A 57,671-nucleotide genomic window follows, 5' to 3' on the forward strand; every position below is an offset into this window, starting at 1 on the left:
CTCCACCTATGTTTTCATGTGAAAAATGTGGAGGAGAAATGTACCCTGAGTTTTATAAAGGAATTCATGGAATAGAGTACAAGCTATCGGATATTCGCTAGACAAAAAAGGACCGGGCGGTTTTTGCCCGGTTTTTCTTATTGAAAGATAAAGTATACATTTTTACTTAGTTTTGGTGTCTAGCTCCAGCGCCTAGCCCCTCTAGGGTCTTGCGCTTTTCTTAATCGCTTAGTCTCTTCCCAGCGATTGCGTAATTTTCCTTTTTCATTTCTTCAATAAAAACCGCGATTTTTTCTGCAGGGGCACCGGTTGTTTCCGAAACAGCAGCTGTTACTTTTTCAACTAAAGCTCTTTTTTGGTCATCTGTTCTACCTTCAAGCATTTTTACTGTTACATATGGCATTGTTTCTCTCTCCTTTACTAATTATGTATGAAAGGGCTTTGTCCCATTTTGACGGATTGTCAACCCCCGACTGCTTTATTATGCTTAATGACAAGCAAATGAATGCGAATAAGCCCTTAATTATAGTATACTTTAAGCAAGTTGGTTTGTATAACATGTTAGGCTGGCAGGACTCATTTTTGAATGTTGAACTTTTAAGTCTAAAGGAGAGAGAGATGGACAATTTAAGTAGTATAAATAGTTTCCTGGCATTTCCGCTTGAAATGATTCCATATGTTGTCATTACCCTCATGATCGCTTTCACGTTCCATGAATATGCTCATGCCTATGTAGCTTATAAATTTGGTGACCCAACGGCAGAGAAACAGGGCAGATTAACGCTTAATCCAATAGCCCATTTAGATCCGTTTGGAACGCTGCTCATCTTTATTGCAGGCTTTGGCTGGGCGAGACCTGTTCCTGTGAATCGCTATTTCTTTAAGAAGCCGCGCCTGGCAGGTGTTCTTGTCTCGGTTGCAGGTCCGCTAAGCAATTTGGTGATTGCTTTCCTTGGAACATGTATTTGGTACATACTCTTGGCAACAAATGCAATAACAGCACTACCTAATCAATATGTAGAAGGGCTGCAGGATTTTTTCAATATATTCGTTTCACTAAATGTGATGCTGTTTATTTTTAATCTGCTTCCATTTCCGCCATTGGATGGTTATCGAATCATTGAAGACCTTGCACCGGCAAATATTCGCGCAAAAATGACTCAGTATGAGAGCTATGGCATCATTATTTTTTTAATACTTGTCATTACACCACTTGATGCATATATCATTCAGCCGATTTTTGATGTTGGCCGAACAGCTGTGATGAATATGTTTCACTTTCTGTTAAGTCCAATATTATAGGAAGAGATGATGAAGGAGGTATCTTAATGGAAGAGAACAAAAAGAAAAAAAGTATTGGTTTTAATATCATTAAAAATGATCCAACAGACGGCCATGGCGGGTTTGGTGTCGGGGCATTAAGTCTTGATAATGTCTCCCCTGTGTTTATTGATATTGAAGAAGGTGAGGCCTTTGTTGATATCGGGGCCATGCATGCTAGAAGTGTTGTTGAAAAGGGGATAAAATTCCTGCCGAATAAAGAGGATGTCCCTAATGGAAAGCCTTATTGGCTAGTCTGGGTGACGATCGACCGCAAGTTAGATGGACCGTATTATGCAGGGGTCACTGCTTGCGAATTGACGGTTAACCGTGAAATAAGAAGAGGATACAAATCACTTCCTGAACATGTGAACCGGATGGATAAATCGTTAAAACGTCATATTATTGTTGATCATATGGATGACCGTTCAAAGGAAATCCTTGCTAGCTTCTTAAAGAAACATGATCATAAAATGTGGGATCTTTCTGAGCAAAAATTAAAAGATGATTTAAACGCATAGGAATTTTGTCAAAAGTGTGACAGTTTCGTGAACAAATTGGTAAATTCTTGTGGTTCTTCATTAAAATTAGTAGACTAAAAATACAGTTATAAAACTAGGACATAAAAAATCCCGAACCTTAAGCAGTTCGGGGTTTTTTATGTCTTTTCAAAGTTTAAGAAAGTATAACTTTTTGTTACTTAGTATTTGTGTCTAGCTCCAGCGCCTAGCCCCGAAGCACAGGACGTGCAAGTGCAGTCAAGAGATAAGGACGCCCTAGTTTTTGACTGCCTCTAGGGTCTAGCCACTCATGAATTGAAGGCAAAGAACGCCTTCTATTCATGAGCGTCTTATTTGCCCTAGGCTGAGCAAGGCGCTTGCGCTTTTGTTCTAATATCAGAATTTATATATTTTCTTAACATAGCTTGCGTTTCTGAATCTAGCTCCAGGCGCCATCGGCTCGAGGTCATAAGTCAAACAGGAATTGAAGGTAAAGTACACCTTCTATTCCTGTTCGCCTTATGCTTGTCGCCGAATGCTTAGCGCCTTGCGCTTTTTTTATTACCACCATTTAAACATCCGATCAAACCAACTGTTCTTTTCTTTTTTATGATCTTGCTTCTTTTCTTCCTTGTTTTTTGTTTGATGCTCTTGGCAATATTCTGTAGGCTCTGTGCCTTCAATATAATAGGTTAATCTTCGAACAGGACAATCTTTTGTAGCAAGCTTGCCGCTGGCAGGGTTTATATAGACGCCAACAACGCCATCAGGCGGACGGAATGCTCTGACCGATTCATCTTCCAACGCTTGTTCCATGAATTTTGCCCATATGGTTTTTGCGTAGCTGCGCTCTTGAACAAGATCGATTGTCTCGTCCTTGTCATAACCCGTCCACACTCCTGCTGCAAGCTGCGGAGAGTAACCAATCATCCAGCTATCTGTTGACGTCGTCCCGGACTTACCCGCATAGTCTCTAGTTAAAATATCTGCAATGCTTTGTCCTGTGACAGATGTATAATCATTTAAAGCTGTGTCAAACATCCCTTTCATCATATGGGTGGTTACAAAAGCAGCCTGCTCATTTAGAACCTGTTCTTTTGTTTTATCGGCTTTATAAATGACTTCACCATTTGCATCTTCCACCTTTGTGATAAAGGTAGGTTTAATTTTTTTTCCGCCATTTCCAAGCATGCCATACGCATTTACCATCTCAACTAAACGTACAGAGGATGTTCCTAATGCTGCTGACGGAACCTTTTTCATTTTAGAAGTAAGGCCAAACAAATCCCCTGACTGGATTAGCTTCTCCATCCCAAGGAAAAGATGAGTTTTTACGGCGAAAATATTGTCAGATAATGCAATTGCCTGAAGCATTGTAATAAAGTCATTCGCATAATACCCATTATAGTTGCTTGGCTTATAGGTAGCATTGCCGTCATCATAAGAAAATGTCGTTGGCTCACTCATCATTTCTGTAGATGGTGTAAACCCATTTTCGACCGCCGTATAATATAATAACGGCTTAATTGTTGAGCCTGGCTGCCTTTTTGCCTGTGTTGCACGGTTGAACGGACTTTGTTCGTAATCGCGTCCACCTATCAATGCTTTTACATAACCCGTTTTTGGTTCAATCGCGATAAAAGCAGCTTGAATCTCTGATTTCTTTTCGATCGAATTTTTCACAAGATCCTCAGCAATTTTTTGCATTTCAGGATCTAAGGTTGTATAAATTTTCAATCCTTTTGTTTCAATGATTTGTGCATCGATATTTAATTGATCTGCCAATGAGCTCATGACAGCATCTTGAAAATACGGGGCGATTCCTTTTTGAACATTTTCTTCTTTTGTCTTATAAGTTAGATTTTCCTGTAAGGCTTGATTCAGCTGCTTTTCTGTGATATACCCTTCTTTTTCCATCGTTTCCAAAATCATCGTTTGGCGTTCCTTCGCTCTTTCTTGGTTTGCATAAGGAGAATAAACGCTCGGACCCTTTGGAATGCCTGCCAGCATCGCGGCCTCTGCTAAAGATAATTCACTGGAGTTTTTTCCAAAATAATATTTTGCTGCTGCTTCAATTCCGTATACACCATGACCGTAATAAATCGTATTTAAATAACCTTCTAAAATCTCGTCCTTACTGTAATTTTGTTCAAGACGTATTGTATAAAAGGCTTCCCGTGCTTTTCTTATCCATGTTTTTTCATGCTCTAAAAACAGATTTCGGGCATATTGCTGGGTAATCGTACTAGCTCCCTGAACCTTTGCCATTGCTCTTAAATCTGCCAGGGCAGCCCCAGCAATCCGTTTATAATCAAACCCGTTATGATCATAAAAGCTGCGGTCCTCAATCGCAATAGTTGCTTGCAGGACATGTTCGGAAATATCATCTAGATTCACCCAATACCGCTTCTGTCCATTATGCATTTCCCCGATTTTTGACCCGTCACTTGCATAAATAATTGTTGATTGTGGCACTGTTAAGGAAGGAGGACCTTGCCATTTTGCATATAAGACAATACTTAAAATGATCGTCGAAAAAAAGACTAATAATAGCAAACTAATAAAAATAAGTGCACGGATGGTTTTTAATGTAATTCTAATTCGTTTAGGTGTGATCACATCCATCTTAGCTCACCTCCAATCGGTTTTTCTTTTCTTAGGAAATTATAAAATTCTTGAACTGTGGATAAGCGCTCACGTACCAGCTCCGAAGCACAGGATGTGCAAGTGCAGTCAGTGCGACAGGACGTCGCGTTTTTGACTGCCAGCGCCTATCGCCTATCAAACTTCAGATCATCTCCCTACGATAAGTCAACATCGGTTCGCTTCGCTTACCGTGTTTCCTTTATCTCAGTCGATGCTCCTCCAGTTTGTACGGCGATGACCAAGGCGCTTGCGCTTTTGTTCTTTCCAGACATAGATACTATTAGCCATTATTAGTTTTTTATTAGTTTTTTAAACATTTTGCGAAAAGTCATGATTTTTTTCTTGATTTTTTGCTAGATTCATCTATAGTTTTAAAAGGAATAATGAAAAGTTTTCCGGATGTTCTGAACAACTCCCGGTTAAAATATAGTAGAGCTTAAGGCTGAAAGGATGGTAAAAACATGAGTGAATTATGGTATACAGAAAAGCAAACAAAGAATTTTGGAATCACATTAAAAATTAAACAGACGTTACATACAGAACAAACTGATTTTCAATACTTAGAAATGGTTGAGACAGAAGAATTCGGCAATATGCTTTTCCTTGATGGTATGGTTATGACATCTCAAAAGGACGAATTTGTTTATCACGAAATGGTGGCACATGTTCCTTTGTTTACACACCCTAATCCAGAAAATGTGCTTGTTGTCGGCGGCGGGGACGGCGGCGTCATCCGTGAAGTTCTTAAGCACCCTCAGGTTAAAAAAGCAACGCTTGTTGATATTGATGGCAAGGTAATCGAGTATTCAAAAAAATTCCTGCCTGAAATTGCTGGAAAGCTTGATGATCCGCGTGTTGATGTAAAAGTAGGGGACGGCTTCATGCATATTGCAGAAAGCGAAAACGAGTATGATGTCATCATGGTTGATTCGACAGAACCAGTTGGACCAGCTGTAAACCTATTTACGAAAGGCTTCTATGCAGGAATTTCAAAAGCACTTAAAGAAGACGGTATTTTCGTTGCGCAAACGGATAATCCTTGGTTTACACCAGAATTGATTACAAATGTTCAACGTGATGTAAAGGAAATCTTCCCGATTACACGCCTTTACACAGCGAACATTCCAACATATCCAAGCGGTTTATGGACATTCACGATCGGTTCAAAAAAATATGATCCGCTTGAAGTAAGCGAAGACCGCTTCCACGAAATTGAAACAAAATATTACACAAAAGAATTGCACAAAGCTTGCTTCGTCTTACCGAAGTTTGTAAGTGACTTAATTAAATAAAAACAAAAGCGGAAGCGCCTCGTTCATCCTAGGGCAAATAAGACGATTTAGAATAGAAGGCGCTCATTGCCTTCAGTTCTAAATTGGCTAGATCCTAGAGGCAGTCAAAAACTAGGGCGTCCTTATCTCTTGACTGCACTTGCACGTCCTGTGCTTCGGGGCTAGGCGCTGTAGCTTGACAATAAAACTTAGTAAAGTGAGGGAATCGTTCTCTCACTTTTTTAAGGAGGAAAAAGAACATGAGATTTGATGAAGCTTATTCAGGTAATGTATTTATCAAAAGCCACCCGAATTATGAGGAAAGCGAAGCGGTTATTTACGGTATGCCGATGGACTGGACAGTCAGCTACAGACCGGGCTCACGCTTTGGCCCAGCGCGCATTCGCGAGGTTTCAATCGGCCTTGAGGAATATAGTCCATATTTAGACCGCGAATTGGAAGAAGTGAAATATTACGATGCGGGTGATATTCCGCTCCCATTTGGCAATCCGCAGCGAAGCATCGAGATGATTGAAGAGTATATTGACCAATTGCTGGCGGATGGCAAATACCCATTAGGTATGGGCGGTGAGCATTTAGTATCATGGCCGGTAATGAAGGCGATGTACAAAAAATACCCGGATTTAGCTATTATCCATATGGATGCCCATACAGATTTGCGTGATGAATATGAAGGAGAGCCGCTTTCCCATTCAACACCGATTAAAAAAATTGCTGATCATATTGGACCGACAAATGTATATTCATTTGGCATTCGTTCCGGGATGAAGGAAGAGTTTAGATGGGCAAAAGAAGTGGGCATGCACATCTCTAAATTTGAGGTCCTTGAGCCATTAAAAGAAGTGCTGCCAAAGCTTGCCGGCCGTCCGGTTTACGTTACAATTGATATTGATGTTCTTGACCCTGCCCATGCGCCAGGCACAGGCACAGTGGATGCAGGCGGCATTACGTCAAAAGAGCTGTTAGCAGCGATTCATGAAATTGCAAAATCAGATGTGCGTGTGGTAGGATCTGATTTAGTTGAAGTTGCCCCAATCTATGATCATTCTGAACAAACAGCGAATACAGCAAGCAAGATTATTCGCGAGATGATTTTAGGCTGGGTTCAAAAAAAGGGATAAGCGATCTTATATACCAAAAGAGAAGTGTGTTTGCAGCACTTCTCTTTTTCATTACTAGTAAAGGAAAATGGAAGAAATAATCTTAAAATTTGTAATCCTGCCGTAATATCTGTAATAACTAAAAGGGTTTTCAAAAGACGTCAATAGGAAAATACTAATAAAAAACTGGTTTGTAATCCAGTAAATGGGATCCCTTAGATCAATGAATAACGCATCCTCACTCTATGAAACCTCCGATCAATTCTATTAAATAAATAAATTCTGCTAATAATGTTCAAAGGCCGATAAACCATCTTGTAAAATCCTTCCTCAAATATTACAAAAAACATATGTTAAGATAGTTCCGTAGAAAGCAAGTAATAGGGAGGATGAAAAAATTGAAGAAAAAAATGATTTTATCAGTCGTAGCAGGGGCAGCATTATTAATGGCTAACCCAATCGCAAATAAAGCTGATGCAGCTTCGAACTCTATGAATGCGGAATCTAAAGTTTATTATTACCAATCAGGTAATATCAATTTTGATCAAATTGATGAATATATTAACAATTTACTAAAAAACTATCAAATTGAACAACCAACAGAGCAGCCAACTGAAACAGAGCAGCAGCCTAAAGAAGAAACGAATACAGTGGAGCAGCCTGCACCAGAACAACCAGAAGCAGCACAGCCTGCTGAACAGCAGCCAGCTCTAACTCAAACAGAGCAAAAACCAGCAGAGCAAGCTTCATATCAATTAAGTGAATATGAACAACAAGTAGTAGACTTAACAAACCAAGAACGTGCGAAACAAGGCCTGCCTGCACTTAAAGTCGATCTAGAGCTAAGTAAGGTAGCACGTGAAAAATCAGCGGATATGCAAAGAAATAACTATTTCTCACATACAAGCCCAACATACGGCTCACCGTTTGACATGATGAAGAAATTTGGCATCACATACAAAACGGCTGGTGAGAACATCGCAAAAGGTCAGCGCACTCCGCAAGAGGTTGTCAATGCTTGGATGAACAGTGAAGGACACCGCAAAAACATTCTAAGCTCAAACTATACTCATATCGGTGTCGGCTATGTGGCTGAAGGAAATTACTGGACTCAGCAGTTTATTGGAAAATAAGAATAGATTTAAAGTGGCGGCTAATGGTTAGCCGCCTTTTTATGTTTTAGTCTTACGTTTGTGTAAATAACTTATAGTTGTAAAAGCGTTAAAACTTGTTTGGAAATTGCTTGATGATCCCTTCTGCAATGGCACTAACGGTATAAGCTCTTGTCCATATCGTATGGTCTATCCAAAGTTTTCTTAAGTCTTCCTTTAATTGAATTGCATTTTGACTGACAGTAAGATTTTGTCTGTTTGAATTTTCATTAGCCTCTACTTCAAAAGTAGGAAGAAAAACAGAGAAAGACAGTATTAATAGTGCTATTAAAATTGAATATTTTTTCATTAGGACCTTCTCCTTTTAAAAAATATATGTTTGCGGATTACTATTTGTTTTTTTGTCGTTATTTCATTCAGAAATCTAGAAAGGAATATATTAAAAACTTCTCTCTTGCGTTGTTGCAAATGGTTCTTTACAATAGTAAAGTTATAGAAGAATGATGGAAAGGGAGTGTCTGGATGTCAGAAAGCACGCCTGTTCAAATCCATGTTTTGTCGGAAATCCACAATGAGAACGACAAAGAAAAAGATACAATTGAAATCCGTACCAAAGGGGAATTTGTCCTCAAAGGGAAAACTGCTTATTTAAGGTATGATGAAGAGCATGAGCTTGGTTTTGTAAAGACAACGGTAAAAATCGCGCAAGGTGAGGTCACGGTCATGAGGTCCGGCGCGGTGACTATGAAGCAGCGCTTTATACAAGGGAAGCCAACCTTAACTGATTACACGACTCCATTTGGAAAGCTGCAGCTTGAAACAAAGACAAAATCTTTGGAGGTCAAATCCAAAGGACTTGAAGGCAAGCTCGTGATCTTATATGATTTGCAAATAGATGAGAAGGAAAAACACGTACATACACTAATGCTGACATACAAGGAGGAACAATGATGAATATTGTAGAACAAGTCAAAGAACGTTTAAAGGAAGAGATCAAGGCTTCTGTCATCAAAGCGGGACTTGCTGAAGCGGCGCAAATTCCCGACGTCCTTTTAGAAATCCCAAAAGAAAAAGCACATGGCGATTATTCAACAAATATGGCAATGCAGCTTGCGCGTGTGGCAAAAAAGGCGCCTCGTATGATCGCAGAAGACATTGTTGCGAATTTTGATAAAGAAAAGGGATCAATTGATAAAATTGAAATCGCCGGCCCTGGCTTTATTAATTTTTATATGAACAATAGCTATTTAACTGAATTAATCCCAACTATTTTAAAAGCAGGCGAAAGCTATGGTGAAACAAATATCGGGAACAATGAAAGGGTTCAAGTGGAGTTTGTTTCGGCAAACCCAACTGGAGATCTTCACTTAGGCCATGCGCGCGGCGCGGCAGTAGGGGATTCCTTATGCAATGTGCTAGCGAAAGCAGGCTATGATGTATCACGCGAATACTACATCAATGATGCAGGGAACCAAATTAACAATTTGGCGCGTTCTGTTGAAGCCCGTTATTTGCAAGCTTTAGGCAAGGAAGCTGAAATGCCCGAGGATGGCTACCATGGCGAGGACATTGTCGGAATCGGTAAAAAGCTTGCCGAAGAATTTGACGACCGCTTTGTGAACGAAGACAGTGATGAGCGTTTAGGCTTCTTTAGAGAATATGGTCTTAAATATGAGATGGACAAACTAAGAGCTGATTTAGAAGAATTCCGTGTAGCATTTGATGTATGGTATTCAGAGACATCGCTCTATCATAATGGGAAAATTGATGAGGCACTTGCAGTATTAAGAGAAAAAGGCCATATCTATGAAGAAGACGGAGCAACTTGGTTCCGGTCCACAACATTTGGTGATGACAAAGATCGTGTATTAATTAAAAAAGACGGTTCTTATACGTATTTAACACCAGATATTGCATATCACAAGGACAAGCTCGACCGCGGCTTTACAAAGCTGATCAATGTATGGGGAGCAGACCATCACGGCTATATTCCGCGGATGAAAGCAGCGATTGAAGCACTTGGCTATAGTAAAGAAACACTTGAAGTTGAGATCATTCAGCTTGTTCACCTATACAAAAATGGCGAAAAAATGAAAATGAGTAAACGTACTGGTAAAGCTGTCACAATGAGGGAGCTAATTGAAGAGGTTGGTCTTGATGCCGTACGTTACTTCTTTGCAATGAGAAGCGCTGATACGCATATGGATTTTGACCTTGATCTTGCTGTATCAAAATCAAATGAGAACCCAGTTTACTATGCACAATATGCACATGCACGGATTTGCAGCATGCTCCGCCAAGGTGATGAGCAGGGCTTAACGTATGTGGAAAACTTAAAGCTTGATGAGATTTCTTCTGAAAAGGAATTTGATTTATTGAAAAAGCTTGGAGAATTCCCTCAAGCCGTTGCAGAAGCAGCGCAAAAGAGGATCCCGCACCGCATCACAAACTATATTTATGATGTCGCATCAGCCCTTCACAGCTTTTACAATGCTGAGAAGGTATTGGATCCTGAAAACACAGAAAAAAGTCGTGCAAGACTTGGCTTAATGAAAGCAACACAAATTACATTACAAAGCGCTCTTACATTGATTGGGGTTTCGGCTCCTGAAAAAATGTAGGTCGAAGATAGGCTGACTCATACGGGTTTCTTCCTCTCCAAAACATTAAAAGTTTGGTAGAGGGCCCTTAATTGAGTCAGCCTTTTTATTTTGTATCCTTTCAACAAAAAAAGCTTGATTATTAAATTTAAAACGTTTACACTAAAAAATAAGTTAAGCGCTTATCTTAAAAATCGTTTGTTGAATGAAAGAGAGTTTAGCAGCCGACAGATTCTTTTTTTGGAGAGTATTATGACTGCTTTCTACAAATATATGATTTCTTTTATTTTTGGTTATTTTGTTAAGCGCTTACCTTGAAAAGGAGGAAGATAAGTAGTCGTATTAATTGTCTACAACATTGTTTTGAAATCAATTCAAATGGAGGGGTACAAATGATTTGGGTCATATTTGCGACATTTCTGATTTACACGGTTTTTGTCATGTGGTTTTCTTGGTACAAAACAAAGGGGACGGATCTGGATAGTTCAGATGGCTACTTTCTTGGCGGGAGAAGTCTGACAGGGATTGTCATTGCAAGCTCGATCATTTTGACTAACCTGTCTACAGAACAAATTGTCGGATTAAATGGCCAGGCATTTAGTGAATCAATGGTTGTTATGGCTTGGGAAGTATCAGCGCCGCTGGCATTGATATTTATGGCGTTTGTTTTTTTACCAAGATATTTAAAGACAGGTATTACAACGATTCCGGATTTCCTTGAACAACGCTATGATAAGCGAACAAGACAAATCATTTCCGTCTTGTTTATCCTGGGCTATGCGGTTGCTTATTTGCCAACGGTTTTATATTCCGGTGCATTAGTTCTAGATAGCATTTTCTCCTTAACGACAATTACAAATATGAGTCCGTTTATGATTGTTTTACTCATCTCAGTGGCTATTGGTGTGATTGGCTGTGGATATGTCATTTTAGGTGGTCTGAAAGCTACCGCAATGAGTGATACGATTAATGGTGTTGGATTAGTAATTGGAGGTTTGCTTATTCCGATCCTGGCACTAGTTGCTCTTGGTGGCGGAAATTTAGCTGATGGGGTCAATAAGCTTTTAACAGCAAATCCGGCAAAATTAAATGCAATCGGCAACCACTCATCATCCGTACCTTGGTCGGTGTTACTAACCGGCATGTTATTTAACAATCTGTTTTACTGGACAACGAATCAAACAATTATTCAACGAAGCTTAGGAGCAAAAAATTTAGCTGAGGGGCAAAAGGGTGTCCTTTACGCAGGCTTATTTAAAGTGTTTGGGGTAACCTTCTTAGCCTTACCGGGAATTATCGCTTATCTGCTATATGGCAATGAGATCACAAATCCGGATATGGCTTATCCTTTACTAGTAGTTGATGTATTGCCGGTTGCTTTATCAGGGTTTTTGGCAGCGGTGTTATTTGGGGCAATTATGAGCTCGTTTAATAATGCTTTGAATGCCTCGATTACATTGTTTACATTGGACATTTATAAACCAATTTTCAAACCTCAGGCAAAGGAAAAGGAGCTTGTCAATGCAGGGAAAATTTTCTCGGCCATCTTAGCGGCGATATCAGTTATCGTGGCACCTTTTATTATTTTTGCTCCATCTGGACTTTATGCTTATTTACAGGAAATGTTCGGATTTTATAATTTACCAATCCTGGCGATGGTTATTGTAGGATTTTTCAGTAAAAGAGTGCCAGCCAGTGCACCAAAAATAGCGATTATTGTGCATGTCGTGTTGTATGGCATATCAAAACTGGTATTAGGGCATATCAACTTCCTTTATGTGTTATCCGTGTTATTACCAATCAATATTTTAGTGATGGTGATTGTTGGAAGATTAAAGCCTAGAGAAACGCCTTTCGAGCTCCATGATGCAAATGTGGTGGATATGAAGCCTTGGAAGTATGCAAAAACATTTTCAGCTTTCATTCTGGCAGTGATGATCGGTGTTTATGCTTTCTTCTCACCAATTGGCGTTGCAGAAGTAAATGGCAGCTATTCAATATGGTCTGTTGTCTTTTTCCTTGCCGTAATCTTATTAATTGGCGGAGTCATCTGGTTCTGGCGAAAGACAGAGAAGCGATTTGAACCAACTGAAACAAAGCAAAAAAATGCTTCTTGATTAGTGATGAAAATCATAGAATTAATAATATGTTTAAATCGAAACGAATAAAGTTAAGCGCTTCATTTCGGAGTTGGTGGATATGACAAAACGAACAACTTTAACGCAGTAGATAAGCGCTTAAATGATAATGTGATATGAACAAAACGAAAATGGCAGGTGTTTATAATGATGAAAAAGGTAAAAGTAGGAATCGTTGGTCTTGGCCGATTAGGACGTCAGCATGCAGAAAATCTCTGCTTTCGAATTCCGAACTGTGAGCTTACAGCAGTATGTAGTGTAATCGAAGAGGAAATAAAAGAAATTCAAGAAAAATGGGGAATTCCATATAGCTATACGAATTATGAGGAAATGCTCACAAACAAAGAATTAGATGCAATTTTTATTGCATCACCATCAGGCTTTCATTGTGAGCAAATCATCAAAGCGCTTGATGCGGGCTTCCATGTCTTTAGTGAAAAGCCGCTTGGCCTTTATCTTGAGGAAGCAGTACAAGTTGAAAAGGCGGTTGAAGCACATCAAGATAAGGTGTTTATGCTTGGATTTATGCGCAGATATGATCGGTCTTATGCCGCTGCGAAACAAAAAATTGATAAGGGGGATATCGGTGACCCGATTTTAATTCGCTGCTATGGACTAGATCCAGCAAGTCAGATGGACAATTTCTTGAAATTTGCACGTGCAAATTACAGTGGTGGCCTTTTCTTAGATATGTCGATTCATGACTTGGATTTGGCTAGGTGGTATATGGGAGCTGAGGCACAGGAGGTTTGGGCAATTGGCGGAGGCTATGCTCGACCGGAATTTGAAGAAATTCAAGATGCGGAAACAGGTGCCGCAATGGTCCGTTTTGAAAATAATGCGATCGGCATTTTTGTTGCTGGTCGAAATTGTGCACACGGCTACCATATCGAAACAGAAATCATTGGTACAAAAGGCAGTATCCGAATTGGTACACTTCCAGAGCGCAATCAAATTGTTCTGCTTCAGGAAAATGGCGCAGTTAAGGAATGCTATGATGGATTTTTAGAGCGTTTTGAACAAGCCTATTTAAGTGAGGTTGAAGAGTTTGTAAATTGTATATTAGAAGGAAGAAAGCCGGCGGTTACAGTCCAAGATGGGGTAGAATCAACCAGACTAGGCTATGCCTGCAAAAAATCGTTTGAAACTCGTAAACTAGTAAATTTACAGAATGAAAAGGTAACAATATAAAAAGAGAATTTTGACTATACCTACTTTTGTTTTTCAGGTGCATACCTTTTTCAACTGTGGTACTCTTTTAGCAAAGAAGATTAAACCATAGGGAAAGTAGAGATGAGACAAAAGGGATGAAGGTAACAATCTATGACGTTGCTAAAAAGGCGGGCGTATCGATCGCTACTGTTTCAAAAGTCATAAATAATACAGGAAATATGCGGGAGTCCACAAGAAAAAAGGTAAAAGTGGCAATGAAAGAACTTAATTATCACCCCAATGTCATGGCATCTGCTTTAATGGGAAAACGAACGGAAACATTGGGACTATTGGTGCCTGATATATCGAATCCTTTCTTTTCTGAAATGGCCCGAACCATCGAGGATCGCGCCCATGAACGGGGAATGAGCGTCATCATGTGCAGCACAGATGAAAGCGCTGAGAAAGAAAAGAAATATATTGAGTTATTGCAACGAAAGCAAGTCGATGGTTTTATTGTCGGTTCGACGTTTCAAGACAAAGCTGTGCTGCAGGATCTTATAAAGAATAATATTCCGCTTGTTATGCTTACACAGGACGATGCCTCACTGGATGTTTCAAAGGTTTCAGTCGATGACTTTATCGGAGGCTATGAAGCGACATCCTATCATTTTGCCAATGGACATCGCAGGGTAGCCATTATTGCGGAAAACGCCCATAGCAGCAATCTTCGCATCTATGGCTACCGGGAGGCACATGAAGCATATGGCATAGCAATTAAGGAAGAGTATATTGTGCGGACGAGTGCATCAATTCCGAATGGAAAGAAATTTTTCGAACAGCTTTTTAGCCAAACAGATATTGCTCTTCCGACAGCCATTTTTGCATGTAATGATCTGCTTGCTATTGGCGTCATTCAAGGGGCAAAAGAAAGAGGTCTTGAGATTCCAAGGGACTTATCGATTATTGGCTTTGATAATACGATTTTAGCTACTACCACAGTGCCAGGACTAACGACGATCGCGCAGCCGATCTCACTGATGGGCAAGAAAATTGTAGATGTGCTGATCGAAGAAATAAATGCCGGACAATCATTGAAGGAGCGAATCCTTTATAACCCTGAATTAATTGTCAGAGGTACTACTGCAATGGTTAAAACCATAGGCTGATGCTATTTATATAGTGATCAGCCGCTTTTGTTTTAAAAGAATTTTGACATTACCATTGAATCGCAGCTCCGCCAATCCGTTTTACCCCTCTTACTCTCGATAGATCCTCACAGAGCTTCAGCGCGGCTTTATCCTTCTGTTTCGCCTCAATCATGAAGTCAACATCGACATTCAATTCCTTTAGTATCTTTACAAAAGGCAGCAAAAATTCAGGATCGACATAATCAGCATGGCTTCTAAATTCATTATCCGATTTAGGTGAGGACACATGAATTTTCGGCTTAAGACCAACCCAGTTCCATGTTTGAAAGATTTCTGGCAGCAGTTCCTCAACAGCCTCATCTTCTGCTTTATTCGCCATAAAATGATGATAATCAAATAGCATTGGAATCCGTTCTTTTTTGCATATCATTAAAGTTTCTGATGCAGTGTAGGTTTTATCATCATTTTCAAGGGTCATTCTTTTTTTGATCGCAGCAGGGAGCTTTTTTATATTTTCATGAAATCGCTTGGTTGCCGCATGCTTGTTTCCGTAAGCTCCGCCAACATGGATGTTAATAATCGCTTCCTCAGCTAGGCCCATGGCATCAAGCATATCATAATGGTAAGTCATATCGATCACGGCATTGTTCGTAATATGCGGCTGACCGCTCGTAAATAGCGTAAATTGATTTGGATGAAAGCTAGTACGAAGCCTATGCTTTTTGACAAGCTTACCAATTTCTTTAAATAAATCCTTAAAAGGTGTTTTGTAATCCCAAAGCACCTCTGGATGGGTAGCTAACGGAACAATTGAGGAGGAAAACCGATATAAAGATATTTCTTGGGCAATATTGTAATGAATCATCCTTATTGTGTGTTCAAGATTTTGCTTTGTCACATAAAAAAGCTGTTCCTTTCTATCGGATTCAGTGAGCTTTTTCCATCTCGTAAATGTTAATGCTTTTGCCGGCGAGCAATCCCAAAGAGAAAGAGCATGTGACACATATCCAAACCGAATAATCATCCAATTCCTCCTCTCAAAAAGAAAAGCGTCTTGCTGATCTGATAAAAACGGCGGCAAGACACCATCAATTCTATAAAAAATGCGAAACAAGTGTCGCAACAGCTTCCTTGCCTCTTTGCATAAACGGACGTTTTTGATAGGCTGCATAAGTTAATTGTTCAGAACGGTGAAAATCTTCATAGATTTGTTTTTTTACACCTTGGATAAACTCTTTGTCATAAATTAAGCAATTCATCTCATCATTTAAATACAAGCTTCGTTTATCAAAATTGGCAGTTCCGATGTCACATAGATGATCATCAATGACAATTACCTTCGAATGATAAAATCCATGGTAATAACGATAAATCTCACATCCTGCTAAAAGAAGCTTGTCAAAGTAAGGAAAGGAGGCTTCCATGACTAATGGATGATCCTGCTTCATCGGTACCATAACCTTTACTTTTACTCCTCTTGCTAACGCAGCAAGCAATTCATTAAAGATCGTTTTTCCAGGAATAAAGTAAGGGGAGCAAATAATAATTTCCTTTTTTGCGTCTTTAATAAACGTAATAAAATGATGAGTTAAGTTTTCTCCATATGTCGAAATAAACGTGTGGGTGTTCTTTCCAGCTGGCTGATCAAGAAAATAGTAAGAATCGTTCAGAAGATGTTCTCCGGTAGCATCATACCAATCTTTTAAAAATTGCTCCTGTAAATCTGTTACCCCTTCACCTGTAATCTTTAAGTGATAATCCCGCCAGAACCCAAACTTAGGGTCTTTGCCGATATATTCCCTTGCGATATTAAAACCACCTAAATAAGAGGTCTTTCCGTCAATAACGGTAATTTTTCGGTGATTTCTCGCTTGGAATGTATAAAAAAGGTACGGTAGCTTTGGTTTATGAGTGTAAGCAAACATAACCCCATTTGCCCTAAGTTCATAGATTTTTTGTTTTTTTAGCTGAAGACTTCCTACATAATCAAGCAAAAGGCGCACTTTAATCCCTTTGCTGGCTTTTTCGCTTAATAAGGATAGAAACTCCTGACTGATTCCATCATTTTTAACGATATAAAATAATACATGAATGCTATGTTGGCTATCTCTTATTTCATTAAAAAAGTCTTCATACAGGCTTTGACCATCAGTAAAAAGCTGAATATCACTTTTCTTAGGGGAATACTGGGTATATTTCGATTTTGAAAGATGATCCTTTCTTCCTAAATGATAATCAATCGTTAACCAGCAAATAATGACCGCTAAAATGAAGCATATGAAAATTAACAGGCTCACGTTGCATTCCTCCTAACTGCAAGAGACTTTATAATAGTCTTTTCGTAATGGCTTTTTTTTATGTATTTTGAACGTGTGCTGCATATTTTGGCCTATACCTTAATATCATTTCATTGTGAAGCGTGAAAAAGTATTGACTGAATGCTCATTCATTATTTATGATAGGAATATAGGATAAATGAACAAAGGGGAGAAAGACCAGTTAGCAATTGGGGTGCTGAAACTGGCAGATTGGGGGAAAACGAATGGATGCATTATTATGGGTGAATTTTATTGCATTCGCAATTGTAACCGCTTACGCAATCTATTTATTTAGCTACCTGATTAAAACAAGACTAGCTTACATCAAGCTTGGGAAAAAGGTTGAGTTCGATGGAAAGGTGAAAGAAAGGCTTCAAAAAATATGGGTAAATGTATTTGGCCAGAAAAAACTTTTAAAAGATAAAAAGAGCGGAATCATTCATGTCATGTTCTTTTATGGGTTTATTCTCGTTCAGTTTGGGGCCATTGACTTTATTATGAAAGGGCTTATACCTGGAGCCCATTTACCTCTTGGACCGCTCTATCCAGCGTTCACCTTTTTCCAAGAAATTGTGACATTTATGATTTTAGTTGCTGTCGTATGGGCATTTCATCGCCGCTATGTTGAAAAGCTTGTGAGATTAAAGCGTGGCTTTAAGTCCGGATTAGTATTGATCTTTATCGGCGGACTTATGCTATCTGTTCTGCTTGGAAATGGAATGAGCCTTATTTGGCATCAACATGAGCTTACCTGGACTGAGCCGATTGTCTCTGCCATTGCATTCCTGCTTAGCTTTGCAGGAGAAACAGGTTCTATCGTCATCTTCTATATCGCCTGGTGGATCCATTTATTATTCCTGTTAACGTTTTTAGTATATGTTCCGCAATCAAAGCATGCTCACTTAATTGCAGGACCGGCAAATGTGTATTTTAATCGCCTATCTGCTCCCGGAAAACTTGAAAAGATTGATTTTGAGGATGAATCACAAGAAACCTTTGGCGTAGGAAAAATTCAGGATTTTACCCAGACTCAGCTAATTGATTTGTACGCATGTGTTGAATGCGGCCGTTGTACAAATATGTGTCCTGCTACAGGCTCCGGTAAAATGCTTTCGCCGATGGATTTGATTTTAAAGCTGCGTGACCATTTAACGCTTACTGGGGCTGCAGTGACCCAAAAGCAGCCATGGGTGCCTGCTGCAGCTTTTAGTCATACAAAAGGCAATCAAATTGCGATGATGGCCGCAAGCTCCGGTGCTCAGGAATCGGCCGCTGCTGCTGTTGATTACAATCCATCATTGATCGGTGATGTCATTACAGAAGAGGAGATCTGGGCATGTACAACCTGCCGGAACTGTGAGGATCAATGTCCGGTTATGAATGAGCATGTGGATAAGATCATTGATATGCGCCGTTACCTTGTGTTAACAGAAGGGAAAATGGATGCAGATGCCCAGCGTGCGATGACAAATATCGAACGCCAAGGCAACCCATGGGGCTTAAACCGCAAAGAGCGTGAGACATGGCGCGAGGCCCGCGAAGATGTGTCTGTCCCGACAGTAAAGGAAATGAGCAAGGCTGGTGAAGAGTTTGAGTACTTATTCTGGGTTGGCTCAATGGGCTCCTATGATAACCGCAGCCAAAAAATCGCGTTATCCTTTGCAAAGCTTCTCAATGAAGCGGGTGTGAAGTTTGCGATTCTCGGTAATAAGGAAAAGAACTCTGGAGATACTCCGCGTCGCCTTGGAAACGAGTTTTTATTCCAAGAGCTTGCAACTAAGAATATCGATGAATTTGTTAAAAACGATGTGAAAAAAATCGTCACCATTGATCCGCATGCTTATAACATCTTTAAAAATGAGTACCCTGACTTTGGCTTAGAGGCTGAGGTGTACCATCATACAGAGCTGTTGGCGCAATTGGTGGCTGAAGGCAAATTAAAGCCGGTGCATCAAGTCAATGAAACGATTACCTTCCATGATTCCTGTTATCTGGGAAGATATAACGAGGTATATGATGCTCCAAGGAATATCCTTAAAGCCATTCCTGGAGTGAAGATTATTGAAATGGAACGAAATCGTGAGAAAGGCATGTGCTGCGGCGCTGGCGGGGGACTTATGTGGATGGAAGAAGACACAGGGAGCCGGATAAATGTCGCGAGAACAGAACAGGCACTCACTGTGAATCCATCTGTTATCAGCTCAGGCTGCCCATACTGCTTAACCATGCTAAGCGATGGCACAAAAGCGAAGGAAATCGAGGATCAAGTCAGCACATATGACGTCGCAGAACTGCTGGAGAAATCTATCTTTGGGGATCGAAAAGAAGTTTCTTAAAACAAGGGGGGACTAATCCCCTCTTTGGTCATGCTTTCTGACTGAGCGAGCGTTCGGTCAAGCTTTGCGAAAGCGATTACTTATATACTTATACAATTATTTTTTTAATATAAAAATGTTTAAAGGGGAGAAAATCAATGGGAAAAACAGTGATCTTAAGCGGAGTAAGAACACCGGTTGGCAAATTTGGAGGTGCGCTGTCAACATTAACAGCCTCTGAACTTGGCGGGATTGCCATTAAAGAAGCATTAAAGCGTGCAGAGGTTGAAGGCACTCAGGTTGATGAAGTGATTCTAGGTAATGTTCTTCAAGGAGGGCAGGGGCAAATTCCTTCACGTCAAGCAGCACGTCATGCCGAGCTTCCTTGGGATGTAAAAACAGAGACAATTAATAAAGTATGTGCATCAGGACTAAGAAGCGTGACCTTAGCGGATCAAATCATTCGTACGGGTGATGAAGATGTGATCGTCGCAGGTGGAATGGAATCAATGAGCAATGCGCCGTATATTTTGCCAAAGGCACGCTGGGGACTAAGAATGGGAGATGGCGCGGTGAAGGATTTAATGATTCACGATGGCCTAACATGCAGTTTTACAGGCGTTCATATGGGCACATATGGCAACAGCACATCTGCCGAATTAGGGCTAACAAGACAGCAGCAGGATGAATGGGCATTAAGAAGCCATCAGCGCGCAATTCATGCGCAAGAAACTGGGCTTCTTCGTGAAGAAATCGTGCCGGTTGCTGTACCGCAACGTAAAGGAGAGCCAATAGTGGTCGAAAAGGATGAGGCACCACGCAAAGATACATCGATTGAACGGCTTTCAAAGCTGGCACCTGTGTTTGAACATGATGGCACGATTACGGCTGGAAATGCGCCAGGAATAAATGATGGTGCGGCTGCACTTGTTTTAATGAGCAGCGAACGGGCTGAAAGAGAAGGACGCAAGCCATTAGCAACAATTATCGGCCACACAGCGATCGCCGTTGAAGCGAAGGATTTTCCAAAAACACCTGGTCTTGTTATAAATGAGCTATTAAAGAAAACAGGCAAAACCGTTGATGATATAGATTTATTCGAAATTAATGAAGCCTTTGCCGCAGTGGCATTAGCTTCAAATCAAATTGCTAATCTTGACCCGGAAAAAGTGAATGTGAACGGAGGGGCGGTAGCAATCGGACATCCAATTGGCGCAAGCGGAGCAAGAATTATCATTACCTTGATTCATGAGCTAAAGCGCAGCGGCGGCGGAATTGGCATTGCTGCCATTTGCAGCGGCGGCGGTCAAGGTGATGCGATTATGATAGAGGTTTAATTGATAAAGCTGAGGGGACTGCCCCCAATATTAGACCCTTGGGGCATTCCTCCGTGTTTTATATTAATAGATTAATAGGGGGATGTTTAGCATGAGTATTAAAACAATCATGGTGATTGGCGCCGGGCAGATGGGCTCAGGGATTGCCCAGGTATGCGCGATGGCAGGCTTTGACGTTGTGCTTCATGATTTATCAGAGGAATTGGTCAATAGAGGGGTAGCATCGATTGAGAAGCAGCTGCAAAGGCAGGTCGAAAAGGAAAAAATCCAGCCGCAGGAAAAAGACTTTGCACTACAACGAATTACCCCTTCAATCAGCCTCTCAAATGCAGCTTCAGCAGATCTTGTCATTGAAGCAGCGGTTGAAAAGATGGACGTAAAGACAGCGCTTTTTCACGAGCTTGATCAACTGGCACCGGAACATACGATTCTAGCGACAAATACCTCATCATTGCCGATTACAGAAATTGCCGCAGCAACAAAGCGGCCGGAAAAGGTCATAGGCATGCATTTTATGAATCCAGTACCAATTATGAAGCTCGTGGAGATTATCCGCGGCCTTGCAACAGCTAATGAGGTATATCAGCAAATCGAGGAACTGACGAAAACCTTAAAGAAAGTCCCCGTTGAAGTAAATGACTTCCCAGGCTTTGTCTCAAACAGAATTTTAATGCCAATGATTAATGAAGCCATCTACACTGTTTATGAGGGTGTTGCTGCACCTGAGGCGGTCGATGAAGTGATGAAGCTGGGAATGAACCACCCGATGGGACCGCTTACCCTGGCAGACTTCATTGGCTTAGATACTTGCTTATATATAATGGAAACCCTTCATGAAGGGTTTGGCGATGATAAATACCGCCCATGCCCGCTGTTACGTAAATATGTAAAAGCAGGGTGGCTCGGCAGAAAAACAGGCAAAGGCTTCTACACGTATTAAAAAAGACTGACTTATTCCAAAGGGGTGGCATCACGTGAGGTTAGAATTTACGGAAGAACAAGTCATGATGCGGAAAATGGTTCGGGATTTTGCCAAACATGAGGTGGAACCAGTTGTCGAGGAAATGGAAAAGGGTGTTTTTCCGCGAGAAACCCTGAAAAAAATGGGGGAGCTTGGGCTTATGGGAATCCCGGTTCCCCAACAGTATGAAGGGGCTGGAATGGATTATACCTCCTCTATTATCGCAATCCATGAAATTTCAAAGGTAAGCGCAGCACTTGGCGTGATTTTATCTGTTCATACATCGGTTGGCACCTATCCGATTTTAGCCTTTGGAACAGAGGATCAAAAGCAAAAATATGTAACAAAGCTGGCCAAAGGTGAACAATTAGCTGCATTTTGCTTAACCGAACCAAGTTCCGGCTCAGATGCAGCCAGCATGAAGGCAAAAGCAGTGAAGCAAAATGATCATTTTCTGCTTAATGGCTCAAAGATGTTTATTACAAACGGCGGTGAAGCAGATATTTATATTGTTTTTGCCAGAACGTCCAGCGGTTTGAGAAGCGAAGGGATTTCAGCTTTTATCGTTGAAAGGGATACACCAGGCTTTATCATCGGAAAAGATGAACATAAGATGGGACTCAACGGTTCGAGAACCGTTCAATTAATCTTTGAAAATGCGAAGGTGCCTGTCGAGAATCTCCTTGGTAAAGAAGGTGAAGGATTTAAAATTGCTATGGCAAACCTTGATGGCGGGAGAATTGGAATCGCGGCTCAATCGCTTGGTATTGCCGAGGCTGCACTCGAAAAAGCTACCTTATATGCAAAGGAACGAGAGCAATTTGGTAAACCAATTGCAAGTCAGCAAGGAGTAGCCTTTAAACTGGCAGACATGGCAACAAATGTGGAAGCGGCAAAGCTATTAGTCTATCAAGCTGCATACTTGAAACAACATCAGCTTCCCTGTGGCAAGCAGGCGGCGATGGCAAAGCTGTTTGCTTCAAAGATCGCGATGGAGGCTGCGATTGAGGCAGTTCAAATTTTTGGCGGTTATGGCTATACAAAAGATTATCCGGTTGAAAGATATTTTCGTGATGCAAAGGTCTGTGAAATCTATGAAGGCACAAGTGAAATCCAACGCATTGTCATAAGCAAGCATTTACTAAAGGCGTGAAGTAGATAAGGGGATGAGCATATGAATTTTAAGCTGTCTGAAGAACATGAAATGATCAGAAAAATGGTGAGGGATTTTGCAAGGAAAGAGGTTGAACCATCTGCCGCAGAACGTGATGAACAGGAACGCTTTGATATGGACATCCTCAGGAAAATGGCAGATTTAGGCTTGTTAGGTATTCCATGGCCGGAAAAGTATGGCGGGATTGGAAGCGATTATTTATCCTATGTGATTGCAGTTGAAGAGCTATCAAGAGTTTGTGCCTCAACAGGTGTAACACTATCTGCCCACACCTCTTTAGCAGGATGGCCGCTCTTTAAATTTGGCACAGAGGAGCAAAAGCAAAAATATTTAAAACCGATGGCGTTAGGAGAAAAAATCGGTGCCTACGGTTTAACTGAGCCAGGTTCGGGGTCTGATGCCGGCGGAATGAGAACAAATGCCAGATTGGAAGGCGATACGTATATTCTGAACGGCTCAAAAATTTTCATCACAAATGGAGGAATCGCCGATATCTATATCGTTTTTGCGGTAACCGATCCCTCTAGCAAGCATAAAGGGACAACAGCGTTTATCATCGAAAAGGATTTCGAAGGCTTTTCAATCGGGAAAAAAGAAAGCAAGCTGGGAATCCGCTCCTCGCCAACAACAGAGATCATCTTTGAAAATTGTAAAGTCCCTAAAGATAACGTACTAGGGAACATCGGAGAAGGTTTTAAGATTGCGATGATGACATTGGATGGCGGTCGAAATGGAATTGCTGCACAAGCGGTCGGCATTGCTCAAGGAGCGTTGGACGCGGCCGTTGCCTATGCAAAAGAACGAGAGCAGTTTGGAAAACCAATTGCCGCTCAGCAAGGAATCAGCTTTAAGCTGGCCGATATGGCAACAAATATTGAAGCAGCTCGTCTCTTAACCTATCAGGCAGCATGGCTGGAATCTGAAGGACTGCCATATGGAAAGGAATCAGCGATGTCTAAGCTATTTGCAGGCGATACGGCAATGAAAGTCACAACAGAAGCAGTCCAAGTGTTTGGTGGTTATGGCTATACAAAGGATTATCCTGTAGAACGATATATGCGCGATGCAAAGATTACGCAAATCTATGAGGGAACACAAGAGATTCAAAGGCTCGTAATTTCAAGAATGCTGACAAAATGATGAGATGCACCTTACTTAAATGAGAAAGGTGGGAGATCGTTGAAAAAACGCGAGGTGCATGCATCTGTCAAGGATGAGAGATTAATTGAAAAAAGGCGGGAGCAGATGATAAAGGGAGCGGTAACTCTTTTTAAGGAAAAAGGCTTCCACAGGACGACAACGAGGGAAATCGCACGTGCAGCAGGTTTTAGTATTGGGACGTTATATGAATATATTCGCCAAAAGGAAGATGTTTTGTACTTGGTCTGCGATACGATTTATGACCAAGTGCATATCAGGCTTGAACAGGATATTGATACGAAGCAAGGTACAATCGAGAGTTTAAAGCTTGCAATCCATCACTATTTTAAGGTTGTCGATGATATGCAGGATGAAGTGTTGGTCATGTATCAGGAAGCGAAATCTTTATCCAAGGATGCTCTTCCTTATGTTTTGAATAAGGAAAATGAAATGGCGGCAATGTTTAAAAAGATTATTGACAGCTGTGTGACAAAAGGGGAGCTGAAGTTATCGGAGCAGGAGGCAGAGCTTATATCCCATAACATTATTGTCCAAGGACAAATGTGGGCGTTTCGAAGATGGGCATTGCAAAAGCTCTATACAATCGATCAATATATTGAACTGCAAACGAAAGTGATTTTACAGGGAGTTGTGGAGAAATAGCATTCACTTAAGGGGGGATAGCAGATGGCGGCAATTGACATTTATAAACCGAAGCATCCGATACGATTTGTGACAGCATCAAGTCTTTTCGACGGCCATGATGCTTCAATTAACATTATGCGTCGCATTTTGCAGTCAAGTGGAGCTGAAGTCATTCATCTTGGTCATAACCGATCAGTAGACGAAATTGTTTCAGCAGCCATTCAAGAGGATGTTCAAGGAATTGCAATATCGTCCTATCAAGGAGGACATGTCGAGTTTTTTAAATATATGTATGATCTATTAGTGGAAAAAGGGTCAGGACATATTAAAATTTTTGGCGGTGGCGGTGGAGTCATTATTCCCCGCGAAATAAAAGAGCTGCACGAGTATGGAATTGCGAAAATCTTTTCACCTGAAGATGGCAGGGAATTAGGTCTTCAAGGCATGATTAATTACATGCTTAAGGAATGTGATTTTTCGACGATTACCGAGCATGATATGGAGCTTGATCGGCTTAAAGCAGGCGAACTGAAGACTGTTGCGAAATTTATTTCCTATGCGGAAGCAAAGGTTCTTCATAATGAGGTATCAGCAAGTGTTGAGAGTGTGTTTAATCAGGCTAAACAGCTTGAATCAGCTGCACCTGTTATTGGGATAACCGGGACTGGCGGTGCTGGAAAAAGCTCATTAACAGATGAATTGATCCGGAGGTTTTTAAATGAAATCCCAGAATTAACGATTGCGGTTCTTTCCGTCGATCCGACAAAGCAAAAAACTGGTGGAGCCCTTTTAGGGGATCGAATCCGCATGAATGCAATTTTTTCACCGAGAGTATATATGAGGAGTTTGGCGACAAGACAATCGAAAACAGAGCTATCACTTGCAATTCAAGATGCCATTTCCGTTGTGAAGAGTGCTGGATATGGATTAGTGATCGTTGAGACGAGCGGAATTGGCCAGGGTGATGCGGAGATTACTCAGATTTGCGACCTTTCCTTATATGTGATGACAAGTGAATTTGGCGCACCATCACAGTTGGAGAAAATCGATATGATTGATTATGCCGATTTAATAGTCATTAATAAATTTGAACGAAAGGGCTCGGAGGATGCAAAACGTCAAGTGCAAAAGCAGTACCAGCGCAGCAGACAATTATTTGACATGCCGCCGGATGAGATGCCTGTGTATGGAACCATTGCCAGCCAGTTCAATGATTTAGGGACAAACACGCTATTTGCAAAGCTTTTGGAGCTAATAAATGAAAAGGCTAACAAAGACTGGCAGACATCCTTGCCGATCGTAAAGGATGTTGCAAAGCAAAACGTCATTATCCCATCAGAAAGAAGATATTATTTACGGGAAATCAGTGAGACGGTACGAAATTATCACAAGCACGCTGAGGAACAAGCAAAGCTTGCAACAAAGCTCTTCCAAGTAAACGGAACATTGGAGACCTTGTCTGAACAAGAAGGGAATGAAGCGGTTATTCATTCTCTTGAAGCCCTACAAAAACGACTTGAAGACAAGTTAACGCCACAATCGAAAGCGCTTCTTTCCGAATGGAAGGAAATGAAGGAAAAATATGCACAGGATGAGTTTAAGATAGTCATTCGCAATAAAGAAATCGTGACAACATTAAAAACGACTTCATTATCAGGCTTACCAATTCCTAAAGTGTCATTACCGAAGTATCGAAATGACGGCGACATTTTAGCTTGGCTTTATAAAGAAAATGTTCCGGGCTCTTTCCCTTACACAGCTGGAGTTTTCCCGTTTAAACGAGAAGGAGAAGATCCGAAACGGCAATTTGCCGGGGAAGGCACACCTGAGCGAACAAACCGCCGCTTCCATTATTTATCAAAGGATGACCATGCAAAACGCTTAAGCACAGCATTTGATTCCGTTACTTTATATGGCGAGGATCCAGCACACCGTCCTGATATTTATGGAAAAATCGGAGAAAGCGGGGTGAGCATTTGTACGCTCGATGACATGAAAAAGCTCTATCACGGCTTTGATCTTTGTGCACCATCCACATCGGTATCAATGACAATCAACGGACCGGCACCAATCATCCTTGCGATGTTTATGAATACAGCCATCGACCAGCAGGTGAAGAAAAAAGAAGCAGAGCTTAATCGTTCGTTAACCGAAGAAGAGTATGAAGAGGTAAAGGCCGATACGTTGCAAACCGTTAGAGGGACGGTTCAGGCTGATATTTTAAAGGAAGACCAGGGGCAAAATACATGTATTTTCTCAACGGAATTTGCCTTAAGGCTGATGGGTGATATTCAACAATATTTTATTGATCACAAGGTGAGAAATTATTATTCTGTGTCTATTTCCGGTTATCATATCGCAGAAGCCGGGGCAAACCCAATCTCTCAGCTGGCATTTACTCTTTCAAATGGCTTTACGTATGTAGAATATTATTTAAGCAGAGGTATGAATATTAACGATTTTGCGCCAAATCTTTCCTTTTTCTTTAGTAATGGGCTTGATCCTGAATATACGGTAATTGGCCGTGTTGCGAGAAGGATTTGGGCAACGGTCATGAGAGATAAATATGGGGCTAATGAGCGCAGCCAAAAACTTAAATACCATGTCCAAACCTCAGGTCGTTCTTTACATGCTCAGGAAATTGATTTTAATGATATTCGCACAACCTTACAGGCGCTTATGGCATTGCATGATAATTGTAATTCACTTCATACAAATGCATACGATGAAGCGATCACCACACCTACTGAGGAATCGGTCCGCAGAGCGATGGCGATCCAAATGATTATTACAAAAGAGCATGGGTTAACGAAAAATGAAAATCCGCTCCAAGGCTCATTTATTATCGAAGAATTAACCGATTTAGTCGAGGAGGCCGTTCTGCAAGAATTCGATCGCATTAATGAACGCGGCGGGGTGCTTGGCGCAATGGAAACGCAGTATCAACGCGGAAAAATCCAAGAGGAATCAATGCATTATGAAATGAAAAAGCACACAGGTGAGCTGCCGATAATCGGTGTTAATACGTATCTGAATCCAAATCCGCCATCACAGGAATCTGTCGATAATATGGAGCTTGCACGTGCAACGAAAGAAGAGAAGGAAACACAAATTGTCAACCTCCGTGCTTTCCATCAAAAGCATGAACAAGTGGTTGAGGAGGCTCTGCAGAAATTAAAACTTACAGCAATCAATAACGGAAATATTTTTGCTGAGCTAATGGAAACGGTGAAAGTTGCTAGTCTTGGGCAAATAACGCAGGCACTTTATGAGGTTGGCGGTCAGTATAGACGGAATATGTAAATCGTTTGCTCATGAATGGAAGCCTCTGTTCATGAGCAGCTTTTTAATTAAAAGATAAATTAGCTTCAAATTTATAAAATGCTAGAATAAACGAAAAAGTTGCAAGATTATTCCTCAAAGTTGCAAAATTCTCTTCTAAAGTTGCAAAAAAACCACTAATAGTTGCAAGATTTTGAATCAAAGTTGCAAAATCCTCCTAAATAAAAGGTTGGAGGCCAAATTTAAAGTATTTTTTACGTGATAAATGTGGCATAAACTGCTAGAATTTGTTTATAATGAATGGTATGTGACTTAAAGCTTGACTTTATACATATTTTTACGTATGAAATAGATTTAGTATTTTAGAAAGGATGTGCCGTACTTGAGTCTAAAGGATTTAACTGAGGAACAAATCAAAGAAATGGCAATGGTTGAAGTTGCATATGAGCTTTTTACAGAAAACAAAAAACCATATCTTTTTAGTGACCTAGTAGAGGAAGTAGCAACTCTTCTTGGTTTAACAAAAGAGCAGGTTGAAGATAGAATCGCTCAATTTTATACAGATATTAATATTGATGGCCGCTTCATATGTGTAGGAGAAAACATGTGGGGATTACGTACTTGGTACCCTTACGAACAAATCGAAGAAGAAATTTTACCTGCTGCGAAACCTAAGAAGAAAAAGGCGAAGAAAGGCCTTGAGGATGATCTTGAGGATGACTTCGATGAAATTGAAGAAGATCTGGATTATGATGAGCTAGATGAGCTAGATGACTTCGATGATACGGATGAAGATGATGATGAGGATGAAGATGAAGATTTCGATGATCTTGATGACACAGATTTAGATGATGACGATGATCTCATCGATGATGACGATGAATTTGATTTAGAAGATGAAGATGAAGATTTAGACGAACTTGATGAGCTAGATGACGAGGAAGAAAAATAAGATTATAATTCGTCTTGACTTTCCCTTTTCAACTAGGTAGAATCTATTTTGGGCTCTTAAAAAAGCATTCGTTTGTATTTAGTATACAATTACAGCTCCCTTTCAACTTGTTTGAAAGGGGGCTTTCTATTTTTATGTAGAAAAAGAAGGTTTTTAATGATTGTTAGTGGATGCGGAATTGCTCGATTTTATACATCGTGAGCATGGTGCTTTTAGCTTGTTCAAAAATAAATAAGTTTATGATTTGAATTGGGTTTCAATGTCTAGCTCCAGCGCCTAGCCCCGAAGCACAGGACGTGCAAATGCTGTCAGTGTGACAGGATGTCTCGTTTTTGACTGCCTCGAGGTCACAAGCCAATCAGGAATTGAAGGTAAAGAACATCTTCTATTCCTGAACGTCTTGTTGCCCGAGGCCGAGCAAGGCGCTTCCGCTTTTCTAATGATTTTATTGTCTTTTGTACAAAATAAATATATATAGCTTCTGAGGGGGAAGACCATGACAAAGTATATTTTTGTAACAGGTGGAGTTGTTTCTTCACTAGGAAAAGGTATTACTGCTGCATCTTTAGGAAGATTATTAAAAAACCGCGGTATGAGTGTAACGATTCAAAAATTCGATCCGTACATAAATGTGGATCCAGGAACAATGAGTCCGTACCAGCATGGTGAGGTATTTGTTACAGGCGATGGCGCTGAAACAGATCTTGATTTAGGTCACTATGAGCGTTTTATCGATGTCAACCTAACAAAGTTTAATAACGTAACAACAGGAAGAATTTATTCAACTGTATTAAAGAAGGAGCGCCGTGGTGATTATCTTGGGGGAACAGTTCAAGTTATTCCGCATATCACCAATGAAATTAAAGATCGCGTATTCCGTGCTGGAAAAGAAACGGGAGCAGATGTGGTTATTACAGAGATCGGCGGTACGGTTGGGGATATCGAATCATTGCCATTCTTAGAAGCCATTCGCCAAATCAAAAGTGATATCGGCCGTGACAATGTAATGTATATTCACTGTACACTTGTCCCATATATTAAAGCGGCTGGCGAAATGAAAACAAAACCAACACAGCATAGTGTAAAAGAACTGCGCAGCTTAGGGATTCAGCCAAATGTTATCGTTGTTCGTACAGAACTGCCAATGTCTCAAGATATGAAAGACAAAATTGCGTTATTCTGTGATATTGATCCAAATGCAGTCATTGAGTGCCGTGATGCGGAAACACTTTATTCAATCCCATTAGATCTGCAAGCACAAAATTTAGATTCTATTGTTTGCAAACATTTAAAACTAGATTGTAAAGAAGCAGATATGACAGAATGGAAAGAGCTTGTAAAACGCGTAACAAATCTCTCAAAAATAACAAAGATTGGTCTTGTTGGGAAATATGTAGAATTACAGGATGCCTATATTTCAGTTGTCGAAGCACTTCGCCATGCAGGCTATCAATATGACTCTGACATTGAAATTAAATGGGTTAATGCAGAAACATTAACAGAAGAAAACGTGAAGGAACAGCTTTCAGATGTTGATGGCATCCTTGTACCTGGCGGCTTTGGTGACCGTGGAGTTGAAGGGAAAATCCTTGCAACAACTTATGCACGTGTAAATAAAGTGCCATTCTTAGGTATTTGCCTTGGCATGCAGGTTGCATCAATTGAATTTGCCCGTAATGTTGTTGGGCTAAAAGGCGCAAATTCTTCTGAAATTGATCCGGAAACACAATATCCGGTTATTGATTTACTTCCAGAGCAAAAGGACATTGAAGATCTAGGCGGTACACTTCGCTTAGGACTATCCCCAAGTAAGCTTCAGGAAGGAACGCGTGCATTTGAAGCTTATAAAGAGGAAGTTGTTTATGAGCGCCACCGTCACCGTTATGAATTTAATAATGAATACCGTCAAGTGATGGAAGAAGCCGGCTTCGTGTTTTCTGGGACTACACCTGATGGCCGTTTAGTGGAAATCATTGAACTCAAAGATCACCCATGGTTTGTTGCATCACAATTCCATCCGGAATTCACATCTAGACCAACTAGACCGCAACCATTATTCCGTGATTTTGTTCACGCATCATTAACAGCAGCTGAAAAGTTATAAGAAATAAGAAAAGCTAACGTCTTGTGCGTTAGCTTTTTTATATAGAGTTAATACTCATCTTCATATTCATTTAAGATCTCCTTAATGGTAAAGCTCAGTGCATAATAGACATATAAGGAGGTCATTAAAGCAGGAAATCCATATCTTTCACCGTCATCGCCGGGGATTAGAGGCTGGCGAAGTTTTGCATCTATATGAAGATCGGCGACAGATTCCAAGCCTGCTTCCACATTTTTGATTAAGGCGGAAACACCAACTAGCTGAATCCCTTGATCAGAAAGAGCTTTAGCAATGGAGATTGCTTCCTCATCTGTTGATCGATAGGTAAATAACAGCACGCGATCTTCTGGTGAAAGCTCCTTTATCTGTCCATTTTCGTCAAGAAGCGCTTCAGCCCTATCTAATGGTTCACTGCTTTGCAATGCCTCCAATACGACACCATGGAGCTCCCTGTATCCGTAAAGGTACAATTTTCCTTCGCCAATTAAAGCCTGGGCAAGAAGTCTTGCGCTATCTTCTATATTCATCTCTTCCTGTTCTTGAATCCGATTAAATTGTCCGGTCAATTGAGTCGTGAAAATCTTCATCATGGTTTATAAAATCTCCTTCCACAAATCCCATGTATAAGGTATTATAACGAAAAGTAAAAAAATCTGAAAGAAAAGCAAAAAACGCATTTTCAAATTATGACAAAGATAAGCAGAAATTGTCGACAAATGATCAAAGTCATTTTGCAGGAGATACAAGGTAAAAAAAGAATTAATAACAAAGGTAAAATTGAACATTTTTATTCAACTATTTGTATAAAGGCAATTACAAATCATGAACGAAGCTGATACTAATGTATGTTTGGAACCTAAGAGAACATGTCGCAGTTCATCATTAAAAAGGTCTGAACCTTTGTACATATTGAATGGGAAAAAATAAAACGAAGAGGTGTATGAAATGACAATGTTAAAGGAAAAAATCTTGATTGTAGATGACCAATATGGAATCCGAATTTTATTAAATGAGGTTTTTCAAAAAGAGGGCTATCAAACGTTTCAAGCTGCCAGTGGTTTCCAGGCTTTGGAAATAGTTGAAAAGCATTCCCCTGATTTAGTGTTATTAGATATGAAAATTCCGGGTATGGATGGGATCGAAATATTAAAACGAATGAAAGTAATTGACCAGGATATTCGCGTTATTATTATGACTGCTTACGGGGAGTTGGATATGATTCAGGAAGCAAAGGATCTAGGGGCACTTACGCATTTTGCAAAGCCATTTGACATTGATGAAATTCGTGATGCCGTAAAAAAGTACTTACCAATTAAAACAAACTAAAAACATTATATTACCCAAATATATGTCGAAATGTTGCCGATTTTCGAAGAAATTGGTATGCTATTAATTGTGAAAAGTATCATGCAGACTCTACATATTCGTGAATATTCTGGTCAAGCTAGGTATGATATACTTTTCTGTATCAGAAAATAAGGTTCATTAGGAGGATTTTACGATATGCCTTTAGTTTCAATGACAGAAATGTTGAACAAAGCAAAAGATGAAGGTTATGCAGTAGGTCAATTTAATATCAATAACCTTGAGTTTACTCAAGCAATCCTACAGGCTGCAGAAGAAGAGAAATCTCCAGTAATTCTTGGTGTATCTGAAGGTGCAGGACGCTATATCGGCGGATTCAAAACGGTTGTAAAAATGGTTGAAGGTCTTATTGAAGACTATAAAATCACTGTACCTGTAGCTATTCACCTTGACCACGGTTCAAGCTTTGAAAAATGTAAAGAAGCAATCGATGCTGGATTTACTTCCGTTATGATTGATGCTTCACACCACCCATTTGAAGAAAACGTTGAAACAACTGCTAAAGTTGTTGAGTACGCTCATTCAAAAGGCGTTTCTGTTGAAGCTGAGCTAGGAACTGTTGGTGGACAAGAAGATGACGTTGTAGCAGACGGCGTAATCTATGCAGATCCTCAAGAATGTGCAGAACTTGTTAAACGTACAGGTATTGACTGCTTAGCACCAGCATTAGGTTCTGTTCACGGACCATACAAAGGTGAGCCAAACCTAGGCTATAAAGAAATGGAAGAGATTGCGAATCTTACAAACATGCCATTAGTTCTTCACGGCGGAACTGGTATCCCAACAAAAGATATCCAAAAAGCGATTTCTTTCGGTACAGCAAAAATCAACGTTAACACTGAAAACCAAATTGCTTCTGCAAAAGTAGTTCGTGAAGTGTTAGCTGCAAAACCAAATGAATATGATCCACGTAAATACTTAGGACCAGCTCGTGACGCGATTAAAGAAACTGTAATCGGCAAAATGCGTGAATTTGGTTCTTCAAACAAAGCATAATAGCAATATGGCCGCCTTCTCCTAAAGGCGGTTATATTCTGAAAATTGAGAAAGCGCTAACAAGCAGCGCATATCATTAACCTAGCTGACCAATTATCAAGATCTTATAAAAAACGGACTTGCAGATGCTTGTTCGTTTTATTTTACTATCAGAATTTTTATATATTTTCTTAACCATAGCTTGCGTTTCTGAATCTAGCTCCAGGCGCCATCGGCTCGAGGTCATAAGTCAAACAGGAATTGAAGGTAAAGAACACCTTCTATTCCTGTTCGCCTTATGCTTGTCGCCGATAGGCAGGCGCCTTGCGCTTTTTTTATTTGATTAAACTCTGACCTCTTTATGATCGTTAATCCCCAAACCACAAAAGTTGGTATTTTTTTCTTAAAAGAAGATTTCTTTGTAGTAAAACGTTGTTGTCCTGCTTAATAGATGGTTTAATAGTAAGAGATCCTATTTTTAAAAACGAATAAATGGTTTGTTCATGGTGGCTGAAAAAAACAAACGTAAAGGAAGTTTTATAAATCATTTAAATAATGTATTTCCAAAGGCATAAAAGGAAATAAAAGAGATAACAGCTTGTATTTTTTAGAAGTAAGAAGATATAAATTGGTATTAGTTTTTGGTGTCTGGCTCCAAGAGAATCGGCTCTGGAGTCTGGTCAAATAGGAATTGAAGGTAATGAAACACCTTCTATTCCTATTCGCCATATGCTTGTCGCCGATCAGCAGGCGTCTTGCGCTTTTAAAGCTAACAGGCAATAAGAACTAACCCTTTCCTCATAAGAGTTTTTCTAATCTTATATCGGAAAAATTTTGTTGACAAGAGATATCCTTATATTCGGAAAACATGATGGCTAAGGAAGGTTAGGCATATTTCGTGTGAAGTGAATACATAGATGTGCGAATTTGTGCAAAGCTCACCCTCCATGTTCTTTCCGGAGTCAACTTCATAAGAAGGGAGACTATCATGGAAAAATTAAAAGTTGCCGGTGGAGATTTATTGAAAGGTACCGTAAATATTAGCGGGGCGAAAAACAGTGCCGTGGCGCTCATTCCTGCAACAATATTAGCGGATTCTGTCGTTACGATCGAAGGATTACCAAATATTTCTGATGTGAATATACTCGGAGATCTATTAGAAGAAATCGGCGGAAAGGTCGAATTGAAAGATCATGAAATGGTGGTTGATCCATCATCGATGATTTCAATGCCGTTGCCGAATGGAAAAGTAAAAAAACTGCGGGCATCGTACTACTTAATGGGAGCTATGCTTGGTCGGTTTAAAAAAGCTGTTATTGGGCTGCCGGGCGGATGTCATCTAGGTCCAAGACCAATTGATCAGCATATTAAAGGTTTTGAAGCACTAGGTGCACAGGTAACAAATGAACAAGGTGCGATCTACCTACGGGCAGAAGAACTCCGCGGCGCACGAATCTATCTAGATGTTGTTAGTGTTGGAGCAACGATTAATATTATGCTTGCAGCTGTACTGGCAAAAGGAAGAACAATTATTGAAAACGCTGCAAAAGAACCGGAAATCATTGATGTTGCCACATTGCTGACAAGCATGGGAGCAAAAATTAAAGGGGCAGGTACAGACGTTATTCGAATAGATGGAGTTGAAAAACTGCATGGCTGCCGTCATTCCATTATCCCTGACCGGATTGAAGCAGGGACCTATATGATAATTGGAGCTGCGATGGGAAAAGAAATAATGATTGATAACGTCATTCCATTACATTTAGAATCCCTTATTGCAAAGCTTAGAGAAATGGGGCTGCATATAGAAACGAGCAACGATCAAATCTTAATAGTCGGTGGTCAAAAGGAGCTTAAGGCCGTTGATATTAAAACACTCGTTTACCCTGGATTCCCGACAGACCTTCAACAGCCGTTCACCTCTCTATTAACAAAAGCTTCTGGAACAAGTGTTGTAACAGATACCATTTACTCTGCACGATTTAAGCATATCGATGAACTGAGAAGAATGGGAGCGGCCATAAAGGTTGAAGGTCGTTCAGCGATTGTTTCTGGTCCAACAAAATTACAAGGTGCAAAGGTGAAAGCAAATGATTTACGTGCTGGAGCCGCGCTTGTATGTGCAGGGCTTATGGCAGATGGTGTGACGGAAATAACTGGACTTGAGCATATTGATCGCGGCTATAGTCAGCTCGTTGAGAAACTTTCAGGGCTTGGGGCAACCATTTGGCGTGAAAAATTATCGGATAAAGAAATCGAGCAACTGCAAAATTCATAAAAACAGCATGTTTGAGATTAAGATTTTGTAGATGTGTGGCCTTATTAAAAGGCGCATTAGGGACAACCTATTTCTTTAAAAAGGTATACCCTTAAAAAGTAAAAACTAGAAAGTAGATAAAAGATAGATACCTGCAAAATAGAAAAGCGAGGTTTTAAAATCTCGCTTTCTCCAGGTGAAAACCCCTTACTTCTAAATGATTTTCCAAAAATGATTGATTAAATCTGAGAAATAGGGTAAAAATAAAGAGTGCTGCATTGAATGAATTACTGCATAATCTACTTCAAGCTCACCTTCATTTTCCTTCTCGATCCAATTGTGCAAGATATTTCTTCATTCGTATATAGCGAGACTTCCAACAGTGGGGTTTTCTCCCTCCCCACTGTTGGTTAGCGAGACTTATCGGATCTTTACGGGCAGTTATCCCCTACGTATTTCTCAGCTTCTCTTAAATCTTGAAGTAGGGATTTTACTGCCTGTTAAGATTGGGATAAATGTTGGTAAATCTCTTATTGAGTTATATAACGATCTGATACATTTTTTAATACCAGCAGAAATGAATTTGACAATCGATAGATGGAAAACAACGGTATAAAATTGAAAAATAAAAAGAGTGGTGTTTTTATGAATCAAGTTTCAATTTCTTCATTAGAACATATGAAACTAAAAGAATTATATGAGCTTGCACGTCATTTTAAAATTTCCTATTATAGCAAGCTAACGAAAAAGGAATTAATTTTTGCTATTTTAAAGGCAAATGCAGAGCAAGAGGATCTATTGTTTATGGAAGGTGTCTTAGAAATCATTCAATCGGAGGGTTTTGGTTTCTTAAGACCGATTAATTACTCACCAAGCTCTGAGGATATCTACATTTCAGCTTCGCAAATCAGACGTTTTGACTTGCGTAATGGGGACAAGGTTTCCGGTAAGGTTCGACCTCCAAAAGAAAATGAACGTTACTACGGATTGCTTCATGTAGAAGCAGTTAATGGTGAAGACCCTGAAACGGCTAAAGAACGTGTGCACTTCCCAGCATTAACTCCTCTCTATCCAGATAGACAAATTTACCTTGAAACAAAACCAAACTATCTATCAACTAGAATCATGGATTTAATTGCACCGGTAGGCTTTGGTCAACGCGGATTAATCGTTGCCCCTCCTAAAGCAGGTAAGACGATGCTGTTAAAAGAAATCGCAAACAGCATTACAACCAATAATCCGGAAGCCGAATTAATTGTTCTATTAATCGATGAGAGACCGGAAGAGGTAACAGATATTGAACGCTCAGTAGCAGGGGATGTTGTCAGCTCAACATTCGATGAAGTGCCTGAAAATCATATAAAAGTTGCTGAACTCGTTTTAGAACGTGCAATGCGTCTTGTTGAACATAAAAAGGATGTTATTATTTTAATGGATAGCATTACACGCTTGGCGCGTGCCTATAACCTTGTCATTCCGCCAAGCGGCCGTACTCTTTCAGGCGGTATCGACCCGGCTGCGTTCCATCGTCCTAAACGATTCTTTGGAGCTGCACGTAATATTGAAGAGGGCGGAAGCTTAACTATTCTTGCAACTGCATTAGTTGACACTGGCTCCCGTATGGATGACGTCATTTATGAGGAGTTCAAAGGAACAGGTAACATGGAGCTTCATCTTGATCGTTCACTTGCAGAAAAACGAATCTTCCCAGCAATTGACATCCGTCGTTCTGGAACTAGAAAAGAAGAGCTTCTCATTCCGAAAGATCACCTTGATAAGCTTTGGGCGATCCGCAAATCAATGGCAGATACCCCAGACTTTATCGAGAAGTTTTTAAGAAAATTACGTCAAACAAAATCAAATGAAGAATTCTTTAGTCAATTAGATGCTGAAATGAAGACGGCTAGAAATAGGTAGGGATTGTGGAGCAAGGCGTTTCCGCTTGTGTCCAGAGAAAAAGCACAATTTTTTTGAGCATAGTGTTGGTGTCTAGCTCCAGGCGCCATCGGCGAAGCACAGGACGTCGCGTTTTTAACTGCCTCTAGGGTCTAGTCAAATCGGAATTAAAGGTAAAGAACATCTTCTATTCCGATTCGCCTTATGCTTGTCGCCTTGCGTCTTTCTAGTAAAATTTAACTTCAGCTTGCTTTTACTCTTAGCACTTGTTATAATTTCATCATGTGCTTTTCTAGAAATGATATCGTCAATCGGACGAGTCACCTAGAATATTTAACTCTGTTTCAGATGATTCAGGGCGGAAGGAGATGAAAAGAATGAAAACAGGAATTCATCCAAACTATAATAAGGTTATGGTGAAATGCGCTTGTGGCAACGAATTCGAAACAGGTTCTGTAAAACCAGAAATCCGCGTTGAGGTTTGTTCTGAGTGCCATCCATTCTACACAGGACGTCAAAAATTTGCAGATGCAGGTGGACGTGTAGATAAATTCAATAAAAAATACGGCCTTAAGCAACAGTAATAAAGGTTTTTTCAACAGGCAAGACGAACTGCACTTGCCTGTTTTTTCACGCCAACTTTTACGTAGAACTATGATCATGGTTCCGATATAATGGTGATCCTACATATATTAAAGTAGGTATTTTCAAAATGATTTATTCCATGAAAAACATGTCTATATAGATGATGAAGGTACCAATGAACGGTACGGTCAATCGACTCGGAAAGCATTGACGACGAAGGGAGAGGCCGTTTTCATGTATGTAATGAAACAAAGTGGATGGCTTGAAATGATATGCGGCAGCATGTTTTCAGGCAAATCGGAGGAACTCATTCGCAGAGTGCGAAGAGCGCAATTTGCAAAACAAGAGGTCAAGGTTTTTAAGCCGGTCATCGATAACCGCTATAGTGAAGAAGAGGTCGTGTCCCATAATGGCACCGCCATCGTATGTAAACCAATTGCCTCATCTCTTGAAATTTTGGAACATATTACTGAAAAAACAGATGTCATCGCTGTTGATGAAGTTCAGTTTTTTGATGAACAGATTTGTGATGTCTTAACACTTCTTGCAAATCAAGGATACCGTGTCATCGCAGCAGGTCTTGATCAGGACTTCAGAGGAGAACCATTTAGCGTTGTGCCGAAATTATTGGCTATTGCTGAGCTAGTAACAAAGCTTCAGGCTGTTTGCTCGGTATGCGGATCACCTGCAAGTCGTACACAACGACTAATCAACGGCAAGCCGGCTTCCTATCACGATCCGATAATTTTAGTAGGGGCATCTGAATCCTATGAACCTAGATGCAGACATCACCACGAAGTTCCAGGAGCACCTGTGAGGCATTTTAAAAAAGAGAACAGCACGATGTAATCGTTAATATAGATGGAGAGCACCAAGCCTGAATGAAAGGCTTGGTGTTTTTTTGTAATATCAGAATTTATATATTTTCTTAACATAGCTTGCGTTTCTGAATCTAGCTCCAGGCGCCATCGGCTCGAGGTCATAAGTCAAACAGGAATTGAAGGTAAAGTACACCTTCTATTCCTGTTCGCCTTATGCTTGTCGCCGATAGGCAGGCGCCTTGCGCTTTTTTTATGGTTTCGAAAACCCCTGGCTATGCCGGGGTTCTAAAGAGCTTCAAGCGTGGTATTAAAAAAACCTCACTTCACATGGTAGGATAAAATTGGTTTCCCGACCACTTTATCTCGCCATAGAAGGAGGTATGCCCTTTGAAGGACATGAATAGTTTAGCACACACAACATGGAATTGTAAGTACCACATTGTGTTTGCACCAAAGTACAGAAGACAAATTATTTATGGAAAATACAAAAAGAGTATTGGACAGATCATCCGGGATTTGTGTGAACGAAAGGGTGTTGTCATTCATGAAGCCAATGCTTGTCCCGAGCACATTCATATGTTAGTAAGTATCCCACCAAAATTAAGCGTGTCTCAATTCATGGGTTACTTGAAAGGAAAGAGCAGTCTCATGATTTTCGATAGGCATGCGAATTTAAAGTATCGATATGGAAATCGAAAATTTTGGTGCCGTGGCTTCTATGTTGATACAGTAGGCCGAAATAAAAAGCAAATACAAGAATATATTAGAAATCAGCTGGCAGAAGACTACCGAGCTGACCAGTTAACATTGTTCGAAGAGTTTGATCCGTTCACAGAAGAAAAAAATAAAAAGAAATAGCGAAATTCTTTAGAATTGGTGAGTGAATGTGGTGCAAAAGGGAAACCTTTCAGTGGGCCTTTAAGGCCAAGGCCGGTAAGAGAGGCTTTCAGCCGCAGAGCAAGCCACCAGTTCACACTGGTGGTTTTGATTTTCGGAACCCACCCAAGTATATCCGTATTAAGACCCTTGTTTTTTGGTTTAATAATAGCGATCGTACGTTAGCGGATTTTAACGCACATTTACAAAAAAATAAGAGGGAACAATAGCCCTCAAAAGCTGAAAATTGAACTTATGAAATTTTTTCTTCGCGGTTTTTTCTGTTCGGAGCCTTGATCAAATACAAAAACATTATCTTTTATCGGCTCACGTTTTTGTTGGGACCGTTCAAGCTCTTCGACCCTTTTCTCTAGCGATTGAACTTTGTTCAGCAAATCTTCCATTTCCCTGCGGTGCTGGAGAAGCTGATAGGAGACAACATCATCCGCTTTGCCGCGAATCTTTCGTTCAAGCTCATCCATACGCTCGCTCAATGTATCCACCTTAGGATCATTAACAACTGTAGTGTTGATTAACGTCCCCTTTCTGCTTGTTTCCGTCATAGCTTGAGGCTGCGGCTGATTATTTAGTTGTTCCTGCAATTCTTTTAATCTTGCCAGATCGTCGTCGTTAAACTGATAGTGCCCCAGTTCATTTTTTTCCAATTCCATATCCAATTGATGGACCCATCTCATTAACGTTCTTCTGGAAACTCCCAGTGCTTTTGCTGCGGCTGCTGTACTCATATTAATTCCTCCTTAAACTTTTAAGTACAATCCAAAACACAAGGCGGCCAACCAACTATATAGCAAATTCGACCTCCGCAGCAAATCACCTTCACGTTAGACAAAACAAGTATCAATTCGGCAAAGAAAGTGGATGTTTTACATATTATGAAATGGCTCTGTCGATAACCGCTTATGCTTCATAAAGCTCGAGCGGCAGTCCATCTGGATCCTGGAAGAATGTAAACCATTTACCGGTATGTGGATCTACTCTGATTGGTTCTACCTCCACACCTTTTTGATTAAGCTCAAGTACTGCCTCTTCAATATTCGGTACTTCAAACGCAAGATGCCTAAGTCCGGCTGCTTCAGGTTGTGTCGGCCTTTTAGGCGGATTTGGAAAGGAGAATAGTTCAATTTGATATGTATCATTTACCATTAAATCTAATTTGTATGAGCCGCGCTCCTCACGAAAAACCTCAGATAAAATCTTTAAGCCAAGTGTTTCTGTATAAAAAGCTTTAGAAGCTTCATAATTAGAGCAAATGATGGCGATATGGTGAATTTTATTAAATTTCATGACAAGAACCCTCTTTTCTTAAAATTGATTTCCATGATTTTAGGTACCTATATTATAAAATAACAATTTTTGAGAAAGCTTACTATAATATGAAGAAAAATTTTGTCAATTTGCTTTTGACGCGTTCAGTGACCTATACTATAATTATAATGTTATGCATGAAAATTGAGGTGAACATGTGTGTTAGATCGTTTACAATCGGTAGAAGACCGTTATGAAAAATTAAATCAGCTTTTAATGGATCCTGATATTATCAATGATCCAAAGAAGCTGCGTGAATATTCGAAGGAACAATCTGATTTACAAGAAACAGTTGAAGCATATCGCGAATATAAAGAGGTACGTGAGCAAATTTCTGATACAAAATCAATGCTTGAAGAAAAGCTTGATCCAGAAATGCGCGAGATGGCAAAAGAAGAGCTGTCCGAATTAGAGGAACGTGAAGAAGAACTAACAGCTAGGTTAAAATTGCTTCTCATCCCTAAAGATCCGAACGATGATAAAAACGTTATCATGGAAATCCGTGGGGCTGCTGGTGGAGATGAGGCTGCTTTATTTGCTTCGGATTTATATCGTATGTACAGTCGCTTTGCAGAAACGCAGGGCTGGAAAACAGAAGTAATGGAGGCAAACGCAACTGGAACGGGCGGATATAAAGAGATTATCTTTATGATTAATGGTAAAGGGGCATATTCGAAGCTAAAATTCGAAAATGGTGCACATCGTGTCCAACGTGTTCCAGAAACGGAATCAGGCGGTCGTATCCATACCTCTACTGCAACGGTTGCGGTATTACCTGAGGCAGAAGAGGTTGAGGTGGAAATCCATGAAAAGGATATCCGTGTAGATACCTTTGCATCTAGTGGTCCAGGGGGACAAAGTGTTAATACAACGATGTCTGCTGTTCGTTTAACACACTTGCCAACAGGAACCGTTGTTTCCTGTCAGGATGAAAAGTCGCAAATTAAAAACAAAGAGAAAGCAATGAAGGTACTTCGTGCCCGTGTTTACGACAAGTTCCAGCAAGAAGCACAGGCGGAATATGATCAAAATCGTAAGCTTGCCGTTGGAACAGGTGACCGTTCAGAGCGTATTAGAACGTATAACTTCCCGCAAAATCGTGTAACGGACCATAGAATTGGCTTAACGATTCAAAAGCTTGACCAAATCTTAGAAGGAAAGCTTGATGAGGTAGTTGAGGCGTTAATCGTTGAAGACCAATCAAGCCGACTTCAAGCAGCGGAAGAATAAAAAAGAATGAAATTTGTATACGAAGCCCTCAACTGGGCTTCTTCTTTTTTAAAGGAAGCGGGAAGAGATGAAAATGCCGGTGAGCTTCTGCTGCGCCACCATTTACAGATGGATCGGGCAGCATTGCTTTCGAATTTGAGAATGGTCCTCTCAAATGAACAGCTGCAAGCATTTAAAGCGGATGTCGAAAAACACGGGGACGGTATCCCTGTTCAATACTTAATCGGTTATGAAGAATTTTATGGCAGGAAATTTAAAGTTAATCAAGAAGTGCTTATTCCACGTCCCGAAACGGAGGAATTAGTGGAAGGTGTACTTCAGCGTGCCGCCAGCTATTTTAAGGAAAAAGATGTGCTGCAGGTAGTTGACGTCGGCACAGGTAGCGGAGCAATTGCTATTACCTTGGCACTCGAAAACCCGAGATTTTGTGTGAGGGCCATCGATATTGCAGAGCCATCATTAAAAGTTGCTGAAGAAAATGCTAAACAACTACAGGCAAACGTTCAATTCCTGCACGGTGATCTTCTTGAGCCAATCACAAAAAATCCGGAAGTGGAAAAAATTGATATCCTCGTCTCAAATCCGCCATATATCCCTGATTGGGAAATTGACACACTTTCCCCAGTCGTAAAAGATCACGAACCTATTCGTGCACTAGCAGGTGGAAAGGACGGCTTGGATTTTTACAGAAGACTTGTGAAAGATATGAAGGATCTACTCAACTCACCAGCTATGGTTGCGTTTGAGATTGGAGTAGGACAAGGCATCGATGTGAAAAACCTAATTTTGCAAACCTTCCCTGCTGCCGAAGTAGACATTGTAAATGATATAAATGGCAAGGATCGGATGGTGTTTGGATTGGTGGAGGGGGAATGAAGCGGGGGACATTCCCCTCCCGCCAAATCGAAGTCGCACTTTTTCAGTGTTCGCCGATAAATTTTGGATTTCGCTGATATATTTTAAATATCGCCGATATATTTTTAAATTCGCCGATAAAATGAATTTTTCGCTGATATATTGGCCGAATCCGCCGATAAAACAAGAGAAGTCGCTGATATCTTAATTCGGGGGAACTGTTCCATACCCCTATTAAACTATTTTTCCAAAAAGGTAGTTTAAGAATCTCTCATGCTGTCCATACTGTTTACCAAGGGAGGCGTGAGATGATGAAAAAACAAAAACTTGCATTTATATATATTCTTTTATTATTGGTTGGGGCGATTGCAAATGTGTATAAAGAACCGGTGGCTGCGAGTACTCAGGAGCCGGTTGTGATACCAGATGAGGCGATTCGCCTGCGGATTTTGGCAAATAGTAATTCGGAGGAAGACCAAGAGCTAAAAAGAAAGGTTCGAGATGCGGTTAACAAGGAAATTACTGAATGGGTAGAAGAGCTAACGTCAGTCGAAGCAGCAAGGGAATTAATTCAGTCGAGACTTCCTCAAATTGAAAAAATCGTTGCGGATGTTCTGGAAAAGGAAGACATGCAGCAATCCTATTCAGTTGACTTTGGTAATATAAGCTTTCCAACAAAGCTCTATGGAAACTTTGTTTATCCTGCTGGTGAATATGAAGCGATTTTAATTAGTCTTGGTGAGGCAAAAGGTGCCAATTGGTGGTGTGTGCTATTCCCGCCGCTATGTTTCCTGGATTTCTCTAACGGTGAAGCCGTTCAAGCTGCAGAAGCTGAAACAACAAACGATAAAGAAAAAACAGATGAAAAGCTAAAAGAGCTTGTTGTCGATGAAGAGGAAGAAAAAGAAGAAGTAGAAGTGAAATTCTTTTTAGTAGAATGGTTCCAAGGCTTGTTTGCATAATTTAAGAACTCCTTTAAAAAAGATGACGGATGTCCTTCTAAAATAAAGAATAAAACTAGTTTTCACCTCATAGTGTTGTAATAGGAAAATTAAATGGGGTGAAAATGATGTTTTATCAGTTGAAAATAGCAGAGGAAAAAGATTTTAACCGGCTGACTAGCTTTGTTGAAAAGGCTGGGGTTAGTTCAGAAGGATTTGAAAGTCTAATAGATTACTTTGTCATAATGGAAAGTGGAGAGCATGAAGTGGTGGCTTGCATAGGCGTTGAGCCGATGGAGGAATATGGTTTATTGCGTTCACTTGTCGTGTCGGACAAGCTAAAGCAGGCCCATATTTTAACGCTCTTTCAAAGCATTCAAGCATTGGCTGAGCAAAAAGGCATTAAGCATTTATTTTTAGTTACGAATAAGGATGCTTCCGTACAGTTTTTGTCGCTAATGGGTTTTGATGAGATTGAGCAAACATCCATTCCTAATCAGCTCTTATCTATCGATCATTTAAAGGGATCTCTTGAACAAGCCAATGCGAAAATTATGGTAAAGTCATCATAATGTGGGTATATCCACATACTTTTCCACAAAAGTCACAGCCTTATCCACAATTTGTGGATAAGGCTTGTTTTATTGTGCTTCTTTTTATATACTTTCTGAGAGTTATTTATCTACGAAATGCGAAAAATAGAGTAGAAATGATCGGTTATTAAGGAGTTAGAACATATGAATACAAAAGTATGGGTTGTGGATGATCGAGCAAATTTATCCACTAGTTATCCACATATTTCACAGGCTGCACAGTTATTAAGAGAGAATGAAGTGGTTGCTTTTCCGACAGAAACGGTTTATGGCTTAGGAGCCAATGCTTTTTCAGATGAAGCAGTGCGCAAAATCTATGAAGCGAAAGGGAGACCAAGTGATAATCCACTTATTGTCCACATTGCTTCTAAAAGCAAGCTTGATGAAATTGCAAAGGACATTCCCGATTATGCCTATAAATTAATCAATGAATATTGGCCAGGACCGTTAACATTAATCTTGCCGAAAAAAGGGAAGCTTTTATCGACTATTGTAACTGCGGGGCTTGATACGGTAGGTGTAAGAATGCCGGACCACCCGATTGCGCTTTCCCTCATCCGTGAGGCAGATGTCCCGATTGCAGCCCCGAGTGCCAATCGGTCCGGAAAGCCAAGTCCAACACAGGCATCACATGTATACCATGATTTAAACGGAAAAATCAGTGGTATTGTGGATGGCGGGGCAACAGGAGTTGGCGTTGAATCGACAGTGCTGGATTGCTCTACCGCAGTCCCAACGATTTTACGACCGGGAGGCATAACGAAAGAACAGCTTGAAGCAATAATCGGAGAAGTGAAAATTGATCAAGCGCTTGTAGAGGAAGGACATGCTCCTAAATCTCCTGGGATGAAATACACCCATTACGCTCCAAATGCTCCTGTTGTTGTTGTAAAAGGGAGTTTAGAGTTTCTGCAGAAGGTAATCAATAAGCATCAATCAGAAGGTAAAAAAGTGGGTGTACTGACGACAATGGAAAATGTCAACCAGCTTGAAGCAGATACAATCATTCCATGCGGAAGTCGTGCGGATTTACCATCAGTTGCTGCCCAGCTTTATGATGGCCTAAGAAAGTTTGATAAAGAAGATATCGACATCATTATAAGTGAAAGCTTCCCGCAAGAAGGTGTAGGGGAAGCGATTATGAACCGGTTGTTGAAGGCTGCAGGAAACAACTTCATTTTCGAACAGTAAAGAAAACTCGCCGACTGGCTAGCCTGAAAAGCGAAGACAGAGGCATAGTTGCCCTGGTCCTTAATACTTATTAAAAGTGAATAAAGAGGGGACAGTCCATAAGAAAATTTAGGGACTGTCCCACGCTTCCCAATTATTCCCCAGTAGAAAGCTTTAGCACCTTTTGCCGCACATAATTCAGATGGTTATACATATGTTGAAACGCTTCCTGTGGATTTCGCTGTTCAAGAGCTGAGTAGATTGCTTCATGATGGGAGACGGTTAGGTCACGTTCCCGGGTTTCAATTAAGCTGTCTATTTTATGATGAGTGATGAGCAGTGAATCAATCATTCCCTCGACAATTGGATTATTTGCACTTACTGCAATGATGCGGTGAAATTCCTTGTCATAGTCACCGTAATTATTGTCTTTGCTGTTTGCGATGCCGTCAATCGTTTCTCGCAGTGCAGCAAGCTGTTCGTCTGTTATTTTTTCAGCTGCCATTGTGACAAGCCCGAGCTCAAGGGCCATTCGTGCTTCAATAATCGCCGGTAAATTATCCACGGCAAGTGCCAGCATAACAGAAAACGGATGACTTCCGATTTTATTATTAAAAAATGTACCTTCCCTCGTTTTGCGGGTAATAACACCTAGTGTTTCAAGTGCGCTAAGGGCTTCGCGGATAACAGGCCTGCTCACATCGAGCTCCTCCATAAGCTCGGTTTCAGGGGGAAGCTTATCTCCAGCTTTCATTTGTCCGCTTACGAGCAGCTGAACAATCCGGTCTACCACCTGTTTCGCAAGTGTACTGCGGCTAACCGATTGAACGCCGATTTTTTTTGATGGGACACTCATTATGTAAACCTCTTTTCATGACAGATTCAATTTACTTGTTATTGTAAGACTAATTATATAATATCATGTAAAAATTTTCATGTTTGGAAAAGAAATAGGCGCTAATAATAAATGCGCCACTCAACAGAGTGACGCAAATGTTCAAAGATAACGAAGGAGCTTATCTCACAAGGCAAGGACGTTTCGGATCAAATTTCCAACCAGGAATTAAAAATTGCATGGCGATGGCATCATCTCGTGCTCCGAGCCCTTTTTGTAAATAGAGCTGATGAGCCTTTTCAATTTGCTCCATATCGATTTCAACCCCAAGCCCGGGCTTATCTGGTACATCGACCATGCCGCCAACAATGGTAAAGGGTTCTTTAGTTAACCGCTGTCCGTCCTGCCAAATCCAGTGGGTATCAATCGCAGTGATTTTTCCTGGAGCAGCAGCGGCAACATGAGTAAACATCGCTAGTGAAATATCAAAGTGGTTATTAGAATGTGACCCCCATGTCAACCCCCATTCATGGCACATTTGTGCAACACGGACGGAACCTTGCATTGTCCAGAAATGCGGGTCGGCAAGTGGGATGTCAACTGACTGAAGCTGGATGGAATGGCCCATTTGCCGCCAATCGGTTGCGATCATGTTTGTGGCAGTAGGCAAACCGGTTGCCCGTCTAAATTCTGCCATGATCTCTCGTGCGGAATAGCCATTCTCTGCCCCGCAAGGATCCTCTGCATAGGCTAAGACATGATGTTGGTCTCTGCAAAGCCTAATCGCATCCTCTAACAGCCAGCCGCCATTTGGATCAAGGGTAATGCGTGCGTCCGGGAAGCGCTCAGCAAGTGCTGTCACTGCTTCAATTTCTTCCTCTCCGCGTAAAACACCGCCCTTTAACTTAAAGTCATTGAATCCATAACGGGCATGGGCCGCTTCGGCTAACCGTACAATGGCTTCAGGGGTTAACGCTTGTTCATGGCGCAGGCGAAACCACTCATCATCAGCATCCATGTCACTTAAATAAGGAAGGTCTGTTTGGTTCCTGTCTCCAACATAAAAAAGGTAGCCAAGCATTTCTACTTGATCGCGCTGCTGTCCTTCGCCAAGAAGTGCCGCAACCGGGACACCAAGATATTGTCCAACTAAATCAAGCAGGGCTGCTTCTAAGGCTGTGACAGCGTGAATGGTGATCCGCAGGTCAAAGGTCTGCAAACCCCGTCCGCCTGAATCCCGATCTGCAAATTGCCTCCGAACTTTGTTCAGGATATTGTTATAAGTACCTATCGATTGCCCCATGACCAATGGCTTTGCATCTTCAAGCGTTTTGCGAATTTTTTCACCGCCTGGAACTTCACCAACTCCGATATTGCCTAGATTATCTTTTAAAATAACGATATTGCGTGTAAAGTACGGGGCATGGGCACCGCTCAAATTGAGAAGCATACTGTCATGTCCTGCAACAGGAATTACTTGCATTTCTTTAATAACCGGTGTACTTGCTTTAATGTTTTCTTTTACTAATTGAGTATTCATTTTCATCGCTCCCATTCAACTAGAATAATAGATTAAGATGTTAATTCTACCCGTTTAATTTCACCGACGAGGAATAAATAGCTGAAAATAGCCACAAGTGCATTAGCGCCAACGAAGATAAGCGCTCCATTAAATGACCCTGTTACGCCAATAATATAGCCGATAATAATCGGTGTAGTGATACCGGCTATGTTACCAAACGTATTAAAAAGACCTCCGCTTACTCCAGACATTTCCTTAGGTGATGTATCAGATACAACTGCCCAGCCTAGTGCACCAAATCCTTTTCCAAAAAAGGCTAGAGCCATAACAAAAATGACAACCCATTGTGTCTCTACATAGTTTGCAGCAACTAAACTCATTGACATAACCATTCCAATAACAATAGGGGTTTTACGAGCAACTGTTAACGAAAAGCCTTTTCGCAGGAGGAAATCTGAAAACAATCCCCCAAGAATCCCGCCCAAAAAGCCGCAGATTGCAGGAAGGGATGCAATAAAACCAACCTCCAGGATGGTCATCCCTCTTTCTTGCACAAGATAGACTGGAAACCAAGTTAAAAAGAAATAGGTTAAGGTTGTAATGCAATATTGCCCCAGATAAATTCCTAATAACATCCGGTTTGATAGCAGTTTTTTAACATTACTCCAGTTTGCACCTTTCTTTGCTTCAGTTTGATCCATATGAATTAAAGCTCCGCCAGCTTCAATATAATCAAGCTCCGCCTTGTTTATGTGCGGATGTTCCTTTGGGCTATATATGGTTTTTAGCCAGATAAAGGCGACAATAATACCGATCACACCCATGAAGTAAAAGACATACTCCCAGCCAAAGGTGTATGTAATGTAACCCATGACCGGCGCGAAGAGAACGGTTGCAAAATACTGGGCAGAATTAAAGGTAGCTGCCGCTGTACCTCGCTCATGACCTGGAAACCATGATGCTACAATTCTACTATTAGCAGGGAAGGATGGGGCCTCTGCCAATCCTACAAGAAACCGGAGTCCAAACAGAACGGTGACGGCTGTTCCAACAGAACCGAAGATACCGATCATTCCTTGTAATAGAGTAAAACAGGACCAGAGGAAGATGCTCCAAAAGTAAACCTTTTTTGACCCGAAGCGGTCGAGGAGCCATCCGCCTGGAATTTGTCCTGCCACGTATGACCATGCAAATGCTGAGAAAACATAGCCCATCATAACGGAATCTAAGCCAAGCTGATTGGACATATCGGATCCCGCAATTGATAAAGTAGCACGATCTGCATAATTTATCGCTGTGACAAGAAAGAGCATAACAACAATCATCCAACGGGTGCGTGTCTTCTTTTCATTATTTGGAATGATGGGATTAACTACTTTTTCAAGTGCGCTCATAATCTCACTTCCTTTTGTATTGTAGTGGTATCGCTTACAAAAGACAAAGAAAAACAGGTTCAAATTTTATAAGTTTATTATAAGGGCATCTCTCCTTTTTGAAGAAATTTTCAAAATATTATTTTGTCTAATAGTAAGACAAATAAATTTGATTGTCAATCATTTTCCAAGGTGAAAAATTGATAGGTTTTATTTTTTCAAAAATAGTAAAACTTCTTGTTGAAACATTCGTCTATTTGTCTTACAATAAAACAAAACGAAAAGGAGGAGGAATGGTTGTGAATCAATTTCGCAATTCGCCATCTGGAATTTTAGGATTTCCAATTGCTCCATTTACAGTAAATAATAAGCTTGATGAAAAGTTGCTTGCCCAAAATATTCAGTTTTTACTTAATGAAGGGCTTGAAGCGATCTTTGTCGCATGTGCAGCTGGAGAATATCCTTCATTAAGTAAAGAGGAATATGAAGCAATGGTAGAGGTAGCTGTGACTGTAACTAATGGAAAGGTTCCTGTTTACACAGGAGTTGGCGGCAATATCCAAACTTCTTTGGAATTTGCCGAGATATCAGCTAAAAAGGGTGCAGATGGTTATTTAATATTACCGCCATATCTGGTAACAGGGGAGCAATCAGGTCTTGCAGATTATTTCAAAACGATTGCAGAAAGTACAGATTTAAACGCCATTGTTTACCAGAGAGATCAGGTTTCTTTATCAGTGGAAACATTGGAAACGCTTGCTAAGATACCGCAGGTTGTTGGTGTAAAGGATGGACTGGGGAATATGGAGTTAAATACGCTTCTTACGCAAACCTTTAAACAGCGATTTGGCTGGCTAAATGGCATGCCATTGGCTGAAGTGACGATGCCGGCCTATGTTCCGCTTGGATTTAACTCTTACTCATCAGCAATTTCAAATTATATCCCGCATATCTCTAGAATCTTCTATCAATCCGTTTTAAACCAAAATCAAGAAACGGTGGATGATCTTTATCAGCATGTCATCTTACCAATCAACAACATTCGCCGTAAGCGGAATGGATATGCCGTATCTCTTATTAAAGCCGGGATGGAAATCATGGGTCTTCCTGTAGGGCAAAACGTCAGAAAACCGATTCAGCCAGTGGAAAGAGAGCATTATGTAGAATTAGAAACGATTTTGAAACAGGCATTGGATCGATATCCAAAACCAATAACAGCTAAATTACTTTAAAAAAGGGGATGAGCAAATGGTCGTAACAGTTGAGACAAAAACATATCTTAATTTTATCAATGGTGAGTGGGTGACATCGATTAGTAATGAAGTGGAAAAAAGCTTGAATCCGGCAAATAAGGATCTGGTTGTAGGCTATGTGCAAAAATCCGCTAAAGAGGATTTAGATTATGCTGTAAAGTCTGCCAAGGAAGCGAAGGAGGCATGGCGGAAGCTTTCTGGAGCTGAACGGGGAGAATATTTATACAAAGCAGTTTCGATCCTTGAAAAACGAATCGATGAAATTGCTGAATGTGCAACGAGTGAAATGGGAAAAACACTTGCCGAAACGAAGGGTGAAACAGCTCGCGGCATTGCTATTTTAAAGTATTATGCTGGAGAGGGGATGCGCAAAGTAGGGGATGTGATTCCTTCAACAGATCCAACTGCCCTCATGTTAACAACAAGGGTGCCGCTTGGCGTTGTTGGGGTAATCACACCTTGGAACTTCCCGATTGCGATTCCAATCTGGAAAATGGCTCCTGCGCTTGTATATGGGAACACTGTTGTGATTAAACCGGCGACAGAAACAGCGATTACCTGTGCAAAAATTATCGAGTGCTTTGAAGAAGCGGGATTCCCTCCTGGGGTTGTCAATATGATTACAGGCCCTGGCAGCGTCGTAGGTCAAGGGATTGCGGATCATAAGGATGTTAATGGGATAACGTTTACTGGCTCAAACAAAATTGGAAAGCAAATTGGTCAGGCAGCTCTTGCAAGAGGAGCGAAATATCAGCTTGAAATGGGAGGGAAAAACCCTGTTATTGTTGCTGCGGATGCCGATTTAAGCCTTGCGGTAGATGCGGTCATCGCAGGTGCTTTCCGTTCAACCGGACAAAAATGTACAGCGACTAGCCGCGTTATCGTTTTATCCGAAGTCTATGAGGAATTTAAGCAGCTCCTTGTCGAGAAAACGAAAGAGATTACCCTTGGAGATGGGGCTGACAGCAACACTTGGATGGGACCATGTGCAAATGAAAGCCAGCTTCATACCGTGCTTTCCTATATAAACAAAGGCTTAGAAGAAGGAGCAACACTATTAACCGGCGGGAAACGTGCTGAAGATGGGGAACTGAAAAAAGGCTATTATGTGGAGCCGACGATCTTTGACAGCTGTACTCCAGAAATGACCATCGTTCAGGAGGAAATTTTCGGGCCGGTGATTGCTCTGCTAAAAGCAGAATCCGTACAAGAGGCTATTAAACTAGCTAACAATGTAGAATATGGTCTTAGCGCTTCGATTTTTACAGCCAATATCCAAAACCTGTTGTCATTCATTGAAGATATGGATGCAGGATTAATCCGTGTCAATGCAGAAAGTGCCGGTGTTGAATTGCAAGCACCATTTGGAGGGATGAAAAACTCCAGCTCCCATTCACGTGAACAGGGAGAAGCAGCGAAGGAATTTTTCACATCGATTAAGACTGTCTTTATTAAATAAATGTGAGAGGCGGACATTTGTATTTGCGAATTGACCTAAAATTGGAGGAAACCTTATGTGGATCATCACGCTGTATTCACAGACAACGATCTCAATGTTTGAATTTGCTTCAGAAAAAGAAGCGAGAGAGGTCTTCAATAAACTCCAAGGCTGTAAGATTCTTTCTCACGTTATTTACTATAATGATTCTTTTTAAGTAAAAGAGGAACGAGTAAGGCAAGCGAGCATCCGCCAATTGCCTTACTCCCGCCTCGCATCTCTCTATTGTCATATCAGTTCTAATCCAAATCGGACGTGCATAAAGTTAAATAGGCGTGTCCGAGGGGGTAAAAGATGAACATAGAAGCGATCATGGGAGAGTTGCTAACATTACTGATTATGGCACTGGCTTTAGGTATGGATGCATTTTCTGTTGGCCTTGGCATGGGGTTAATTCGATTAAAGGCCAGGCAAATCTTTTACATAGGAATCACAATCGGCATCTTTCATATATGGATGCCATTAGTAGGGATGTTAATCGGAAAAGCCCTTAGTGATACATTTGGAACAATCGCAACATTGTTAGGCGGCGGTTTGTTAATCTTGCTTGGTGTCCAGATGGTGTTCGCCTCGTTTAAAAAAGATGAGAAGCCGTTGATTACACCAGTCGGGTTTGGATTAATTGTATTTGCGCTTAGTGTCAGCCTGGATAGCTTTTCTGTCGGCTTAAGCCTAGGCATTTACGGGGCAAAAACCGTTCTAACGGTTGTTGTTTTTGGAATCGTAAGTATGGTGTTAACCTGGATTGGCCTGTTAACAGGTAAACGTGTACAGGCATGGTTGGGCTCATATAGTGAAGCGCTCGGCGGAAGCATCTTATTGGCATTTGGTGTAAAATTAATCTTTCCTTTTTAAGTAACGACCGGTTGGGAGCAGCCGGTCGTTTGTAAAGAAAATAACTTCTTTGTAAATTTGTGTAAATATCTACCTGCGTATTTTTTACTAATTAGTGAAAAGGATGGTAGAATATTCAACTATCATATAGTCTTTTATACCTAATAATAATCCGTTTATTGCTAATAATCCCCTTTATCTAGTTCCATTCGATCGATTATCTCCATTTACAAAACTATTACATTTCCTTAAAAGTACATTAAAACTACCAAACTATAATCAGCCTTGTCACATAAAGATTAGGAGGAATTATTCATGTTTAATAAAAGATTTAAAAAGAAGCTTCTGCCTTTAGCAGTTATGACTGCTGTCGCTTTTGGTAGTTTAGGAGGAACATTCTCTGTTGCGGAAGCTAAGGAAGCAAAAAATAATGCAAAAATCAAAAATGTCATCTTCCTTATTGGAGATGGAATGGGTGTTTCATATACCTCTGCATACCGTTATTTGCAGGACAGCAATAACTCAAAATTTGTCGATCGTACAGAGCTTGATAAATATTTAGTCGGCCAGCAAATGACCTACCCTGAGGATCCAGAACAAAATGTAACAGATTCCGCATCTGCAGCCACTGCAATGTCAGCTGGTATTAAAACCTATAATAATGCCATTGCCGTTGATAACGATGGATCAGAAGTTAAAACTGTACTTGAAGCTGCAAAGGAACAAGGAAAAGCAACAGGCCTTGTCGCAACATCTGAAATTACGCACGCAACACCTGCTTCATTCGGATCACATGATCACAGCCGTCAAAACATGAACGCCATTGCGGAGGACTATTTTGATGAGTTAATAAATGGCGAACATAAAGTGGACGTGCTTCTTGGCGGAGGAACGGACTTATTTATTCGCGATGACCGCAATTTAGTTGAAGAATTTAAAAAGGATGGCTTCAGCTATGTCACGAATAAAAATGAGCTGTTAAAAGATGATAACGAACAGGTTCTTGGTTTATTCGCAGAACGCGGAATGCCAAAAATGATAGACCGTACAAAAGACATTCCATCATTAGAAGATATGACAACCTCTGCGATTGATCGTTTAAGTGAAGACAAGGATGGCTTTTTCCTTATGATTGAAGGAAGCCAAATTGACTGGGCGGGACATGATAATGATATCGTTTCTGCCATGAGTGAAATGGAAGACTTTGAAAAAGCCTTTAAAGCAGCAATTGAATTTGCGAAAAAGGACAAGCATACATTAGTTGTTGCGACAGCTGACCATTCAACTGGCGGTTATTCAATTGGTGCAAATGGCATTTACAACTGGTTTGGCGAGCCGATCAAAGCAGCGAAACGCACACCTGATTTCATGGCAAGTGAAATTGCAAGCGGTGCGGATGTAGAAGAAACATTGAAAAAATATATCGATCTTGAATTAACTTCTGAGGAAATTCAATCTGTAAAGGATGCTGCTTCTAAAGAAGAAGTAGATATTGATAATGCAATCGAGAAAATTTTCGATAACAGATCGCATACAGGCTGGACGACTGGCGGCCATACTGGTGAAGACGTCCCAGTGTATGCATTTGGTCCTGCATCTGATCGATTTGCAGGAAATATTGATAATACGGACAACGCAAAAATTATTTTTGAGCTTATAGAAAAAGGCAAAAATAAAACAGTGATTGAAGATAAGTAAGAAGAATTTTGTAACAGATAGAGAAATAGAAGGGTCTGGCATCTCGCTTTACGTCAGCTCCTTCTTTTTTAAATGGAGGGTTTTCTTATGAAAAGAACCATTGTTCTTATAGCATTATTATCTGTCATGTTAGTTGCATGTTCGAATAGCAACAACAGCGGTGCTCCTGAGCGAGAAAAACAAATCGACACCGGGTATTTGGATGACTACTCATCAAACCCGCAGGTAACGGATGATCGAAACTTGCTTGAGGTAGGAAAATCGGTTTCCGATGAAAAAGGGAAGGCAACATTAAAGGCGATTAATTTTGTTGATAAAGCATACGAAATTGGCCCGATCCAGCTTCGCGTCAAAGATGCAAAGGTCATCCACCTGCGACCGGATTACAGCCTGATTGATTATTTTCATGTGTTAACACATGAGGAAGAATTCGATTTTACAAAGGTGTTTGTTGAAATTGAGAACACATCTGATGAAAAAGTCAGCTTTGCCCCAATCGCGCTGATTAAAACAAGCACAGGTGAGACATTTGATTGGGAAAAAGATATCTATTTGGAAGATTTAAATGGTGAAATAGCTGGAAAGTCTGCGAAAAAAGGCAACCTGGGCTTTATCATTGATTCTTCGAAGGAGCTTGAATGGATTGAAATCACAACGAGTGATGTTTTTGATCAAAATCAAAAGAAAATCCATGACTCGCAAAAAATAAAGATTGAATTCTAAAGCATAGGGTCTTCTCTATGCTTTTTTGTTGTTTAGGAAATTATAAAATTCATTGAACTGTGGATAAGCACTGCGACATCCAGCTCCAGCGCCTATCGCCTAACAAACTTCAGATCATCTCCCTACGATAAGTCAACATCGGTTCGCTTCGCTTACCGTGTTTCCTTTATCTCAGTCGATGCTCCTCCAGTTTGTACGGCGATGATCAAGGCGCTTGCGCTTTTGTTCCTCTAAGCATGTGACTATTTTCTTTACAACGTTTCCATTATAATAAATAGAAAGGAGTGTTATGACATGACAAATGTATTATTCGTTTGTACCGGAAATACATGCAGAAGCCCGATGGCAGAAGCGCTTTTAAAGCATTTGAAGAGCTCTGATCAGCTGGATGTAAAGTCAGCTGGTGTATTTGCCCTCGATGGCAGTGATGCAACACGATATGCCCAAGAGGCCTTAAACGAAAAAGGAATCACGTGCGACCATCAATCCTCAAGTTTAAGTGAAGAGCTTGTTAATTGGGCAACAATTATTTTAACGATGACGAATCAGCATAAGCAATCTGTGATCGAGTTTTACCCGCATGCAGGTCGTAAAACATATACCCTTGCTGAATATGTTGCTGAGAATGACGAAGAACGAAAAGATATCATCGACCCGTTTGGAGGACAACTGGATATCTATCGTCAAACATTAGCAGATTTAGAAAAGTTGATTCATAAATTAGTCAATAAGCTTGAGGAAAATAAAGCCTAAGTTACAAAGGAAATAATTGATCGTATGACAGGATAAGCGATACAATAAAAGAAGAGATTTTACTAAATATCGTTCATTATAGGAGGACCAAAATGAAAGTAGCAGTTGCATCAGATCACGGCGGAGTAAATATTCGGAAAGAAATCATCTCACTACTAGAAGAATTGAAGATTGAATATACAGATATGGGCTGCGAATGTGAAACATCTGTAGATTACCCTGATTATGCATTACCAGTGGCAGAGCGTGTAGCAAGCGGGGAATTTGATCGCGGAATCTTGATTTGCGGCACAGGCATTGGCATGAGCATTGCGGCGAATAAAGTAAAGGGCATCCGCTGCGCACTTGTTCATGATATGTTTAGCGCCCAAGCAACACGTGAACATAACGATAGCAACATCCTTGCAATGGGTGAACGTGTAATCGGACCTGGCCTAGCAAGAGAAATCGCAAAAATTTGGTTAACAACAGAATATCTAGGCGGGCGCCATGCAACACGTGTGGGCAAAATTGACAAATACGAAAATGAACACGCTTAATAAGGAAGTCGGATAAACGATGACAAATCTAGAAAATTGGCAGCGGGAGTTATCCACTTTATTGACTGACTTTCGCACCCAAGCAAACGTTGGCAAAGGCGATATTGTGATAATCGGCTGCAGTACAAGCGAAGTAATCGGAGAAAAAATCGGAACAGCAGGCTCAGAGGACGTAGCAAAAATGATTTTTGACACGCTGGCAACGTTTAAGGAGGAAACAGGTGTACAGTTCGCCTTCCAATGCTGTGAGCATTTAAACCGCGCCCTCGTGATCGAAAGGTCCGCTGCGAAAGTGAACGGATTTGAAGAGGTTACCGTCATTCCAGTTAGAAAGGCAGGAGGCGCGATGGCCACATATGCCTATCAGCATATGGAAAACCCTGTAGTCGTTGAATTCATAAAAGCAGATGCTGGAATCGATATCGGCGATACATTCATCGGAATGCACTTAAAACATGTCGCCGTCCCATTGCGCAGCACCATAAAGCAAATCGGTTCCGCCCACGTCACCATG

Annotated in this window: 52 protein-coding genes (1 of these 52 running past the window's edge); 40 read left to right on the plus strand and 12 right to left on the minus strand. The window is 40.6% G+C overall.

All coding sequences use genetic code 11. The features are described from left to right. Nucleotides 1–220: 220 nt before the first annotated feature. Nucleotides 221–403, minus strand: a complete 183-nt coding sequence (locus Q1B07_RS13880; protein WP_299093397.1) for a 2-hydroxymuconate tautomerase — start codon at nucleotides 401–403, stop codon at nucleotides 221–223. Nucleotides 404–618: 215 nt separating this feature from the next. Between Q1B07_RS13880 and Q1B07_RS13885 the strand changes: the two genes are divergently transcribed. Together Q1B07_RS13885 and Q1B07_RS13890 are read left to right on the plus strand one after the other, a co-directional pair. Next, nucleotides 619–1,302: a site-2 protease family protein gene (locus tag Q1B07_RS13885; RefSeq protein WP_299093395.1), complete on the plus strand. Its 684-nt coding sequence runs from the start codon at nucleotides 619–621 to the stop codon at nucleotides 1,300–1,302. Nucleotides 1,303–1,328: 26 nt separating this feature from the next. Continuing rightward, entirely contained in the window at nucleotides 1,329–1,841 is a 513-nt protein-coding gene (locus tag Q1B07_RS13890) for a YwhD family protein (protein WP_299093394.1), read from the plus strand. 540 nt (nucleotides 1,842–2,381) lie between these two features. On the opposite strand, the gene Q1B07_RS13895 is transcribed toward Q1B07_RS13890, so the two are convergent. After that, a complete protein-coding gene (locus Q1B07_RS13895) occupies nucleotides 2,382–4,445 on the minus strand; it encodes a transglycosylase domain-containing protein (protein WP_299093393.1) in 2,064 nt (687 codons plus the stop codon). Nucleotides 4,446–4,927: 482 nt separating this feature from the next. On the opposite strand from Q1B07_RS13895, the gene speE reads away from it, so the two are divergent. The 3 genes from speE to Q1B07_RS13910 all read left to right on the plus strand — a co-directional run bounded on the left by speE (nucleotide 4,928) and on the right by Q1B07_RS13910 (nucleotide 7,991). Further along, complete coding sequence (gene speE, locus Q1B07_RS13900; RefSeq protein ID WP_299093392.1) at nucleotides 4,928–5,758, plus strand: spermidine synthase; 831 nt, start codon at nucleotides 4,928–4,930, stop codon at nucleotides 5,756–5,758. 239 nt (nucleotides 5,759–5,997) lie between these two features. Further along, nucleotides 5,998–6,879 (plus strand): agmatinase, encoded by an 882-nt coding sequence (speB, locus tag Q1B07_RS13905; RefSeq protein WP_299093391.1) that lies wholly within the window; start codon nucleotides 5,998–6,000, stop codon nucleotides 6,877–6,879. Between the two features lie 377 nt (nucleotides 6,880–7,256). After that, complete coding sequence (locus Q1B07_RS13910; RefSeq protein ID WP_299093390.1) at nucleotides 7,257–7,991, plus strand: CAP domain-containing protein; 735 nt, start codon at nucleotides 7,257–7,259, stop codon at nucleotides 7,989–7,991. A gap of 88 nt (nucleotides 7,992–8,079) precedes the next feature. Here Q1B07_RS13910 and Q1B07_RS13915 read toward each other — a convergent pair whose 3' ends face one another. Further along, on the minus strand, nucleotides 8,080–8,319 hold the full coding sequence (locus tag Q1B07_RS13915) for a hypothetical protein (RefSeq protein ID WP_299093389.1): 240 nt from the start codon (nucleotides 8,317–8,319) through the stop codon (nucleotides 8,080–8,082). Between the two features lie 173 nt (nucleotides 8,320–8,492). Here Q1B07_RS13915 and Q1B07_RS13920 point away from each other — a divergent pair, with 173 nt between their 5' ends. The 5 genes from Q1B07_RS13920 to Q1B07_RS13940 all read left to right on the plus strand — a co-directional run bounded on the left by Q1B07_RS13920 (nucleotide 8,493) and on the right by Q1B07_RS13940 (nucleotide 15,029). Then, nucleotides 8,493–8,921, plus strand: a complete 429-nt coding sequence (locus tag Q1B07_RS13920) for a DUF1934 family protein (protein WP_299093388.1) — start codon at nucleotides 8,493–8,495, stop codon at nucleotides 8,919–8,921. Further along, the gene (argS, locus tag Q1B07_RS13925; protein ID WP_299093387.1) at nucleotides 8,921–10,591 is read left to right on the plus strand and encodes an arginine--tRNA ligase; all 1,671 of its coding nucleotides are present in this window, start codon (nucleotides 8,921–8,923) and stop codon (nucleotides 10,589–10,591) included. Before Q1B07_RS13920 ends, argS begins: the two co-directional genes overlap by 1 nt. Before the next feature lie 371 nt (nucleotides 10,592–10,962). Continuing rightward, the gene (locus Q1B07_RS13930; RefSeq protein ID WP_299093386.1) at nucleotides 10,963–12,687 is read left to right on the plus strand and encodes a solute:sodium symporter family transporter; all 1,725 of its coding nucleotides are present in this window, start codon (nucleotides 10,963–10,965) and stop codon (nucleotides 12,685–12,687) included. A gap of 171 nt (nucleotides 12,688–12,858) precedes the next feature. Then, nucleotides 12,859–13,899, plus strand: coding sequence for a Gfo/Idh/MocA family oxidoreductase (locus Q1B07_RS13935; RefSeq protein WP_299093385.1), 1,041 nt, complete (start codon nucleotides 12,859–12,861; stop codon nucleotides 13,897–13,899). A gap of 116 nt (nucleotides 13,900–14,015) precedes the next feature. Beyond that, the gene (locus Q1B07_RS13940) at nucleotides 14,016–15,029 is read left to right on the plus strand and encodes a LacI family DNA-binding transcriptional regulator (RefSeq protein ID WP_299093384.1); all 1,014 of its coding nucleotides are present in this window, start codon (nucleotides 14,016–14,018) and stop codon (nucleotides 15,027–15,029) included. A 49-nt stretch (nucleotides 15,030–15,078) separates the two neighbouring features. On the opposite strand, the gene uvsE is transcribed toward Q1B07_RS13940, so the two are convergent. Then, nucleotides 15,079–16,035, minus strand: a complete 957-nt coding sequence (gene uvsE, locus Q1B07_RS13945) for a UV DNA damage repair endonuclease UvsE (protein WP_299093383.1) — start codon at nucleotides 16,033–16,035, stop codon at nucleotides 15,079–15,081. A 70-nt stretch (nucleotides 16,036–16,105) separates the two neighbouring features. Continuing rightward, nucleotides 16,106–17,302 carry a cardiolipin synthase gene (gene cls / locus Q1B07_RS13950; RefSeq protein ID WP_299093399.1) on the minus strand — a complete coding sequence of 399 codons (1,197 nt, stop codon included), beginning with the start codon at nucleotides 17,300–17,302 and terminating at the stop codon, nucleotides 16,106–16,108. 251 nt (nucleotides 17,303–17,553) lie between these two features. On the opposite strand from cls, the gene Q1B07_RS13955 reads away from it, so the two are divergent. From Q1B07_RS13955 to icmF, 7 genes are all read left to right on the plus strand, one after another. Continuing rightward, complete coding sequence (locus Q1B07_RS13955; protein WP_299093382.1) at nucleotides 17,554–19,665, plus strand: (Fe-S)-binding protein; 2,112 nt, start codon at nucleotides 17,554–17,556, stop codon at nucleotides 19,663–19,665. 137 nt (nucleotides 19,666–19,802) lie between these two features. Then, complete coding sequence (locus Q1B07_RS13960) at nucleotides 19,803–20,981, plus strand: acetyl-CoA C-acetyltransferase (RefSeq protein WP_299093381.1); 1,179 nt, start codon at nucleotides 19,803–19,805, stop codon at nucleotides 20,979–20,981. Nucleotides 20,982–21,072: 91 nt separating this feature from the next. Further along, nucleotides 21,073–21,921, plus strand: coding sequence for a 3-hydroxybutyryl-CoA dehydrogenase (locus Q1B07_RS13965; protein WP_299093379.1), 849 nt, complete (start codon nucleotides 21,073–21,075; stop codon nucleotides 21,919–21,921). Nucleotides 21,922–21,955: 34 nt separating this feature from the next. Then, nucleotides 21,956–23,095 carry an acyl-CoA dehydrogenase gene (locus tag Q1B07_RS13970; protein ID WP_299093377.1) on the plus strand — a complete coding sequence of 380 codons (1,140 nt, stop codon included), beginning with the start codon at nucleotides 21,956–21,958 and terminating at the stop codon, nucleotides 23,093–23,095. Between the two features lie 21 nt (nucleotides 23,096–23,116). After that, nucleotides 23,117–24,256: an acyl-CoA dehydrogenase gene (locus tag Q1B07_RS13975; RefSeq protein ID WP_299093376.1), complete on the plus strand. Its 1,140-nt coding sequence runs from the start codon at nucleotides 23,117–23,119 to the stop codon at nucleotides 24,254–24,256. A gap of 39 nt (nucleotides 24,257–24,295) precedes the next feature. Beyond that, nucleotides 24,296–24,919 (plus strand): TetR/AcrR family transcriptional regulator, encoded by a 624-nt coding sequence (locus Q1B07_RS13980; RefSeq protein WP_299093375.1) that lies wholly within the window; start codon nucleotides 24,296–24,298, stop codon nucleotides 24,917–24,919. Between the two features lie 24 nt (nucleotides 24,920–24,943). Next, a complete protein-coding gene (gene icmF / locus Q1B07_RS13985; RefSeq protein ID WP_299093374.1) occupies nucleotides 24,944–28,204 on the plus strand; it encodes a fused isobutyryl-CoA mutase/GTPase IcmF in 3,261 nt (1,086 codons plus the stop codon). 43 nt (nucleotides 28,205–28,247) lie between these two features. On the opposite strand, the gene Q1B07_RS13990 is transcribed toward icmF, so the two are convergent. Continuing rightward, a complete protein-coding gene (locus tag Q1B07_RS13990) occupies nucleotides 28,248–28,385 on the minus strand; it encodes a hypothetical protein (RefSeq protein WP_299093372.1) in 138 nt (45 codons plus the stop codon). A 180-nt stretch (nucleotides 28,386–28,565) separates the two neighbouring features. Between Q1B07_RS13990 and rpoE the strand changes: the two genes are divergently transcribed. Both rpoE and Q1B07_RS14000 read left to right on the plus strand, forming a co-directional pair. Then, nucleotides 28,566–29,135 (plus strand): DNA-directed RNA polymerase subunit delta, encoded by a 570-nt coding sequence (rpoE, locus tag Q1B07_RS13995; RefSeq protein WP_299093371.1) that lies wholly within the window; start codon nucleotides 28,566–28,568, stop codon nucleotides 29,133–29,135. A gap of 496 nt (nucleotides 29,136–29,631) precedes the next feature. Continuing rightward, nucleotides 29,632–31,239, plus strand: a complete 1,608-nt coding sequence (locus tag Q1B07_RS14000; RefSeq protein WP_299093370.1) for a CTP synthase — start codon at nucleotides 29,632–29,634, stop codon at nucleotides 31,237–31,239. 47 nt (nucleotides 31,240–31,286) lie between these two features. Here Q1B07_RS14000 and Q1B07_RS14005 read toward each other — a convergent pair whose 3' ends face one another. After that, complete coding sequence (locus Q1B07_RS14005) at nucleotides 31,287–31,829, minus strand: DUF2529 domain-containing protein (protein WP_299093369.1); 543 nt, start codon at nucleotides 31,827–31,829, stop codon at nucleotides 31,287–31,289. Nucleotides 31,830–32,190: 361 nt separating this feature from the next. Between Q1B07_RS14005 and Q1B07_RS14010 the strand changes: the two genes are divergently transcribed. The 7 genes from Q1B07_RS14010 (at nucleotide 32,191) to tnpA (ending at nucleotide 39,996) form a co-directional block, all read left to right on the plus strand. After that, complete coding sequence (locus Q1B07_RS14010; protein ID WP_299093398.1) at nucleotides 32,191–32,565, plus strand: response regulator; 375 nt, start codon at nucleotides 32,191–32,193, stop codon at nucleotides 32,563–32,565. Between the two features lie 177 nt (nucleotides 32,566–32,742). Then, nucleotides 32,743–33,600 carry a class II fructose-bisphosphate aldolase gene (locus tag Q1B07_RS14015; RefSeq protein ID WP_299093367.1) on the plus strand — a complete coding sequence of 286 codons (858 nt, stop codon included), beginning with the start codon at nucleotides 32,743–32,745 and terminating at the stop codon, nucleotides 33,598–33,600. Between the two features lie 967 nt (nucleotides 33,601–34,567). Continuing rightward, a complete protein-coding gene (locus tag Q1B07_RS14020) occupies nucleotides 34,568–35,857 on the plus strand; it encodes a UDP-N-acetylglucosamine 1-carboxyvinyltransferase (protein ID WP_299093366.1) in 1,290 nt (429 codons plus the stop codon). Between the two features lie 624 nt (nucleotides 35,858–36,481). Then, entirely contained in the window at nucleotides 36,482–37,753 is a 1,272-nt protein-coding gene (rho, locus tag Q1B07_RS14025; RefSeq protein WP_046588517.1) for a transcription termination factor Rho, read from the plus strand. A gap of 356 nt (nucleotides 37,754–38,109) precedes the next feature. Beyond that, entirely contained in the window at nucleotides 38,110–38,316 is a 207-nt protein-coding gene (gene rpmE, locus Q1B07_RS14030; protein WP_299093363.1) for a 50S ribosomal protein L31, read from the plus strand. A gap of 235 nt (nucleotides 38,317–38,551) precedes the next feature. Further along, the gene (locus Q1B07_RS14035) at nucleotides 38,552–39,166 is read left to right on the plus strand and encodes a thymidine kinase (RefSeq protein WP_299093361.1); all 615 of its coding nucleotides are present in this window, start codon (nucleotides 38,552–38,554) and stop codon (nucleotides 39,164–39,166) included. Between the two features lie 368 nt (nucleotides 39,167–39,534). Next, nucleotides 39,535–39,996 (plus strand): IS200/IS605 family transposase, encoded by a 462-nt coding sequence (tnpA, locus tag Q1B07_RS14040; protein ID WP_299093453.1) that lies wholly within the window; start codon nucleotides 39,535–39,537, stop codon nucleotides 39,994–39,996. Between the two features lie 251 nt (nucleotides 39,997–40,247). Here tnpA and Q1B07_RS14045 read toward each other — a convergent pair whose 3' ends face one another. Beyond that, on the minus strand, nucleotides 40,248–40,760 hold the full coding sequence (locus tag Q1B07_RS14045; protein WP_299093451.1) for a MerR family transcriptional regulator: 513 nt from the start codon (nucleotides 40,758–40,760) through the stop codon (nucleotides 40,248–40,250). A gap of 172 nt (nucleotides 40,761–40,932) precedes the next feature. Further along, on the minus strand, nucleotides 40,933–41,319 hold the full coding sequence (locus tag Q1B07_RS14050; protein WP_299093450.1) for a VOC family protein: 387 nt from the start codon (nucleotides 41,317–41,319) through the stop codon (nucleotides 40,933–40,935). Nucleotides 41,320–41,499: 180 nt separating this feature from the next. Between Q1B07_RS14050 and prfA the strand changes: the two genes are divergently transcribed. The 5 genes from prfA to Q1B07_RS14075 all read left to right on the plus strand — a co-directional run bounded on the left by prfA (nucleotide 41,500) and on the right by Q1B07_RS14075 (nucleotide 46,150). Next, complete coding sequence (gene prfA, locus Q1B07_RS14055) at nucleotides 41,500–42,570, plus strand: peptide chain release factor 1 (protein WP_299093448.1); 1,071 nt, start codon at nucleotides 41,500–41,502, stop codon at nucleotides 42,568–42,570. Nucleotides 42,571–42,576: 6 nt separating this feature from the next. Further along, on the plus strand, nucleotides 42,577–43,446 hold the full coding sequence (gene prmC, locus Q1B07_RS14060; RefSeq protein ID WP_299093447.1) for a peptide chain release factor N(5)-glutamine methyltransferase: 870 nt from the start codon (nucleotides 42,577–42,579) through the stop codon (nucleotides 43,444–43,446). A 290-nt stretch (nucleotides 43,447–43,736) separates the two neighbouring features. Beyond that, on the plus strand, nucleotides 43,737–44,387 hold the full coding sequence (gene spoIIR / locus Q1B07_RS14065; RefSeq protein WP_299093445.1) for a stage II sporulation protein R: 651 nt from the start codon (nucleotides 43,737–43,739) through the stop codon (nucleotides 44,385–44,387). Between the two features lie 104 nt (nucleotides 44,388–44,491). Then, nucleotides 44,492–44,938 carry a hypothetical protein gene (locus Q1B07_RS14070; protein ID WP_299832950.1) on the plus strand — a complete coding sequence of 149 codons (447 nt, stop codon included), beginning with the start codon at nucleotides 44,492–44,494 and terminating at the stop codon, nucleotides 44,936–44,938. Between the two features lie 165 nt (nucleotides 44,939–45,103). Continuing rightward, the gene (locus Q1B07_RS14075) at nucleotides 45,104–46,150 is read left to right on the plus strand and encodes an L-threonylcarbamoyladenylate synthase (RefSeq protein ID WP_299093443.1); all 1,047 of its coding nucleotides are present in this window, start codon (nucleotides 45,104–45,106) and stop codon (nucleotides 46,148–46,150) included. Between the two features lie 133 nt (nucleotides 46,151–46,283). Here Q1B07_RS14075 and Q1B07_RS14080 read toward each other — a convergent pair whose 3' ends face one another. The 3 genes from Q1B07_RS14080 to Q1B07_RS14090 form a co-directional block, all read right to left on the minus strand. Beyond that, a complete protein-coding gene (locus Q1B07_RS14080) occupies nucleotides 46,284–46,985 on the minus strand; it encodes a FadR/GntR family transcriptional regulator (RefSeq protein ID WP_299093441.1) in 702 nt (233 codons plus the stop codon). 160 nt (nucleotides 46,986–47,145) lie between these two features. Further along, nucleotides 47,146–48,504 carry a glucarate dehydratase gene (gene gudD / locus Q1B07_RS14085; RefSeq protein ID WP_299093439.1) on the minus strand — a complete coding sequence of 453 codons (1,359 nt, stop codon included), beginning with the start codon at nucleotides 48,502–48,504 and terminating at the stop codon, nucleotides 47,146–47,148. A gap of 32 nt (nucleotides 48,505–48,536) precedes the next feature. Beyond that, nucleotides 48,537–49,880: an MFS transporter gene (locus Q1B07_RS14090; RefSeq protein ID WP_299093438.1), complete on the minus strand. Its 1,344-nt coding sequence runs from the start codon at nucleotides 49,878–49,880 to the stop codon at nucleotides 48,537–48,539. Between the two features lie 278 nt (nucleotides 49,881–50,158). On the opposite strand from Q1B07_RS14090, the gene kdgD reads away from it, so the two are divergent. From kdgD to Q1B07_RS14135, 9 genes are all read left to right on the plus strand, one after another. Continuing rightward, a complete protein-coding gene (gene kdgD / locus Q1B07_RS14095; protein WP_299093437.1) occupies nucleotides 50,159–51,091 on the plus strand; it encodes a 5-dehydro-4-deoxyglucarate dehydratase in 933 nt (310 codons plus the stop codon). A 16-nt stretch (nucleotides 51,092–51,107) separates the two neighbouring features. Further along, on the plus strand, nucleotides 51,108–52,571 hold the full coding sequence (gene gucD / locus Q1B07_RS14100; protein ID WP_299093436.1) for an alpha-ketoglutaric semialdehyde dehydrogenase GucD: 1,464 nt from the start codon (nucleotides 51,108–51,110) through the stop codon (nucleotides 52,569–52,571). A gap of 55 nt (nucleotides 52,572–52,626) precedes the next feature. Beyond that, nucleotides 52,627–52,767 carry a hypothetical protein gene (locus Q1B07_RS14105; RefSeq protein ID WP_299093435.1) on the plus strand — a complete coding sequence of 47 codons (141 nt, stop codon included), beginning with the start codon at nucleotides 52,627–52,629 and terminating at the stop codon, nucleotides 52,765–52,767. A gap of 137 nt (nucleotides 52,768–52,904) precedes the next feature. Further along, complete coding sequence (locus tag Q1B07_RS14110; protein WP_299093433.1) at nucleotides 52,905–53,465, plus strand: manganese efflux pump MntP family protein; 561 nt, start codon at nucleotides 52,905–52,907, stop codon at nucleotides 53,463–53,465. 294 nt (nucleotides 53,466–53,759) lie between these two features. After that, a complete protein-coding gene (locus tag Q1B07_RS14115) occupies nucleotides 53,760–55,142 on the plus strand; it encodes an alkaline phosphatase (protein ID WP_299093432.1) in 1,383 nt (460 codons plus the stop codon). Nucleotides 55,143–55,229: 87 nt separating this feature from the next. Then, nucleotides 55,230–55,865, plus strand: coding sequence for a hypothetical protein (locus Q1B07_RS14120; protein WP_299093431.1), 636 nt, complete (start codon nucleotides 55,230–55,232; stop codon nucleotides 55,863–55,865). Nucleotides 55,866–56,159: 294 nt separating this feature from the next. Continuing rightward, nucleotides 56,160–56,618, plus strand: a complete 459-nt coding sequence (locus Q1B07_RS14125; RefSeq protein ID WP_299093430.1) for a low molecular weight protein arginine phosphatase — start codon at nucleotides 56,160–56,162, stop codon at nucleotides 56,616–56,618. Nucleotides 56,619–56,710: 92 nt separating this feature from the next. Then, the gene (gene rpiB / locus Q1B07_RS14130; protein ID WP_299093429.1) at nucleotides 56,711–57,157 is read left to right on the plus strand and encodes a ribose 5-phosphate isomerase B; all 447 of its coding nucleotides are present in this window, start codon (nucleotides 56,711–56,713) and stop codon (nucleotides 57,155–57,157) included. Nucleotides 57,158–57,176: 19 nt separating this feature from the next. Further along, nucleotides 57,177–57,671, plus strand: the 5' portion of a protein-coding gene (locus tag Q1B07_RS14135; RefSeq protein WP_299093427.1) for a TIGR01440 family protein. It continues 78 nt past the right edge of the window; the window shows 495 of its 573 coding nt (coding positions 1–495); it begins with the start codon at nucleotides 57,177–57,179; its stop codon lies off the right edge, out of view.

Origin of the sequence: uncultured Metabacillus sp., from assembly GCF_947503125.1 — a bacterium.
Taxonomy (GTDB): Bacteria; Bacillota; Bacilli; order Bacillales; family Bacillaceae; genus Metabacillus.

What these genes read in the sequence shown, in the direction of transcription:
- Q1B07_RS13880 (WP_299093397.1), bottom strand. Translation starts at nt 403, where the DNA reads ATGCCATATGTAACAGTAAAAATGCTTGAAGGTAGAACAGATGACCAA.
- Q1B07_RS13885 (WP_299093395.1), top strand. Translation starts at nt 619, where the DNA reads ATGGACAATTTAAGTAGTATAAATAGTTTCCTGGCATTTCCGCTTGAA.
- Q1B07_RS13890 (WP_299093394.1), top strand. Translation starts at nt 1,329, where the DNA reads ATGGAAGAGAACAAAAAGAAAAAAAGTATTGGTTTTAATATCATTAAA.
- Q1B07_RS13895 (WP_299093393.1), bottom strand. Translation starts at nt 4,445, where the DNA reads ATGGATGTGATCACACCTAAACGAATTAGAATTACATTAAAAACCATC.
- speE (WP_299093392.1), top strand. Translation starts at nt 4,928, where the DNA reads ATGAGTGAATTATGGTATACAGAAAAGCAAACAAAGAATTTTGGAATC.
- speB (WP_299093391.1), top strand. Translation starts at nt 5,998, where the DNA reads ATGAGATTTGATGAAGCTTATTCAGGTAATGTATTTATCAAAAGCCAC.
- Q1B07_RS13915 (WP_299093389.1), bottom strand. Translation starts at nt 8,319, where the DNA reads ATGAAAAAATATTCAATTTTAATAGCACTATTAATACTGTCTTTCTCT.
- Q1B07_RS13920 (WP_299093388.1), top strand. Translation starts at nt 8,493, where the DNA reads ATGTCAGAAAGCACGCCTGTTCAAATCCATGTTTTGTCGGAAATCCAC.
- argS (WP_299093387.1), top strand. Translation starts at nt 8,921, where the DNA reads ATGAATATTGTAGAACAAGTCAAAGAACGTTTAAAGGAAGAGATCAAG.
- Q1B07_RS13930 (WP_299093386.1), top strand. Translation starts at nt 10,963, where the DNA reads ATGATTTGGGTCATATTTGCGACATTTCTGATTTACACGGTTTTTGTC.
- Q1B07_RS13935 (WP_299093385.1), top strand. Translation starts at nt 12,859, where the DNA reads ATGAAAAAGGTAAAAGTAGGAATCGTTGGTCTTGGCCGATTAGGACGT.
- Q1B07_RS13940 (WP_299093384.1), top strand. Translation starts at nt 14,016, where the DNA reads ATGAAGGTAACAATCTATGACGTTGCTAAAAAGGCGGGCGTATCGATC.
- uvsE (WP_299093383.1), bottom strand. Translation starts at nt 16,035, where the DNA reads ATGATTATTCGGTTTGGATATGTGTCACATGCTCTTTCTCTTTGGGAT.
- Q1B07_RS13955 (WP_299093382.1), top strand. Translation starts at nt 17,554, where the DNA reads ATGGATGCATTATTATGGGTGAATTTTATTGCATTCGCAATTGTAACC.
- Q1B07_RS13960 (WP_299093381.1), top strand. Translation starts at nt 19,803, where the DNA reads ATGGGAAAAACAGTGATCTTAAGCGGAGTAAGAACACCGGTTGGCAAA.
- Q1B07_RS13965 (WP_299093379.1), top strand. Translation starts at nt 21,073, where the DNA reads ATGAGTATTAAAACAATCATGGTGATTGGCGCCGGGCAGATGGGCTCA.
- Q1B07_RS13975 (WP_299093376.1), top strand. Translation starts at nt 23,117, where the DNA reads ATGAATTTTAAGCTGTCTGAAGAACATGAAATGATCAGAAAAATGGTG.
- icmF (WP_299093374.1), top strand. Translation starts at nt 24,944, where the DNA reads ATGGCGGCAATTGACATTTATAAACCGAAGCATCCGATACGATTTGTG.
- Q1B07_RS14000 (WP_299093370.1), top strand. Translation starts at nt 29,632, where the DNA reads ATGACAAAGTATATTTTTGTAACAGGTGGAGTTGTTTCTTCACTAGGA.
- Q1B07_RS14005 (WP_299093369.1), bottom strand. Translation starts at nt 31,829, where the DNA reads ATGATGAAGATTTTCACGACTCAATTGACCGGACAATTTAATCGGATT.
- Q1B07_RS14010 (WP_299093398.1), top strand. Translation starts at nt 32,191, where the DNA reads ATGTTAAAGGAAAAAATCTTGATTGTAGATGACCAATATGGAATCCGA.
- Q1B07_RS14015 (WP_299093367.1), top strand. Translation starts at nt 32,743, where the DNA reads ATGCCTTTAGTTTCAATGACAGAAATGTTGAACAAAGCAAAAGATGAA.
- Q1B07_RS14020 (WP_299093366.1), top strand. Translation starts at nt 34,568, where the DNA reads ATGGAAAAATTAAAAGTTGCCGGTGGAGATTTATTGAAAGGTACCGTA.
- rho (WP_046588517.1), top strand. Translation starts at nt 36,482, where the DNA reads ATGAATCAAGTTTCAATTTCTTCATTAGAACATATGAAACTAAAAGAA.
- rpmE (WP_299093363.1), top strand. Translation starts at nt 38,110, where the DNA reads ATGAAAACAGGAATTCATCCAAACTATAATAAGGTTATGGTGAAATGC.
- Q1B07_RS14035 (WP_299093361.1), top strand. Translation starts at nt 38,552, where the DNA reads ATGTATGTAATGAAACAAAGTGGATGGCTTGAAATGATATGCGGCAGC.
- tnpA (WP_299093453.1), top strand. Translation starts at nt 39,535, where the DNA reads ATGAATAGTTTAGCACACACAACATGGAATTGTAAGTACCACATTGTG.
- Q1B07_RS14045 (WP_299093451.1), bottom strand. Translation starts at nt 40,760, where the DNA reads ATGAGTACAGCAGCCGCAGCAAAAGCACTGGGAGTTTCCAGAAGAACG.
- Q1B07_RS14050 (WP_299093450.1), bottom strand. Translation starts at nt 41,319, where the DNA reads ATGAAATTTAATAAAATTCACCATATCGCCATCATTTGCTCTAATTAT.
- prmC (WP_299093447.1), top strand. Translation starts at nt 42,577, where the DNA reads ATGAAATTTGTATACGAAGCCCTCAACTGGGCTTCTTCTTTTTTAAAG.
- spoIIR (WP_299093445.1), top strand. Translation starts at nt 43,737, where the DNA reads ATGAAAAAACAAAAACTTGCATTTATATATATTCTTTTATTATTGGTT.
- Q1B07_RS14070 (WP_299832950.1), top strand. Translation starts at nt 44,492, where the DNA reads ATGATGTTTTATCAGTTGAAAATAGCAGAGGAAAAAGATTTTAACCGG.
- Q1B07_RS14075 (WP_299093443.1), top strand. Translation starts at nt 45,104, where the DNA reads ATGAATACAAAAGTATGGGTTGTGGATGATCGAGCAAATTTATCCACT.
- Q1B07_RS14080 (WP_299093441.1), bottom strand. Translation starts at nt 46,985, where the DNA reads ATGAGTGTCCCATCAAAAAAAATCGGCGTTCAATCGGTTAGCCGCAGT.
- gudD (WP_299093439.1), bottom strand. Translation starts at nt 48,504, where the DNA reads ATGAATACTCAATTAGTAAAAGAAAACATTAAAGCAAGTACACCGGTT.
- Q1B07_RS14090 (WP_299093438.1), bottom strand. Translation starts at nt 49,880, where the DNA reads ATGAGCGCACTTGAAAAAGTAGTTAATCCCATCATTCCAAATAATGAA.
- gucD (WP_299093436.1), top strand. Translation starts at nt 51,108, where the DNA reads ATGGTCGTAACAGTTGAGACAAAAACATATCTTAATTTTATCAATGGT.
- Q1B07_RS14105 (WP_299093435.1), top strand. Translation starts at nt 52,627, where the DNA reads ATGTGGATCATCACGCTGTATTCACAGACAACGATCTCAATGTTTGAA.
- Q1B07_RS14110 (WP_299093433.1), top strand. Translation starts at nt 52,905, where the DNA reads ATGAACATAGAAGCGATCATGGGAGAGTTGCTAACATTACTGATTATG.
- Q1B07_RS14115 (WP_299093432.1), top strand. Translation starts at nt 53,760, where the DNA reads ATGTTTAATAAAAGATTTAAAAAGAAGCTTCTGCCTTTAGCAGTTATG.
- Q1B07_RS14120 (WP_299093431.1), top strand. Translation starts at nt 55,230, where the DNA reads ATGAAAAGAACCATTGTTCTTATAGCATTATTATCTGTCATGTTAGTT.
- Q1B07_RS14125 (WP_299093430.1), top strand. Translation starts at nt 56,160, where the DNA reads ATGACAAATGTATTATTCGTTTGTACCGGAAATACATGCAGAAGCCCG.
- rpiB (WP_299093429.1), top strand. Translation starts at nt 56,711, where the DNA reads ATGAAAGTAGCAGTTGCATCAGATCACGGCGGAGTAAATATTCGGAAA.